The sequence below is a fragment of the Rickettsia fournieri genome (genome assembly GCF_900243065.1).
Taxonomy (GTDB): Bacteria; Pseudomonadota; Alphaproteobacteria; order Rickettsiales; family Rickettsiaceae; genus Rickettsia; species Rickettsia rickettsii.
In genome coordinates this window covers 739,558-796,837 of record NZ_LT978484.1, presented here as the reverse complement: position 1 = coordinate 796,837, position 57,280 = coordinate 739,558, and the positions used below count along the sequence as shown (strand labels likewise).

The window sequence follows — 57,280 nt, the reverse complement described above, 5'->3', positions numbered from 1 at the left end:
TGTAAGAATACGAAGTATTGGTATCCCTTGAGTCTCGTACCATGGTAACACGCGGTCATTAAGCATATCAGCAGCAGTTAAAGCTGTTTTATCAGTATATAGTTTAGCATCAGCTACCCTAGTATAGCTATCAATAAATACCTGAGAATAAACCTTACCTATACCTTTGAAATTACCTACATAATACGTATCCTGACATCCTAAATAACCTGGATGCTGCGTCTCAATTTCTCCATGAGCTTCTTTTTCATTACGACGCTTCTCTAGCACTTGTAATTGAGATTCAGTGAGTCAATCATTTTTTTTGTGTAAGTTCATTTTTTATTTTCCAATAAATCATATTTAAAATTCCCACAAAGTATTTCAAATTGATTTAAAGCTAATGACCAATCTTTTATAGGCATAGTCCATTTTTTAGCCGCATTTTGCAAGGCTAAAAATATTATCTTTTGAATTGATTTATCATCTGGAAATACACCTTTATTTTTAATAATTTTCCTAATTTGACGATTTATAGACTCTATGGTATTCGTGGTATAAATCACCTTTCTAATCTCCTCAGGAAAGGCAAAAAATGGTATTATTCCTGACCAACTACGCTGCCAAATATCAGAAATTACTGGATATTTTTTATCCCATTTTACACTAAATTGTTGCAGTTTTAAACGAGCCATTTCTTCGTTATTTGCCGTGTAAATTTGTTTTAAATCTGATGTTACCTCTTTTAAATCCTTATGTGACACGTACTTTACTGAATTGCGTACCATATGCACTATACATAGTTGTACTATAGTAGCAGGAAATATGCTACTGATAGCCTCAGAAAAACCTTTTAAACCATCAACGCAAGCAACATAAATTTGTTCTACACCTCGATTCTTTAATTCAGTTATACTTGCATCCAAAATTTAGAGCCTTCATTTTTTCCTATCCAAATGCCCAATAACTCCTTCTTGCCTTCTATATTAACCGCAATTGCCAAATATACAGCTTTATTTATTACTATATGATTATCTCTAGATTTAACATATATGCAATCCAAATACAATATTGGGTATATCCTATCTAAATAGCGATTTTGCCACCTAGTTACCTCCTCTAGTACTCCATCTGTTATGGTTGATATTAAATCACTAGATACTTCAGTTTGATATATTTCTTCTAAGTGACCACGAATCTCACTGACTGTCATACCTCTACCATAAAGTGAAATTACCTTCTCATCAAATCCATTAAATCTCCTCAGCCCTTTTGGTATTAATTGTGGATTATACTCACCTTCCCGGTCTCTTGGTACTTCTAATGTCAACTTACGACCATCATCATCAATTACTGTCTTTTCATAGCTACCATTACGACGATTATTGTCTACTTTTTCTACTTTACTATGCTTTGAGTAGCCCAATTCATGATCTAACTCACTTGCTAATATTTTCTCAACTATTTGTTTCTTTAGCTGTTGAAATAAACCATCTCGACCAAATAACTCTGATGGGTCTGCTTTTGATAATAATTCTTCTACTAGCTGATTACTTATGTTTAATTTTTCTTTATCTTTACCTATTTCTTTAGCCATAATTTCCCTTTGTTTTAGTTACTTCTTTTTACAGTAATCTCTTACTGCTTTTTTTGCAACTTACACAAATTTTATTATAGACTCCAATGCCCAATCGCAATACTTGCATTTACACCGAGAAAGAATTACCGCAGCCGCATTTTGCTTTAGCTTGCGGATTACTAACGTTGAAATATGAACTGCCTAGTTCTTCTATAAAATCAAGAGTGCAATCTAGCATAAATTTTTGAGAGATAGGATCAATAATAATTGTAGCATTATGTTTAGTAATGACATAATCATCTTGCTCTATATTATCTTTTGAGACTAGTTCGTAATTATACATAAGTCCTGAGCAACCGCCGCTATCAACCGAAACTCGTAGTACTAAATTCTTATCTTTTTCTAGCTTTACTAACTCGCAAACCCGTTCAAAAGCTCTATCCGTAATTGTTATCGTCACTTAAAATTACCTTGTAAAAGTCTCATAAATTATATAGTATATCTTGATATTTTTCAAGTTGGCTTTGTTGTGTGGATACCCAATCGGCATTGCGAGCAGCCGTAGGCTGCGTGGCAATCTCATGAAATAATAACAAACTCCTGAGATTGCTTCGTCAATTGCTATGCAATTTCCTCGCAATGACGAAAAGTTAGAACCACACAACAACGTCTTTCAAAATAAAGGATAACGATGCTTGCTTCATACGCTTCTGATCCTCTTAAAAGTAGGGGAAGATTATATAAGGAAATCCCGACCTCTTATAGAAACGAGTTTGAATGTGATCGTGATCGCATTATACATACTAATGCATTTAGGCGTTTGCAATATAAAACTCAAGTTTTTATTAATCACGAGGGAGATCATTACAGAAATAGGCTAACTCATTCTCTAGAGGTTTCGACTGTTGCACGTTCGGTCGCTAGTACTTTAAATTTATCAAATGATTTAGCTGAGACAATAGCACTTGCTCATGATCTTGGGCATACGCCTTTCGGTCATGCGGGAGAGCGGGCTTTAAATGAATGTATGAGAGAGTATAACGGCTTTTCTCATAATGCTCAATCTTTAAAGATACTAACATTACTTGAAAAAAGATATGCGGCTTATAATGGAGTAAATTTAACATGGGAAGTTTTAGAAGGAATAGTAAAACATAACGGTCCTATACTAGGCGAGATAAATGAATATATAGCAGAGTATAATAAGCAAAATGATTTAGAACTTAGTACCTATGCATCAGCAGAGGCTCAAATAGCAGCTCTTGCCGATGATATTAGCTATATTTCGCATGATTTGGAAGATAGTATCGGTGCTAAAATTATCGATTTTAATAGTCTTGCTGAACTTAAATATATTGATCAACATGTTGTTGAACTTAAGTCAAAATTTAAAAATATTAGTTCCTCATGTCTGATTTATGAGGTAGTACGTAAACTAATACATGAGTTAATTACCGATTTATTATGGCAAACAAAAGAAAATTTAAATAAAGAAAAAATTACTAACATAGATGAGATACGTAACTTGAATTATCAGATAGTGGATTTTACGGAAAAAACTAATGAAAATATTAAGGAAACTAAGAAGTTTCTTCATGAGCGAGTTTATAAAAGTAATAAAATTACGGCCATCAGCCTTAAATGTACTAAAATCGTACAAGGTCTGTTTAAGGTTTATATGGATGATATTAATTTATTGCCGGTTAATTGGAAAATACTAATAGACTCTAATGAAACATATAGTAAAGCTAGAGTTGTTGCTGATTATATAGCAGGGATGACTGACCGTTTTGCCATTCAGGAATATAATCAGCTCTGCTCGACTTCCTACATAACTTGCTTCTAAGGGTAATTTGTGTGTCGCTGCGGTGCTGCGTTCTATGTATCCTACAAATTCCTCCTTATTAGCGAGCGTTTGTAAGAATTCTATTCGCTGAATTTTAATAACATTTAATAATTATGAATATATTTAATCAATTGAAACAAGATATAATTGTGGCAAGCAGGCAATTATATAATAATCAAGAAATAGCAAATACTGCTACTATTGAAACACCGAAAGATAGTTTTAACGGTGATTTATCAAGTAATATTGCAATGATTATTGCAGCTAAAGAAAGTATTGCTCCTCGGGAAGTGGCTTTAAAATTTAAAGAAGTCCTTATAACATTACCTTATATTGCAAGTATAGAAATAGCAGGACCGGGCTTTATTAATTTTACTATAAAAGCTGATAGTTGGCAGGCATCAATAAAGGATATTTTACAGCATGAAGAAAAGTTTTTTGAAATTGATATAGATAAAAGCAGAAATATTAACATCGAGTATGTTTCGGCAAATCCCACCGGTCCAATGCATATAGGGCATGCTAGGGGTGCGGTATATGGTGATGTGCTAGCAAGGATTTTGCAAAAGGTAAGTTATTCCGTTACAAAAGAATATTATGTTAATGATGCAGGCTCACAAATAAATGATTTAGTTAGTACGGTATTATTACGTTATAAAGAGGCTTTAGGTGAGCAAATTACTATCCCTACCGGGTTATATCCGGGAGAGTATTTAATTCCGCTTGGGCAAATTTTAGCGAAAGAATACGGCAATAAATTATTAACGATGAACGATGCTGAAAGGTTCAAAATAATCAAAAGTTTTGCCGTAGAAAAAATGCTTGATTTAAATAGAAAAGATTTAGCAGATTTAGGGATTAAACATGATATATTTTTCTCTGAGCAATCATTGCATGATAAAGGTGAGATAGAGGAAACAGTTAAACTACTGGAGCGTATGGGGCTAATTTATGAAGGTACGTTACCTGCCCCTAAAGGTAAAATTCACGAAGAGTGGGATAATAGAGTTCAAAAATTATTTAAATCTACTAAGTACGGTGATAGTCAAGATCGTCCTATAGAAAAAGCTGATGGAAGTTGGTCTTATTTTGCTTCTGATCTTGCATATGCTAAGGATAAAATAGAGCGGGGAGCGAATCACTTAATTTATGTACTTGGTGCCGATCATAGTGGATATGTTAAAAGAATTGAGGCAATAGTTAAAGCTTTAGGTAAGGAGCAGGTTAAAGTGGACGTTAAAATCTGTCAATTGGTCAATTTCGTTGAAAACGGTGTGCCGGTTAAAATGTCAAAACGTCTTGGGAGCTTTGCTAGTGTGCAAGACGTAAATCATGAGGTGGGGAAAGATATCATAAGATTTATGATGTTGACTAGACAAAATGATAAGCCACTTGATTTTGATTTGGTAAAAGTGAAAGAACAATCAAGAGAAAATCCTATCTTTTATGTACAATATGCACATGTGAGAACGATATCTATTTTATCAAAAGCTAGAGAATTAATGCCTGAATCTTATAATAACTTTGAATCAGGTAAGTATGATTTATCTTTATTATCCTCTGAAGAAGAAATTGAGATTATAAAACTTTTGGCTAGCTGGACAAAAACATTAGAAGCATCTGCAAAATATTTTGAACCGCATCGCATCGCATTTTATTTAATAAATTTAGCCTCAAAATTTCATTCTATGTGGAATTTCGGTAAAGAAAATAGCGATTATAGATTTGTAATTGAGAGCAATAAAGAATTAACTCTAGCACGCCTTGCTCTTGCAAGTGCCATACAGAAAGTTATAGCTAGCGGTCTCGAAGTGATAGGTGTAGAACCAATGAACAAAATGTAGTTAGGTTTTCATCGTCATTGCAAGGAGGTATTGCTGATGTGGATACCGCGTCGTCATTGCGAGCAGCCGTAGGCTGCGTGGCAATCTCATGAAATAATACTCCTGAGAGTGCTTAGTCAAAACTTACAATTTTTCCTCGCAATGACGTTTTTCTATTATCAAATTACTAAATATGATCCATAATATTTTTATTAAAATATTTCTAGTATTTTTAGTATGTATATCTGCTATTTATTTTGGTTATCAATATTATCAGAATAGCAAGCCGGTAATTACTATTTATCCTGATGAGCTGCCTACAAAAATAAAACCGTCTATAATAGAAAATAACCAAATAGCTGCAGTACATAGTACGATATATGAAAATCTTATTGCTAAAGATACAAATATTAAAACCGTAAAATTGCTTCCTGACCCTGAGAAACCTATGAGTATAGATTCTCGCAACCAAAGCCAAAGCGATGAATCTTTTGATGAAATATCTAACCTTATTGCATTAATAGAGCCAAATAATAACTCCAAAAATGAAACGGATTTAAATATAATAAAGCTTGAAAAAGGAAGTAAAGCTAAGGTTAGTAATGCTAAAAATTGTAAAAATAATGAAAGTTATAAAGTACAACTAGGTTCGGTAAAATCTGAAGCAGAAGCAATGAAAGAAGGGGAAAGAATAAAAAAGCAATTCCCGAAAATTCTTAAAAATGTTGTTATCACAACCAAAAAAGTTAAATATGACGACGGCAAATTTTTCTATTTAATCTTAGCCGGTGATTATGGTAGTCTTAGTCAAGCTAAAGCGGTTTGTAAGAAATTAGCTTATAATAAGCAGAGTTGTGTGTTGAAGTGATATTTGTATACTCTTATGTCATTCCTGCGAAAGCAGAAATCCATCATAAAGCGAGATAAATCGAGCTTTTAATTTTAAGAATTTGCTGTGTTTATATTTTTTTTTCTGGATTCCTGCTTTCGCAGGAATGATATAGAGAACCACGCAACAACGATTGCTCGCAATGACGATAAATAAAAACTAAATAACTTATGAAAGAAGCTAAAATAGAAAATGTTGACTTTGGTAATGCATTATCAGAGCGTTATCTTGCTTATGCGTTATCAACAATTATGTCACGTTCGCTTCCTGACGTACGTGACGGACTCAAGCCTGTACATCGTAGGTTATTATACGCAATGCTACAGTTAAGGCTTGAGCCGAATTCCGGCTATAAGAAATGTGCGAGGGTGGTCGGTGACGTAATAGGTAAATACCACCCGCACGGTGATGTGGCAGTGTACGATACCTTGGTACGCCTTGCTCAGCATTTTTCGTTGCGTTATCCTTTAATTGATGGGCAGGGTAATTTCGGCTCTATCGACGGTGATAATGCAGCAGCTATGCGTTATACCGAATCACGTATGACGGACATATGTACGTTATTAATGGAGGACATCGATAAAGATACGGTAGATTTTCGCCCTACTTATGATTATTCCGATTTAGAACCGGTAATAATGCCGGCAAGTTTTCCGAATTTACTAGCTAATGGTTCTGAAGGGATAGCAGTCGGTATGGCAACCAATATACCGCCGCATAATTTACATGAGCTTTGTGATGCTCTAATACATTTAATCGACCATCCGAAAGCTGAAATTAACGATATAATGAACTTTATCAAAGGTCCTGATTTCCCGACCGGCGGCATAATTATTGATAAAGCTGAAGTTATTAATGCTGCATATACTACTGGACGCGGTAGTCTTAGAGTGAGAAGCAGATGGGAAAAAGAGGAGCTAAGTTACGGTACATATCAGATAGTCGTAACCGATATACCTTATCAGGTTCAGAAATCAAAACTTATAGAACAAATAGCAATATTACTAAAGGATAAAAAAATTCCCCTTGTTAGCAATATTAGAGATGAATCAACAGACATTATAAGGTTGGTTATAGAGCCGAGAGATCGGGGATGTGATCCGCAAATAGTTATGGAATCTCTATTCAAGCTAACGAATTTAGAAAGCCGCATTCAGTTAAATATGAATGTGATCGGCAGTAATAACGTGCCGAGAGTAATGAATATTTTAGAGATTTTACAAGAGTTTCTAGATCACAGACAAAATATTGTTACTCGCAGATCAACTTATCTTTTAAACAAAATCAAGCATCGTTTAGAAATTCTAAAAGGGCTTAGGATAGCTTATCTAAATCTTGATGAGATAATTAAAATTATTCGTGAAGAAGATGAGCCAAAAGCGATAATGATGGAGCGATTTAAACTAACCGAAATACAAGTAGAAGCGATATTAAATACCCGTCTTCGCTCGCTTCGCAAGCTTGAAGAGCAGGAAATTATTAATGAGCATAGTAATTTGCAGAAGCAACAAGCTATATTAGAAGAAATTCTAAATAATCCTAAAGAACTATGGAAAATAGTTAAAAAAGAAATCAAAACAGTACAAACTAAATTTGGATTAAATACGGTAATAGGAGCAAGGCGTACAAGCTTTGAGGAAGTAACGCTTACGAATCAAGTAGTTGATATAACGGCTTTCATTACTAAAGAGCCGATTACTATTATCTGCTCAAAAATGGGGTGGGTACGTTCGTTAAAAGGTCATAACACCGATTTATCGACTATCAAATATAAAGAAGGTGATGCAGAAAAATTTATTTTAGAAGCTTACACGACTGATAAAATATTAATAGTTAGTTCAGAAGGCAGATTTTTTACTTTGCTTGCCGATAATATTTCCAAAGGTAAAGGAACAGGGGAATCTATAAAGCTACTTGTGGATATAGGTAATAACGATATTACGAATATTTTAGTCTATAAACCTGATCAGCTTTTATTACTTGCAAGTAGTGTAGGTAAGGGGTTTTTAGTTAATTCAAATGAAGTAATGGCTCAAACAAAAACAGGAAAGCAAATTATGAATGTACCGGATGGTCATGTATGTATAGCTTGTTTACCTGTAAACGGGGATAGTATTGCTTGTATCGGTGAAAGTCGTAAATTACTGGTATTTAATATAGATGAAATACCTGAAATGAAAAAAGGGCAAGGTGTAACGCTGCAAAAATTTAAGAATGCTAAGCTTCTAGATATTAAAATATTCAATAAAGAAGACGGCTTAGGTTGGAATAACAATGGAAAAGTAAAACTTGAGAAAAACATTGTTGCATTTTTAGGCAAAAGAGGTAGTACCGGTAAATTACCTCCTATGGGCTTCCCAAAAAATAATAGATTTTCATCATAATTATAATAAAGATTGAGTATATAAAAATAGCATATTTTATATGGTTTGATACAAGCAAATTATTTATAAATTCGCTTGTACCGTTCTATTATTAAAAGTTTTTATAGGCTTTTAAACTCATCTTACCTATTTAAATTAATAGATGTTACTATCTCCTACTCCTATAACATCAACCTGATCATAGTGTTACTCCTGTTTTAAAATAATAAAAATCATATATCACATGATTACCATATATTATGGTTGCATCACAATATATGGTAATCAGAGAAAATCAATATCTAAAAATAAAAAAAGTAAAATATATAATTTGATTTAATCAAAAGGCAGTATAGCATAAATTTTTCAAGGTTCGTCAGTACTTGAAGTACAAAAGCTAAGCATAATTTGACAAGAATTAGAGCGCTGTAAGCTAATAGAATGGTTGAAAGATTTAACAGAAGAGAAAACAAGATTATTACAACGATGGAACTATAAAGTTTATTGATAGTTCAATTAAAAAAATGGAATAATCAAGGCATAAGATTGCTCTAAGCCTTGATTATAATAGTGATGGCAATTAATATAATTAAAACTTAAGTTTTGTACCTATAAGACCAACAGTACCTCGTGTTGTTTTACTAGGTGCTTCAGGGTAATATACAGGTTTACCTTTAGCTTGGAAATGAGAAATTTCAGCATATGGTAATAAACCAGGCATGATCTTATATTCAGTAGCGAGGCTTACAGCATTAACGGTGTTTTTATATCTTGAAGTTTTAAGATATTCAAGACTTGTTTTTATAGGTCCTTGTCCATAAGCAACTGCTCCATTGTAATAATAGGTATCACGACCGACTTTATAATATTCCTTAGCGGTTAAGCTTTTACCTAAATTACCGTAAGAAGCACCACAAGAGAAATTACCGTAAGTAAATACAGCTCCAAGATTATATGCTTTTAAGTTAGAAAGCTTATAGGTATTAAGCACTTGAATTGTAGTTCCGTCCATTTTAGCATGAATAAGACGACGAGCAGGTTTACCGTATTCTCCGGTGACAGATAATTTTAAGTCTGCATCTTCGCTAATTTCATGTTCATAAGTTAAGCCGGCAGAAAAAGCATCCCTAATATTCTGATTAATAGTCATGGTTTCGTTATTCTCTAATTTAACCGTCTTTATTCCGGTTTTAGAAACACTAACTCCGTTTCTGCCTGAGCTTTCAAGCGTTAAATTATTTATATCTCTATTACCGCCTGTATTAGCAGTATCGGGAGTATAAGAAACTCCAGCTTGGAAGCCTTTCATTTTAGGCGTGAAAAAATTCAGTCTTCTAGCTCTCTCAGCTTTATCATTGATTTGATCAAAAGAATTAGAGTATGACTCAAGATAAAAGCTAGCATTAGTATCAAAATCCGATTTTAAACCATTATATCGCATATATTGACCGTCAAGTAGAGCATATCTAGACCATCCTCCGGTACCTGCAGTTACTTGACTACCGGTAATACGCAACTTAGCGCTTGCATCAGCAGGAGAGCCGAGTTCTACTTTACCGTAACTAGTTTCAATAAAGATATGTGATCCATTATAACTTGTAGAGGTTTTTGCTCTTGTAGTAGGCTGAAGCACTATTTTAGCACCTGCTATTACATCATTGATAGTTTTAGCAATAGTGGCCGCAAACGCTGCTTCCGTGTAAAACCCTAGCTTTTTCCTGTTATCAGTTACATTTTTATCAAATAAAATTAAATGATCCTGTTTAATATAACCGTTTTCAAATAAATAGAATCCTTCTAATTTTATTTCAGTATCAGAATTAGAAATAACAGGTGTTGGATTTTCTTCGGCAAGACCAGCCGATGCAAGGCAAATAATACTTGCAGTTAATAATAATTTTTTCACTTTAATAAAGCTCCTATAAACTTAAATAAAATTTACTATACAAAATAAATTTTAGTATTAATAAATATAACAACTACGCTATAATATTAATAATTCTTTTCAGAATTGACAATAAAAAACTATTTTAATTTGTAATAATTTAATTTTAAGTATATAATGTTGTATTATTATCACTATTATTATTCAAGTAGTCTCAGACTTATAGTTTTAAAGAAAAATTTTGTATTGTAAATAATTATGAGTTATAATCATTAGTTTATTAATTAAATCAAGTTTTGATTATGGCTATAATGTCAGATAAGTGGATAAAAGAAGCTGTTATAAATCACAGTATGATAAGGCCCTTTGCGGAAAAGCAGGTAAGAGTGCATAATAAAGAAAAGATTATTTCTTACGGCTTATCTTCTTACGGCTATGATGCTAGAGTATCTAATGAATTTAAAATATTCACCAATATAAATTCTACTACGGTTGATCCCAAAAATTTCAGTGAATATAATTTAGTTGATAGAGAAGTAGATGTGTGTATTATCCCACCTAATAGCTTTGCCCTTGGCAGAACTATAGAATATTTTAAAATACCGCGTGATGTATTAGTTATTTGTGTCGGCAAGTCCACTTATGCAAGATGCGGTATAATAGTAAATGTGACTCCGTTAGAACCGGAGTGGGAAGGACATGTAACTTTAGAGTTTTCTAATACTACTCCATTACCTGCTAAAATATATGCAAATGAAGGAGCTTGTCAGTTTTTATTTTTAAAGAGTGATCAAATTTGTGATACTTCATATGCCGATCGCCAAGGAAAATATATGAAACAAGTAGGCGTAACTTTACCGCTAACATAACTTTTTTATGTAGAAAATTATATTAAATTTTTAATAAGGATTTTTATGAGTACAATAAACACCGATACTAATGAGACAATGCCGCATATTTCCGTTAATGCACAATATATAAAAGATTTATCTCTTGAGAACCCTTCTGCCCCGTCTTCTCTTGCGGCTTTGGATCAACGCCCTCAAATTGATTTATCTCTAGATATAAATATTACTAATTTATCGGAAGAAAATTTCTATGAAGTAGAGTTAAATATCGAGGCAATTGCAAGAAATGAGAAATATAAATTATTTCAGATAGAATTAAAATATGCTGGAGTATTTAATTTAATTAATATTGATTCTGAACAACATCCGGTTTTATTATCCGTTCATTGTCCGGCAATGATATTTCCATTTGCCAGAAAAATTATAGCTAGCTGTACTCAAGATGCAGGATTCCAGCCTTTAATGATTGATCCTATAGATTTTGGTGCCTTATATCATAAGAAAATGTCAGAGCATCAAAACTAAGAAAATCATTTAATTATTTAATAAATTTCATTTTAAACGCCATGGTTTTTAAACCACAGATAGAGCTTAATAGTAAAAATTTTATCAATTTGATTAAATATTCTTTATTTATGTTATTAATGAATGTATAAAGCACTAGATAAAAAATTATAATTTAGTTAACAATCATTAACTGTAATTAAATTATAGCACAATATAAAAATTGAATTTTATGGAGAAAAATAATGAGAGTTTTGTTAATTGAAGGCGAGCCGGAAATGGCTAACTTAATTGAACTAACTTTAGCTTCAGAAGGGATAGTTTGCGATAAAGTTTCAGTTGGTGTAGAAGGTTTAAGACTTGGTAAAGTTGGTGGTTATGATCTAGTAATCTTAGACCTTATGTTACCGGATATTAATGGTTTTGAGATATTACTAAGATTGCGTGCTGCAAAAATAAAAACCCCAATCTTAATTTTATCTAGCTTAACGGATACGTATCAAAAGATTACTGGTTTTTCTTCCGGAGCCGATGATTATCTAACCAAGCCGTTTGTAAGAGAGGAATTAATTGCTAGAATTAAAGCTATAGTTAGACGTTCTAAAGGTCATGCAGCATCAGTATTTAGGTTTGATAAGGTTAGCATAAACCTAGATACTAGAAGTGTAGAAGTTGACGGCAAAAAAGTACATTTGACGAACAAAGAATATGCTATTTTAGAGCTATTAATACTCCGAAGAGGAACTATCTTAACTAAAGAAATGTTCTTAAATCACTTATATAGTAGTGTTGATGAACCGGAAATGAAAATTATTGACGTATTTATTTGTAAACTTCGTAAAAAGTTAAGTGATGCTGCCGGCGGTAGAGATTATATCGACACAGTATGGGGACGTGGTTATATGCTAAAAGAATATGATGAGTTACAACAAAAAGAAATTTTAGCACAAGGAGCATAATTAATGCCTTTATCTACTTCTTTACTTGGTAAAAAAAGTACTTATAAAGATAGTTATGATGTGACTTTATTATTTAAAATTCCACGTATAAATCATCGAAACGAACTTGGAATAAATAGTAATAATCTTCCGTTTTACGGTGTAGATGTTTGGAATACATATGAACTATCTTGTCTTAATAAGAACGGTAAGCCATGGGTTGGAGTAGGCACTTTTTATATACCGACGGATTCTGAAAATATAGTAGAATCAAAATCATTTAAATTATATCTAAATTCTTTTAATAACTTTGTTGTTGAATCAGTAAAAGAACTAGAAAGAATGATCTTGCAGGATCTAAGTAATGTTACACACGCTAAAGTAACAGGACGTATATTTCCTATAAATACAAGAGTAGAATTTGGTGTTCCAAGCGGTAAAAATATCGATGATTTAGATATAGTATGCAATAATTACGGTGCACCCGATAATAGTTTAATTGAGTATGAAGATGTTTTGGTAGAAGAAGAGATTAATTCTAATTTACTCAAATCAAATTGCCTAGTAACCGGTCAACCGGATTGGGGTACAATCGTTATAAAATATAAAGGAAAAAAGTTAAAATATGATTCTTTTCTGAAATATTTAATATCTTTTAGAAATTGTAATGAGTTTGCAGAGCAGTGTGCTGAGCGTATTTTTACAGATATTAAAAATGCTATAAGTCCTGATTTTCTTTCTATTTATATAGTATATACTAGGCGTGGAGGAATTGATATTTGTCCCTATCGTTCTACCGATAAAAGTTATACTTTACCTAGCGATAAACGATTTATTAGGCAATAATCACTTTTCTAACCCATACAAAAATCCGTTTGTGAGAAAAGTATTGTCAGTGTGGATTGAAAAACGCATCCGTTGTCATTCCGTGGTTTGACCACGGAATCTAGCTTAAAATACTATTATTAGTATTTTAGATTTTTTTATGGACTCCGTGGGTCAAGCCACGGGGTGACACAGTGGATTTTACCGGTCCATCCAGCAATGTTCAACTATATAGGAATGACATAAACGAGCCACGCAATAACGCTGATCAAGGCGGGGTAACAATCAAAAAATAATTCACGTAAGCAAGCTTTTCACAGGATAGCAGTTAGTATAATTTTATGATTCTTTTGTAGGATTTTGTGGAGGCTTTAGGCTTTCTACTATTTTATTCAGGTCTATTTGACTACAGATCCCCAGTAATACGGGATCACGAGGACGAATAGAATTCATATTCCAATGGCTACGGGTTCTAATAGCATCTATAGTAATTTTAGTAGTACCTATTAATTTAATTATTTGATGGTCTTGGATGTTCGGATAATTAGACAATAACCAATATATAGCATCCGGTTTATCTTGACGTCTTGCTATAGGAGTGTATTTAGCATGCTGTTTTTTCTGATTTTTCATCAATTCATCAGCAGGGCTGTATGAAATTTGTAAATTAGCATTAGGATCTTTACTGCAACGCTCAATTTCCTCTAAAGTTAACTGACCGTTTGCAATTGGATTTAAACCTTTTATAGATTGTGCTACTTCACCGTCAGCCATACCTTTTATTTCAAATTCATGAATACCGCAAAAATCGGCAATTTGTTTAAAAGTTAAAGAAGTATTTTCAATTAACCATATAGCCGTGGCTTTTGGCAGAAGCGGTAATGTTTTTTGCGAATTCATGATAATTGTTTTTTGGCTTAATTTAAGAAGTTATAACAAATAGAGTTATTTAAGTCAATCTTCATTTAGAAACTTAACTATCTCCTCAACTACTTTCTTAGCATCGCCGAATAACATAAAAGTATTATCGTGATAAAATAGCGCATTTTTTATACCTGCATATCCTGATGCCATAGAACGTTTAATAAACAAAATCGTACGTGCTTTTTCGACATCGAGTACCGGCATACCGTAAATTGGACTGTTCGGATCATTTTTAGCAGCAGGATTAGTTACGTCATTTGCCCCAATCACAAGCACTACGTCAGTGGTAGCGAAATCTCTATTAATTTCTTCAAGCTCAAGTACTTTCTCATAATCTATATTAGCTTCTGCAAGTAAAACATTCATATGCCCTGGCATTCTACCTGCTACCGGATGTACGGCAAAACGTACATTAATATCTGAACGTTCTAATATATCAACCAGCTCTTTTATGATATGCTGAGATTGGGCTACTGCCATACCGTAACCGGGAACAATTATCACCGATGATGTATTAAGTAGTAAATGTGCCGCATCTTCAGGGCAGCTTGTTTTTGCTATTTTATCGTCGTCTATATCCTTGTTAATTCCAGTAGGTGCAGGCAAAAACGCCCCAAAAATAACCTTAATTAATGAGCGATTCATCGCTTTGCACATTATATAGCTAAGTATAGCTCCGCTACTACCGACTAATGCTCCAGTAATAATAAGTAGGCTATTGCTAAGCGTAAAGCCTATACCTGCTGCCGCAAAACCTGAATAAGAATTTAGCATTGAGACTATAACAGGCATATCTGCACCGCCTACCGGTATTATTAGTAATACTCCGATTAACAGTGATAAAAAGACTATTAGATTAAATAAAAATATATTCTCTGAACGAATAAACGATATTACTAGAATAACCAATATTATTGCCGTTAATAAGCATATATATTGCTGACCGTAGAATTTTAACGGGCTACTTTTCATTAAGCCTTGTAGTTTTAGAAAAGCTATAATTGAACCGCTAAAAGTTAAAGCACCGATAGAGACGCCTACTGATATTTCTATTAATGCATTAATAGGTAAACTTCCTGCTATTCCTATAGAAAAATTTTCAGGAGCAAGTACTGTAGCATAAGCTACAAATACCGCAGCAAGACCGACAAAAGAGTGAAATCCCGCTACTAATTGAGGCATTGCCGTCATGGAGATTTTAAGTGCGATAATCCCGCCGATTACAGCACCTAATAATATGGTTGCTATAATGGGTAATTTATGAGTAAAATCCGGTAGGAAAAAAGTAACGACAACTGCTATCGCCATCCCCAAAATACCTATGGTACTGCCTAAACGTGCTTGTTTCTGTGAGGATAAGAATTTGAGTGATAGAATAAAGCAAGCAGCCGCAACTAAGTATAATAACTGGATAATTTGTAGGGACATAGGTGAATGTATGTTTATATTATTAGCTATTTAGTGTCATACCGCGGCTTAACCGTGGTATCCAAAAAAATAAAAAAACTGGATCCTGCGATCAAGTCGCGGGATGACAAATACGCTTCAAGAACCATGCAACAAGGCTAAAAAGTAAATCCTATACCTATAGAAACTATTAAAGGATTAAGTTTAACTTTAGAGGTTATGGTTTTATTACCCACTAAATTCGGTTTATACTCAAGTTGAGGATTTAAGAAAAATTGTCTTACGTCAATATTGATTAAAGTATCATCTTTAGCATAAAAATCTACACCTATTTGTCCTACGGCACCGTGTCCGTTTCTAATTTTAAGACCGGTAGCTTGCGTAAGCATATAAGAACCGTGATAACCTATACCTATATATGGTCTTATTCCACCGTAAGGAGCTATATGAAATTGTCCGGTAACTGTTGCAGGAATCATATAAATAGGTTTGTTTTTTCCTAGTTTAACATTATCAACGCCATAATTATGAGCAACGGCTGCAATGTATGTATATTTAGTGCGTAAAACATTAAAGCCAAGTGATAATTCAGTAGCTAAATAATTATTAAAGAATATAGTAGTGGACACATCACCTCCATAACCGTTTTTTGCCACTTCTCCTACTGAAACAGGTTGAGGAGAGGTAGGAGTAGATAATCCTTTTTGCTTAGCACTTGAAACAACACCTCCTAGACGCATCTTGAAAACTAAACTGCCTTCGTTTTCGTAATACGGTGTACTATCATAGTCAGGAGCAGAGTCTACATCATCATACATGCTTTTAGCAAAACTATTAATACTTATGCTGGATACAAACAAAATTATCCCTAATTTTTTCACTATTCTTAACATATAATTATAACCTTTACTTGCTTAAAATTGATTACCGTATTATTATATAAAATTTTTGTTTATATATTTATACCATTGTCATAAAAGATAGAATTCTTTTATGCTAAAAGTCAAGACATTTAAGTAAAATTATAGAAATTATTGGAGCATATTAATGAATGATGCATTAAAAACATATTTAACCGGTATAGGTTGGTTTTTACTTAGTTTAGTAAGTAGTAGTGCCAATGATGTAATGTCTAAATATCTTGGAACTCGTTTACATAGCTTTGAAGTAGCTTTTTTCCGCTTCTTTTTCAGTAGCATAGTTTTACTACCTTTTGTTGTTTATTATGGTAAAAATACTTTAAAAACAAGTCGTCCTTTTGTACATATATTAAGAGGGTTATTATTATTTTTCGGTATGACTTCTTGGACTTACGGTCTTACCATAGCTCCCGTTACTACTGCAACAGTCGTAAGTTTTTCTATTCCTTTATTTACGTTAATACTTGCCGTATTTTTTCTGAACGAAAATATTATTTGGCCAAGATGGGTAGTTACCGTAGTAGGATTTATAGGACTTGTTGTTACGCTTAAACCGCATGCCGAGGATTTTAACCCAGAAATTTTGTATTTTGTATTAGCGGCTATTTCATTTGCTATGCTTGATATTATTAATAAAAAATTCGTAATAAAAGAATCGATGATTAGCATGCTATTTTATTCGGCAATAGTAACTGCTATAGTGTCGTTACCTGTAGCATCGCAGTATTGGCTAACTCCTAGTAGTTTTGAATTAGCTTTATTGTTTGTACTCGGTAGTAGCGGAAGCTTAATATTATTCTTCCTGCTTAAAGCTTTTTCCATGGTAGATGCAACCGCTACCGCTCCTTATAGATATTTAGAGCTGGTTATTTCGGTAATAGCGGCATATTTCATATTTAACGAATTTCCTGATAAAAGCACACTTCATGGAGCAGTAATAATAATTCCTACCACCTTATTTATAATATATTCCGAAAAAAAAGCTATGAATAGAAAACATGAATCGCAGTAAACTAGTATTTTCAAGCGGTATCGCTAACACTTTTGAATGGTATGATTATGTATTATTCGGTTATTTTGCACCCATAATAGGAACAAAATTTTTTCCAAATGATGATGCTAATACTTCTTTACTGCAAGCTTTTTTAGTATTTGCTATAGGTTATTTGGCAAGACCGTTGGGCGGCATATTTTTTGGTGTTATCGGTGATAGATTTGGACGCAAAGTAGCCTTAACTAGTGCGTTATTTTGCATGTCTGCCCCAACCGTATTAATAGGAATATTACCAACTTACCATACTATCGGTATAACTGCGACTATATTAATGATTTGTGTACGAACTCTACAAGGATTATCAATGGGAGGAGTTTTGACCGGCTCTATTTCCTTTGTTATTGAGCATACTAGCCATAAACACCAAGGCTTAACCGGTAGTATTTCAATGTCTAGTATATGCTCCGGTTTATTGCTTGGTTCTTTTGTTTCTTATATTGTTAAGAATATCCTAACAGCTTCACAATTTGATAGTTTTGGCTGGAGAATACCTTTTTTACTTGGTTTTTTTATTCTTTTTGCAGCATTTTATATTAAAAAAAATACACACGAAACACCGAATTTTAAAAATCTAAGAGAGCAGAACAAGATTTTACAATCACCGTTAAAAAAAGTCATTACCAATTATTGGTTTGATATATTAATCTCGATTTTTATAAATGCTCCCGGTTCGATAATATTCTATCTAACTACAATTTACTTGGTATCGTTTTTAAAAATCAGCCGCAACTTTACTGAAAATGAGGTAAATAGCCTTGCTAGCGTGTGTTACGTGATTATGATAGTCGTAACTTTATTAAGCGGTTATCTATCCGATATTATAGGTCGCAGGAAAATTTTTGTAATTAATCTGATAATAATTATTGTAACAACGCCATTTTTACTTAATAATTTTGAGAGTGGGGCCTTCACAAGTGTAATTATCTCACAATTGATACTTGCTATACTTGCTGCTAGCTATATCGGTCCTGAACCGGCATTACAAGCAGAATTGTATCCTACAAATATACGTAACACTGCTCTCTCTATTTCATATAACACTGCTACAAGTATTTTTGGTGGTACTACGCCTCTTGTCTTTGAATATTTAGTACACAAAACAGGGCATGTAACCTCAGCAGTTTATTATGTCATATTAAGCTGTATTTTTGCATTGATTGCCTTATCTTTTTACAAAAATAGAAGTTTAGATAAAATATGAAAAAATTACAAAAACTGTAAACCTAGTTGAATTTAATAACAAAATTGTAGTCTTTAAACCTAAGAGTTATTACTATGGCGATGCTTGTGAACATAAAATAACTGAAAAGGGATTAGTCTTTGCCAGTATCTCTGAGGATACATCAATCATTCCAGAACTTTTAAAGAAGTAACTAGTGACGAAGCAATTTCAAGGATAGATCTAGACTTATTCGGTACATGTCATAGAGTTACTACGAGTGTAACGGCTGACCTTCTATAACAAGAAGAAAATGGTTGTTTGGCAATGAGGCTTGTTACTGCAGAAGAGATACCCAAATTACACAAGTTAGTACAAGATAATAAAATGATATTAGCATGCCAAACCAAAGAAAAAACACTAAAGATTTTAAGTGATTATTTACAGAAAGAATTTGGGATGTATGCTAATGAAACTACAGTAGCATCTTATGATGGGGTACATATAAGTGGAGCGAATAAAGATAAGAGCTTTTTTGTAAATAGTAAACGAATTTCCAAAATTTTTCTTGATTTTATGACAAATATGTGGCAAAACGGGTTTGAAATAATCTTGCTACTATAGCTCAGGGGTAGAGCACTTCATTGGTAATGAAGAGGTCGAGGGTTCGATTCCCACTAGTAGCACCACAACACATCCTAAACTTTGTGAGTTTTTAACCTTTCTTGAAAAACTCATATGCTGATTTTAGTCTAGTTTCTATCAGATACTATTATAGTATTATGTTTATTTTATAAAGCTAAGTTGCAAATAATATAAAACTAATGTATGATTTACATTTAAAATACGGTAACGATTATTTTATTATATGATAGACATTCTTCTTTTTGTACATATTACTATTGCAATATTGCTAATTATAGTTATTCTGATGCAGCGTAGCGGATCGGATGGAATTAGTAGTATAAGCGGCGGTAATAATATGGGAGTAGTCAGTGCTAAAACAGTCGGTAATTTTCTTACTAAAAGTACTATAATACTTACAACATTATTTTTAATAAATGCAATAGTACTTGCTAACCTTTCCTCAAAAAAGAAATCTGATTTAGTTTCTAAGATTAATGAAATTGAAGAAAATCAAGCAGAAAATAGTTTACCTATAGCTAAATAGTTACAGCTTTATCTTAGTAATATCTCTCATACTTGTCATTGTCTACCGTTGTTGGTATTGTTGCGTGGATCGGTAAAAGCCACTGTGTCACCCCGTGGCTTGACCACGGGGTGACAGATAAAAGTACTGGATTCCTGCTTTTGCGGGAATGACATAACAGGAGTCATGTAACAACACCTATGGATAAATGGCATGACATGAATTTAGTATAGTTTTCAGAACTCCCAATATATATTATTAGAGTACAGCAATATTTTTGCACCTAAAATAATGAGTCAATCATTTTTTTTGTGTAAGTTCATTTTTTATTTTCCAATAAATCATATTTAAAATTCCCACAAAGTATTTCAAATTGATTTAAAGCTAATGACCAATCTTTTATAGGCATAGTCCATTTTTTAGCCGCATTTTGCAAGGCTAAAAATATTATCTTTTGAATTGATTTATCATCTGGAAATACACCTTTATTTTTAATAATTTTCCTAATTTGACGATTTATAGACTCTATGGTATTCGTGGTATAAATCACCTTTCTAATCTCCTCAGGAAAGGCAAAAAATGGTATTATTCCTGACCAACTACGCTGCCAAATATCAGAAATTACTGGATATTTTTTATCCCATTTTACACTAAATTGTTGCAGTTTTAAACGAGCCATTTCTTCGTTATTTGCCGTGTAAATTTGTTTTAAATCTGATGTTACCTCTTTTAAATCCTTATGTGACACGTACTTTACTGAATTGCGTACCATATGCACTATACATAGTTGTACTATAGTAGCAGGAAATATGCTACTGATAGCCTCAGAAAAACCTTTTAAACCATCAACGCAAGCAACATAAATTTGTTCTACACCTCGATTCTTTAATTCAGTTATACTTGCATCCAAAATTTAGAGCCTTCATTTTTTCCTATCCAAATGCCCAATAACTCCTTCTTGCCTTCTATATTAACCGCAATTGCCAAATATACAGCTTTATTTATTACTATATGATTATCTCTAGATTTAACATATATGCAATCCAAATACAATATTGGGTATATCCTATCTAAATAGCGATTTTGCCACCTAGTTACCTCCTCTAGTACTCCATCTGTTATGGTTGATATTAAATCACTAGATACTTCAGTTTGATATATTTCTTCTAAGTGACCACGAATCTCACTGACTGTCATACCTCTACCATAAAGTGAAATTACCTTCTCATCAAATCCATTAAATCTCCTCAGCCCTTTTGGTATTAATTGTGGATTATACTCACCTTCCCGGTCTCTTGGTACTTCTAATGTCAACTTACGACTATCATCATCAATTACTGTCTTTTCATAGCTACCATTACGACGATTATTGTCTACTTTTTCTACTTTACTATGCTTTGAGTAGCCCAATTCATGATCTAACTCACTTGCTAATATTTTCTCAACTATTTGTTTCTTTAGCTGTTGAAATAAACCATCTCGACCAAATAACTCTGATGGGTCTGCTTTTGATAATAATTCTTCTACTAGCTGATTACTTATGTTTAATTTTTCTTTATCTTTACCTATTTCTTTAGCCATAATTTCCCTTTGTTTTAGTTACTTCTTTTTACAGTAATCTCTTACTGCTTTTTTTGCAACTTACACAAATTTTATTATAGACTCTTTATGAATTATGCTGTATATGAAAGATTCTAAAAACTCGTATGGATCAGGAAATTTATTCAGTGTCATACCATGGCTTGTTGACCACGATATAGCATTATTACGCGGATCGATTCCGCCCATGTCATCCTAGTTCGCTTGACCGCAGGTTCCAAAAACAATAAACCAAGTAATTTATAATATTAATACGTAACTATGGCTAAAGCAAGATAAAACAGATATAAACTGTCATACCGGGACTTGTTCCCGGTATCCAGAAAACCTTAAAAAGTTTTGGATCCCGTGGTCAAGCCACGGGATGACAAATTAATAGCATACCATTTTTATTTAACCCTAGATATATCAATCTCTTCTCGTTTTCTTCTTGTCAACGAATTAACGTAAACTTTATTAGACTTCTTCAGAAATAAGGATTTAGAGAGGAATTTGAAAGAGACACTTCACTTTGAACCGAAGCGTACATACTAGTATGTGAGGATGAGTGGTAAGGATTGACGTACAAATTACCTCTAGAAGTAGAATTTCCGAAGAGGTCTATTATGACACTGAACGTGTTTCCTGATTTACACAATAAAAAACTATAACTATAAAGAACCTGGGAATTTAGAAAAAGTACTAAAAAATGCTCAAATTTAGTATTTTTGTACTGGATTATTTCGTCAATTACTTTGTAATTTTCTAGCAATGGCATTAAATTATTAACTAATATATACTTAGTTAGAAATGCCATTTCACAAAGATACTGTTTTTCTTGATAGGTTTAACTATTGTAACATTTAAAACTGAAAAACTTGAGTTTAAACTTCATTCATTGTTTGATATTTTCGTTGAAATACTAAAAACTTTTGATTGGTGGGCGATGACGGACTCGAACCGCCGACACTCTCGGTGTAAACGAGATACTCTACCAGCTGAGCTAATCGCCCATATTTTTTATTAATTAGTAAAATAACATCATTTATAATTCATAAGAAGTATATAAATAATTTAGCAAAATTTTATTAGTTTTTGCTTTTAAATTACTATAGAGTGTTATTTACTTTCAAACTTTTTATTTGCCTTGATAATCTGCTGATTTTTCTTGAGGCGGTATTTAATTTAATTATATTTTTTTTCACACCTTGCATTATCTTAGACTGAGCAACAGATAAAGCTATGTTAGCATTTTCTTTATTACCAAGACTGATTTCATGTACAACTTTCTTTATAAAAGTTTTTATTGCACTAGATCGTTTTTTATTGATTAGAGTTCTTTTTACTGTTTGTCTAGCAGCTTTTTTTGCTGAAGAATGATTAGCCATTACCGAGTCCCTTATATTTTAATTTTTAATTTCTTCATTAGCATCTTGCTGTATATTTCCTTTAGCATTAATATCTCTATCTACAAATTCAATATATGCTATCGGTGCTAAATCACCATAACGGAATCCGGCTTTTATTATTCTAGTATAACCGCCAGGTCTATCTTTATATCTGGTACCTAAAATATTTATAAGCTTTTCTACTGCTGTTTTATCTTTTATTTTTGATAAAACGCTTCTTCTTACCGTTAAATCAGCTTTTTTAGCTTTAGTAATTAGAGTTTCAATATAAGGTCTTAATTCCTTAGCTTTTGGTAAAGTAGTTTTAATTTGTTCATGGGTTACAAGTGCTACAGCCATATTAGCGAGCATTGCTTGCCGATGACTACTTGTTACATTTAACTTTCTGCCTTTAATTTTATGTCGCATTTTTTAGTCCTTAATTATAAGAATCTTCATAACGTTTAGATAATTCCTGAATATTTTCCGGTGGCCAATCCGGTACATCCATACCGAATCTTAAATTAAATTTTGCCAATATTTCTTTAATCTCATTTAAAGATTTTCTACCGAAATTTGGAGTTCTCAGCATATCGGATTCCGTTCTTTTTACTAGATCCCCTATATATATTATATTATCATTTTTCAAACAATTTGCAGATCTAACCGATAATTCCAATTCATCAACTCTCTTAAGTAAATAAGGTGAAAATGGTAAAGCATCAGTTTTAACTTGCTTATCTTCTTCCTGTTCTTCAAAAGAAATAAATAATTGTAATTGCTCCTGTAAAATACGTGCAGCTAAACCTACAGCCATTTCAGGTAATACATCACCGTTAGTTTCCACAAACATAATTAATTTATCATAATCGGTAACCTGACCTACCCTAGTATTTTCTACCTTATAAGTAACACTCTTTACCGGGTTAAATAAAGCATCTATAGCTATTTCACCAATAGGTAAATTATCCTCATAACTATTTGTGCTAAGTACATATCCTTTACCAACCTTGCAAGTTAATTCCATTTCAAGCTGCTTGTCCTTAGCTAGATCACAAATTACATGATCCGGATTCAGTATTTCTACATCATGACCTGTTTCAATCATACCGGCCGTTACAACACAAGGTCCTGTTGCTTTTAATTTCATGATACGTTTTTCTGCAACATGCATTTTTACTTCAATACCTTTAATGTTTAAAATCACTTCCGATACATCTTCTTTTACACCGGGTATAGAAGAAAATTCATGTTCTATAGCAGGGATCTTTATAGAAGTGATAGCTGCTCCTTGTAAAGAAGAAAGTAATACTCTTCTCATAGCATTACCGAGTGTTAAACCAAAACCTCTTTCTAAAGGTTCAACTACAATTTTAGCTTTATTATTGGTTTCTGGAAAATTTTCATACGCGACTTTATTCGGCTTTATTAAAGTATTCCAATTTTTACTTAACGATAACATTTAATACCTATGATTCTCTTATACTCTTCTTCTTTTTGGCGGTCTTACTCCATTATGAGCAATTGGCGATACATCTAAAATTGATGTAACCACAAAATTTTGTCCGAATAAAGCTCTCATTGCTGATTCACGCTGAGCCCCCGGTCCTCCAATCCTAATAGAAATAGTTTTTAGACCATATTCTTTTGCTTTTTCCGATGCTCTATCAATTGTTACTTGAGCTGCATAAGGTGTTGCTTTTCTTGCCCCTTTAAACCCATTACCTCCTGCCGATGCAGAAGAAATAGTATTACCTTGGATATCAGTAAATGTTACTATAGTATTATTAAATGATGCTCGGATATGCACAACACCAAGAGTGATAGTTTTTTTCTTTTTCTTAACTTTAACCGTCTGATTCATTATTTATACTCTATACTTAAACTATTATTTTACAGCTTTTTTCTTTCCGGCTATCGCAATAGCTTTACCTTTTCTAGTTCGAGCATTAGAATGCGTATTCTGTCCTCTCACCGGCAACTTACGTATATGTCTAAGTCCTTGATAACATCTTATATCTTTCTTTTTCTTAATATTAAGCGTAACTTCTCGTCTTAAATCACCCTCAACTTTATACTCACTTTCAATAATATTACGTAAGCTTATTAACTCTTGATCTGTCAGTTCTTTCACTTTTTTATCTTTCGATATTTTTGCTTTATTACAAATCTCTGCTGCCATAGTAGGCCCAAGACCGTAAATGTAAGTTAAACTCACAACTAAACGTTTATTATCAGGAATATTAACACTTGCAATTCTTGCCACAAATAATCTCCAAAATTTTACTGGTAACTAAAAAATAATATAAAAATCTTTGATAAAGTCAATTTATTTTTAGTATTTTCTGTATATCAATTTCTATTTCGTGTTCATTTTTACTTCCATTAACTATATAAAAATTACCACTATTTTTATAATAATCTATTAACGGATATGTTTCTGTTTTATATACTTCAATTCTTTTTTTTATTACTTCTTCATTATCGTCTTTTCTATAATCAAATGTACTTGAACCGCAAACATCACATACATTATCAGTTTTAGGCTGCAAGAAGTAACTATTATATATTTTACCGCAATTTTTACAACTATATCTTCCTAAAATTCTTTTAATTAATAATTCATCTGAAACATCAAAATATATTATTTTAATTTTTTCTTTAATAAATGATTCAAAAAATTTCGCTTGCTCTAAATTACGCGGATATCCATCTAATATGTAGCCGTTTTTATATTCAGAGGATAATAAAAAATTTTTGATTACTTGATTCACTATTTCATTAGGGATAAGCTCCCCTTGCTTCACATAATTATTAATTAACTCTGCTTCACTAGTTGATGTTTTAATAATTGTTCTAAATATATCACCGATTGCTATATGTGGTAAATCAATTTTTTTAGCTATCTTTTTTCCTTGTGTGCCCTTTCCCGCTCCTGGAGGACCTAAAAAAATTACTATCACTATTTAAGCTCATTTTGAATTTTTTAATTTTACTTTCTTCATTAAACCTTCATACTTACTACTAAATAAGTAAGTTTGAATCTGAGTCATAGTATCAAGTACCACGTTCACTACAATTAAAAAACTCGTACCTCCTAAAGAAAGAGAGATTACATATTTATTCATTAATAGCTCCGGAATTACACACATTACACTTAAATATATCCCACCTATAACCGTAAGCCTTGTAAGTATATAATCAAAATAATCAGACGTATTTTTTCCTGGTCTTTTACCTGGAATATAAGCACCGTATTTTCTTAAATTATTAGCAGTTTCTTCAGAATTAAATACTATTGCAGTATAAAAAAAACTAAAAAACATAATTAATGCTACATATAATAAAATATATACAGGTTTTCCATGCCCTAAGTAATAAGTAAGCATGCCCATAGTTTCTGAATTACTATTAGAAAAATTAGCAAGCGTAGCAGGAAATAGTAAAATTGAACTAGCAAATATTGGAGGTATTACACCAGAAGTATTTAACTTGAGAGGCATATGGGTTGCTTCGCCTCCATAAATTTTATTTCCTACTTGTCTTTTAGGATACTGCACCAATAATTTTCTTTGGGCTTTTTCAAAAAATATAATTATAGCTATTAATACAACTACTCCAATACAAACAGCTATCGCTATTAAAGGCGATAATGCTCCTTTTCTTGATAATTCAAACACACTAATAATAGCACTAGGTACTCCCGAAATTATACCTATAAATATAATTAAAGACGTACCATTACCTATTCCGCGTTGTGTAATTTGTTCTCCTAACCACATTAATAGCATCGTGCCTACAACTAAAGTAATTACGGTTGTAACTCTAAAGAAAAAACCCGCTAAAATTACTACAGGACCGGTATTTGTTACAATCGACTCTAAACTTATAGCAACTCCATAAGCCTGAAAAGAAGCCAACAGAACCGTTAAATATCTCGATAGCTGATTTACTTTTCTTTTGCCGACTTCCCCTTCTTTTTTTAAATTTTCCAAAGGTTTATATGCAACTGACATTAATTGGATAATAATTGAGGCGGTAATATACGGCATAATTGCTAAAGCAAAAATGGACATTCTACCTAGCGATCCTCCGGATAGCATATTAAACATTCCGAGTATTCCGGATTGATTCTTTGCAGCCACACTACTTAAAGCAATTGAATCTATACCAGGTATAGGTATAAAAGACCCAAATCTACATACTATAAGAATGAGAATAGTAAAAACAATACGACTAACTAAATCATTACCGGATTTTTTAGAAAAATTCTGCCCCATATACTATAATAATTTTCCACCTACTTTTTCGATTAAATCCTTAGCTTTAGAAGAATAAGCATCTAATTTTAATGATAGAGGAGCAGCAAAATCATCACTACAAATAGATAATAATTTCACTAATTTCTTATTATTTTTATTATTCACTACTCTGGCTTCTACCAATTTTTCTTTCGTAATAGTATAATTAGCACTTAAACGCCCATCGGCTAATGCTTCTTCAATATTATAAATATTTATTATATTGTATTTTTTAGTTGAAATACAATTAAACCCTCTTTTAGGTAGTCTTTTGATCATAGGTGTTTGACCACCTTCAAAACCTTTTATTGCAACGCCGGATCTAGATTTTTGACCTTTAATTCCTCTACCGCCGGTTTTTCCTTTACCACTACCAATACCGCGTGCTATTCTTTTCTTATTTTTTTTAGCACCTATATTATTATATAATTCATTTAATTTCATTTAAAAACTCTAATTACATATTTTCTATTTTTAACAAATGCTTTACTTTTTTAACCATCCCTTTGATTGAATTAGTATTTGCAAGAATAACGCTCTTATTAATTTTGTTTAAACCAAGCCCAACTAATATCAATCTTTGATCATACTTACGACCTATAGCACTTTGAACTTGAGTAATTTTTATATTATTGATCTTATTATTCATAACTTCACCTTACTTACGCAACATTATTCATTAACTTGAATGTCAGCAGATTTTACAGATATTTCATTTACTTTTCTATCTCTTCTCATAGCAATAGATTTTGGTGATGCAAGTTTATTTAATGCATCAAATGTTGCAGAAATCATTGCGTAAACATTCGTTGAACCTATTGATTTAGCAACAATATCATGAACGCCTAAAGAGTCAAAAATTGCTCTCATAGATCCTCCGGCTATAACGCCTGTACCTGCTTTAGCTCTTCTTAAAATCACTTTAGCAGCTCCACTTTTACCGACAACGTCATGGTGAATAGTCCTATTTTGATATAACGGCACTTTCATCATTCTCTTTTTAGCGGCTTGTTTTGCCTTGCCTCGAGCTTCATTTACTTCTTTAGCTTTTCCGTGTCCCGCTCCGACTCTGCCGGCTTTATCACCGACCACTACATAAGCAGAAAAAGCAAAGCTTCTACCGCCTTTTACTACTTTTGTAACTCTATTTACATCAACTAAAACTTCACTTAAAGTCTCGTCATTTTTTTTAACTTTAGACATTACTACAACCTTATAACCTAAAATTTTATTTTCTCTCTAGCTGCATCAGCTAGAGCTTTTACAACACCGTGATACTTATATCCGCCTCTATCAAACACTACGTCTTTTATCCCTGCAGAATCAGCTTTTTTTGCTATTTCTTCGCCTACTTTGATAGCATTTTCAATATTACAATGAGATTTTTTTAATTTTTTTATTTTCTCATCTAAAGTTGAAGCAGCAGCAATCGTTATAGACTTAGAATCATCAATAATTTGTGCATATATATGTCTACCTGACTTAAATATTGATAATCTAACTCTATTAGATGTTTTAGATATTTTATGTCTTATTCTACTTCTTCTTTTTTCAAATTTTAGCTTAGCACTACGCATATTTAACTCTTAAATTTAATTTTTCTTACCTTCTTTACGCGGTATAAATTGATTTTCAAATTTAATTCCTTTTCCTTTATAAGGCTCAGGTGGTCTCTGTTTTATAATAATTGAAGCAAATTGTCCTAATTTTTCTTTATCTGTTCCCTCAAGAATAATAATGTTTTGCTTAGGCATCTCTATTTTAATATCTGAAGGTATTTCAATTTTTGTATTATGGCTTTTAGCAAGCATTAAATTTAAATATTTACCTTTTACCATCGCCCTGTAACCGACTCCGTTAATTTCGAGTTTAAGCTTAAAACCTTCTTTAACGCCGGTAACCATATTTGATATTATGCTTCTTGCAGTACCCCACATAGCACGTGCATTTTTATTTGCGGCTAAAGGTTTTACTAAAAGCTTATTTTCTGCCAATGAAATTGCTATATTACCTTTAAAAGTTTTTGATAATTCGCCTTTAGGTCCGGATATTTTTACTTCTAAATCATTTAAATCAATTTTTACACCTTCAGGTATAGTAATTGGCAATTTTCCAACACGTGACATTTTTTTACCTTAAAATACTTTACAAATTACTTCGCCGCCGACATTTTTAATATGAGCTTCTCTATCAGACATAACACCGTAAGGAGTAGAAAGAACATATATACCCATATTATTATAATATCCTTTCAAATCTTTAATAGCAGAATATACTCTTTTTCCAGGCTTTGATACTCTATGAATTTCGCATATAGAAGCATCGCCATTAACAGAGTATTTTAAAGCTACCTCAGTATAACTAATATTATTTTTTTGAGTAGTTATATAATCTTTTATATAACCTTCTTTTTGCAAAACATCTAAAATTGAAGTTTTAATTTTAGAACTAGGGAAAGAAACATTTATCAATTTGCTTTTATAAGCATTTCTAATTCTAGTTAACATATCTGCTACATTATCCGTCATTGACATATGATTTACCTATCGACTTTTTACCAACTTGACTTAACTACACCGGGAACTAAGCCTCTGCCTATTAATTCTCTCAGCTTATTCCTCGATATACCAAACTTTCTTGTAACACCTCTTGGTCTACCTGTAAGCTCACATCTATTTCTTATTCTAGTAGATGATGAATTTCTAGGTAATTGTGCAAGTGACATTACCAAAGCAAAACGCTCTTCTAATGAAATATTTTTATCATAAATTTTACTTTTTAGTGCTAAACGTTTATTATGTAAACTTTGTGATTTTTTTTTCCTACTTTCGTTCTTTTTTATAGAACTTACTTTTGCCATTATATATATCCTAAAAATTAATTATAAAAAGGTAAATTAAACCCTGATAACAAAAATTTACTTTCTTGATCTGTTTTAGCAGATGTAACGATTGTAATATCCATACCTCTTATTGTATCGATTTTATCGTAATTAATTTCAGGAAAAACTATCTGCTCTTTTAATCCAAAAGTAAAATTCCCTTTACCATCAAAACTTTTATAAGAAAAACCGCGAAATTCCTTAACACGGGGTAATGCAACAATTACTAACCTCTCTAAAAAATCATACATTCTATCTTTACGTAATGTAACCTTGCAACCTATTTTCATATTTTCGCGTAACTTAAAAGTTGCAATAGATTTTCTTGCTAACGTTACAACCGGCTTCTGACCGGAAATCAAAGTAAGATCATTTACTGCATTATTAATTACTTTGGAATCGGCTGTTGCTTCCCCTACTCCCATATTTATAACAATTTTCTTAATTTGCGGTATTTCGTGTTTATTTTTATAAGAAAATTTTTTTTGTAAGTTTTCAATAATTTTTTGCTGATATAATTCTTTAAATCTTAACATTATTTACCTTCCTTACCAATAATTTCCCCTGATTTCTTTGCTACTCTAACCTTAGAACCGTCTTCTAAGAATTTAAAAGCTACCTTGGTAGGGTTACCGGTTTTTGGATCGATGTGTGCAATATTTGAGATATGTATAGGTAATTCTTTAGTTATTATCCCGCCTTCACTCATTTGATTAGATTTAGTATGCTTTTTTACTAAATTTACTCCAGAAACAATTACTTTACTGTCCTCCGGGAAAACTTTTAATATTTTACCTTTTTTTCCTTTGTGCTTTCCGGTAATAACAACAACTTCATCACCTTTTTTTACTTTTAATTTAATCATTTATAACACTTCCTCTGCAAGCGACATTATTCTAACATATTTTTTCGCTCTAAGTTCTCTTGTAACAGGACCAAAAACTCTAGTACCGATAGGTTCATCTTGTTTATTCAAAAGCACTAATGCGTTTTTATCAAATTTTATTGTACTACCGTCAGGTCTTACTACTCCAGTCTTTGTACGAACAATCACGCCTTTATAAACATCACCCTTTTTAACCTTACCACCGGGTATAGCGTCTTTAACAGATACAACTATAACATCACCCAGCTTTGCCACCATATGGTGAGAGCCACCTAAAACTTTAATACACATAACTTTTTTAGCACCGGAATTATCTGCAACTTCCAAGATGCTCTGCATTTGAATCATAAACTACTTCCAATTTTTTATACACGAGAAATAAAATAAACAATCTACCTTATAAAGTCAAAGATTAAAAAACTTTATTCCCCATTTACCACTACCCATGTTTTGGTTTTTGAGATAGGCCGACTTTCAATTATACTAACTTTATCTCCTTCTTGATATTTATTTTCTGAATCATGAGCAGCATATTTTTTAGATACTTTCACAAATTTTTTATAAATAGGATGCTTAAACTTTCTTTCTACTTTTACTGTAACCGTCTTATCAGCTTTTGAACTTATAACCACGCCTTGTAACACTCTTTTCGGCATTTTAATATTCCTCACTATTAGCTCTTTTTGTTAATTCAGTTTTAATACGTGCTATAGACTTTTTGACTAACGAAAACCTACTAGTATTTTTTAAATCACCTAAAGCTTGTTGAAATCTTAAATTAAACAATTCTTTTTTTAAAAGATTAAGGTTTTTATAAAGCTCTTCTATTGTTTCAGTAGATAACTTACTTCTTAATAATTTTAAATCATTCATAACGTCTCACTATCCTTGTTCTAACAGGTAATTTTACACTTGCAAGCTCCAAAGCTCTAAGTGCAACATTTTCTTCTACCCCTTCAATTTCAAACATAATTCTTCCAGGCGAAACTCTAACTGCAAAAAATTCAGGAGAACCTTTACCTTTACCCATTCTTACTTCGGCAGGCTTTTTAGAAACTGGAACATCCGGAAAAATGCGAATCCATAATCTTCCTTGCCTTTTCATACATCTAGTAGCAGCTTTTCTTCCTGCTTCTATTTGTCTTGCAGTAACACGCCAACCATCTATAGATTTTAGACCAAATGATCCAAAAGCAAGCATCGTACCTGCTTTTGCTTTTGAAGCAACCCTACCCTTATGAGCTTTTCTAAATTTTTGTTTTTTCGGAGCTAACATTTTAATACTTAAAATTAATTATATCTTTTATTTTCTGTATATTCACCTTTATAAATCCACACTTTAACCCCTATAACTCCATAAGTAGTTATAGCCTCAGCTGTTGAATAATCAATATCAGCTCTTAAAGTATGTAACGGCATTCTTCCTTCTATATACCATTCGGTTCTAGCAATTTCAGCACCTCCAAGTCGTCCTGAACAACTAACCCTGATACCTTGTCCACCTTGTTTAAATGAAGCCTGAATTGCTGTTTTCATGGCTTTTCTAAAAGAAACTCTTTTTTCAAGCTGTAGTGCTATAGTTTGAGCTACTATAGCAGCATCTATATTAAATTTTCTAACTTCGTGAATATTTATATAAACTTCTTTTAAAGAAGTCATTTTCTCGATAGCTTTTTTTAGCTTATCAATTTCACTACCGTTTCTACCGATAATGATATTTGGTTTTTTGGCATTAATATTAATTATAATACTTTTATTAGAAGGGTGTTCAATTAAAACTCTGCTAATTTGAGCTTGATTAAACCCCTTATTTATTAAATCCCTAATTTTTAAATCTTGTATAAAAAGAGTTTTATAATGTTTTTCTGCATATAATACGGAATCCCAACCTTTAATTAAAGTCGGTCCAACTCTAAAACCATGTGCACAAACTTTCTGCCCCATTTTAATTATCCTCTTTTTCTGTAACAGTTATATAAAGATTACTAAAAAACTTATTTATTCTAGTTGCTCTTCCTTTTGCTTTTGGCATAACTCTTTTCATTACTAAAGCCTTACCTACAGTCGCTTTAGTAATAACCAATCTATCTATATCTAGACCTAAATTATTTTCAGCATTTGCAACAGCAGATTGTAAACAATCTTTTACAACTTTTGCAATTCTTTTAGGAGAAAAAGTTAATTGTACCAATGCTTCAGATACTTTCATATTTCTAATAAAGGCTGCAACTAAATTGAGCTTCCTTGAACTTACTCTAATAGATTTAGCTTGTGCCGTAGCAAAATTTTTATTTTCCTGTACCATATAAATCTTTATTTTCTTTTGACTTTTTTATCTGCTCCATGACCGTGAAATGTTCTAGTAGGAGCAAACTCACCTAATTTTCTTCCAACCATTTCTTCATTTACAGAAACCGGAATAAATTTATTTCCATTATGAACAGAAAAGGTAAACCCTACAAAAATAGGTAAAATCGTTGATCTTCTAGACCAAGTTTTAATCATTTCAGATTTACCTGATTCCATTAATTTTTGAACTTTCTTTATTAAATAACCGTCTACAAAAGGCCCTTTCCATATTGAACGTGCCATACTAATACCTAATTAATTTAAAATCTATTTTCTTTTCTTTACGATAAATTTTGAAGTACGTTTATTTTTACGTGTCTTCTTACCCTTTGTTGGGAATCCCCAAGGAGTAACAGGATGGCGACCTCCTGAAGTTTTACCTTCACCACCGCCATGAGGGTGATCTACAGGATTCATTGCTACACCTCTAACATGCGGTCTCCAACCTAGCCATCTATTTCTACCTGCTTTGCCTAAATTAATATTTTTTTGATCCGGGTTAGATATACTACCTATAGTAGCTTTACAATCTAAAGGTACTAACCTAAATTCACCTGATCTTAATTTAATCTGAGCATATCCTGAATCTTTCCCCACTAGATCTACTGAAGTACCTGCAGACCTTGCAATTTGACCGCCCTTACCAACTTTCATTTCAACATTATGTAAAGTAGTACCGATAGGAATGCATTTTAAAGGTAAACAATTTCCTATTTTTATATCAGCATCTTGACTTGATATTACTCTATCACCTACAGATAATTTTTGCGGTGCTAGAATATAAGAATATTCCCCATCTTCATATTTTATTAAAGCAATAAAAGCAGTTCTATTAGGGTCATACTCTATTCTTTCAACAATAGCAGAAATATCGATTTTATTTCTTTTAAAATCAATAATACGATATAATTTTTTGTGTCCTCCACCTCTGTGCCAAGAAGTAATTCTACCTTGATTATTTCGTCCACCGGTTTTAGATATACCTTTGGTCAAAGATTTTAAAGGTCTGCCTTTCCATAAACTAGTTTTATCAACTTGAACTAACTCTCTAAGAGAAGGAGTAATTGGATTAAAGTTTTTTAAAGCCATTTATTTAATTCCTCCGGCAAAATCGATATTATGGTCTTTTTCTAATGTAACAATAGCTTTCTTTCTATTGATTTGAGTCCCTATAATGCCTTTAAATCTTTTCTTCTTACCTTTAACGTTTAAAATATTCACTTTTTTTACTTTTACTTTAAATATTTCTTCTATAGCCTTTTTAAGGGTAAGTTTTTCAGCAAATTTATCTACATAAAAAGCGTATTTATTTTGTTCCGAAAGGGTTGTAGTTTTTTCTGTAATAATAGGTTTTCTAATTAAATCGTAGTATTTATAAGAACTCATCTTAACCTCTCTTCTAAAACGCTCACTGCTTCTTGTGATAATAGGACATATTCATGTCGTATTATATCATAAACATTGGCTCCTATTTGTGGAACAATCACAGTATTATAAATATTTTTTGCAGCTAAAGAAAAATTAATATCTACTTCATTTCCGTCTATTACAAAGAAACTTTTCCCTTGAAATTTGTTTAATATATTTACAAGAGCAGAAGTTTTAGGCTTATCTAACTTTAAAGAATCTATTACTAATAATTTTCCTTCAGCACATTTCTCGGATAAAGCATGAATTAAACCAAGTTTTCGTACTTTTTTAGGTAATTTCGTTGCATGACTACGTACTCTAGGTCCATGAGCTACACCACCACCACGAATCTGTACCGATCTAAGGGAGCCTTGTCTTGCATTACCTGTACCTTTTTGCTTAAAAGGTTTTTTTGTGGTTCCTAATACTTCTGATACTGTTTTAGTTTTGTGGTTACCAGACATTGCCTTAGCTCTCTGCCAATCAATAACCTGCTTTATTATATCATCTCTGATAAATTCAACAGCAAATATATCTTCATTTAAGCTAATCTCACCAACTTCTTCATTAGCAAGACTTAATATTTTAGTTTTCATCTTTATTTAACCTTATACAGTCTTATATAAAACTTTTATATAAATAATATTGCATGGCGTTTTGTTAATTTGATAATCTTTAACCTCAACAAACATGTCTAAATATCTATTATACAGTTATTGAAATCTTTTTTATTGCATCTTTTACTGAAAGATACGAATTTTTGTGACCGGGTATACTACCCTGAATCATAATAAGCTTACGCTCTTTATCAACGGCAAATATTTTCAAATTTTGAATAGTAACTTGGTTACATCCCATATGACCGGCCATTTTTTTTCCTTTGAAAACCTTTCCTGGATCTTGTCTTTGTCCTGTAGAACCATGCGAACGATGGGATATCGAAACACCGTGAGAAGCTTCAAGACCTCTAAAATTATGTCTTTTCATACTACCGGCAAATCCTTTACCTATAGTAGTTGCCGTTATATCCACAAATTGTCCTGCCGTAAAATGGTCTACTTCTAGACTTGCTGCTATATCAATAAAATTCTCTTCAGAAATTCTAAATTCTTTTAATTTAGTTTTAGGAGATATTTTAGCATTAGCAAAAACTTGTCTCATAGGTTTGGTTACTCTAGATATTTTTTTATCTTTTATACCTATAACCAAAGCATTATATCCATGTTTTTCTAGAGTTTTATGTCCTACTACTTGACAATCATCAACTTTTACTAATGTTAAAGAAATTCTTTCGCCTTTATCATTAAAAACACTAGTCATCCCAATTTTTTGAGCAATTATACCGGTTCTCATTTATTCCCCACTCTCTAATTCAATCACTACATCAACACCTGCTGCTAAATCAACTTTACTTAAAGCATCGACAACCGCCGGATTCGGATCACCTATAACTAATAATCTTTTATGCTTTCTAATTTCAAATTGCTCTCTTGACTTCTTATGTACATGAGGAGACCTATTTACGGTAAATCTTCCAATTTTTTTAGGTAAAGGAATAGGACCATTAATGTTAGCAAACGTTCTTTTAACAGCACTAACTATCTCTTTTGTAGCTTGATCAAGACTACGGTGATCAAATGATTTTAAACGAATTTTGATTTTATTTTTCATTCAGTAAACCTAATATTTAAACAGCAAGATGTTTTTTTAGACATCTTTCCAAACTTTACTTCTAGAGGTAATTTGTACGTCGATCCGGCACTCGAATCCTCACGTCCGTTATATACGCTGCAGTTCTGCGTTCCGTACCTCCTTCAAATTCTTCTCTATAAGCCAGTTCGGGAAAATGTCTATTACCTCTTAAAATATAAATACCTATTATTAAAAAATAATAGGTATTTATAAAATCAATTAATTATTTATTTTAGTTACTACGCCGGCACCCACTGTTCTACCACCTTCACGTATAGAGAATTTCAACCCTTCCTGCATCGCAATCGGTTTAATTAATTCCACTGTAAAAGTAGCATTATCTCCAGGCATAACCATCTGCTTATCAGCAGGCAATTTTATTGTACCGGTAACATCTGTTGTTCTAAAATAGAACTGCGGACGATAGTCATTAGTAAATGGGGTATGACGTCCACCTTCTTCTTTACTAAGCACATATACTTCAGCTTCAAACTTATCATGCGGTTTTATGCTACCAGGTTTTGCGAGAACTTGTCCTCTTTCAACTTCTTCTCTTTTTGTACCGCGTAGTAATATACCGACATTATCTCCGGCTTGTCCTTCATCAAGTAATTTTCTGAACATTTCTACACCGGTACAGGTAGTTTTTTGCGTATCTTTTAGACCGACTATTTCAATTTCCTCACCTACCTTAATTATTCCTGACTCTACTCTACCAGTTACAACAGTACCTCGTCCTGAAATAGAGAATACATCTTCTATCGGCATTAAGAAAGGTTTATCCGTAGCTCTTACAGGCTGCGGTATATAGCTATCTACTGCATCCATTAGCTCATTAATAGCTTTTTCACCTTCAGGCTTTCCTTCTAAAGCTTGAAGTGCAGAACCTTTAATAATAGGTATTTCATCACCCGGGAAACCATATTTTGATAATAATTCCCTTACTTCCATCTCTACTAGTTCTAATAGATCAGGATCATCCACCATATCTATTTTATTTAAGAATACTACCATAGCAGGCACACCTACCTGTTTTGCTAGTAATATATGCTCTCTAGTTTGCGGCATAGGACCATCAGCAGCAGAAACTACTAATATTGCACCGTCCATCTGAGCGGCACCGGTTATCATGTTCTTTACATAGTCAGCGTGTCCCGGACAATCTACGTGTGCATAGTGTCTATTTTTAGTCTCATATTCTACGTGTGCAGTGGAAATAGTTATACCTCTTTCTTTTTCTTCAGGAGCAGCATCAATTTGATCATACGCTGTAGCTTGTGCTCCACCTGTCTTAGCAAGTACTATAGTTATTGCTGCCGTTAAGGAAGTTTTACCGTGATCTACGTGACCGATCGTACCTATATTAACGTGCGGTTTAGTTCGTTCAAATTTTGCTTTTGCCATATTATTACTCTCTGCAATTTTTTAGGTTTAATACAAGTTATTTTTTTATAAGTGCATTTTTTTTTTCTAAATTTATTTGTTACCACTATCTCTGGAGCGGGTGATGGGAATCGAACCCACACAGCCAGCTTGGAAGGCTGGAACTCTACCATTGAGCTACACCCGCATTGTGGCACTATTAATAAAATAATTTCAAAGTTATTCTGTTAACAGTGCTATATCAATTTTATTCAGATTTATAAATATACACAATTATGTTTTATTTTTAAATAAAATGATATGCTTCCCTGAACCATTTAAGTGGTGGAGGGAGAAGGATTCGAACCTTCGAACGCTTACGCGGGCAGATTTACAGTCTGCTGCCATTGACCACTCGGCCACCCCTCCTAAAGAACTTTACTGTATTAAATAGACTAATTCACTGTAAAATACAATATATAATTAGTATTAGGACTTAATAAAACTTCTTGCCGAATCATCAAATAAACAAATAGCAGCTTGCACATTTATTTAGTTGTAACTTTCTATAATAAATTGTAGTTTCTGTCAAGAACAAATTACTGACGGTTTTCAATAAGATGCAAAATAAAAAACTTGATTCTAAACATTGTTATTATATGTATGGGAAACATCCTGTATTTTCTGCTCTAAATAATCCAAAACGTCAAATTGACAATATTTTATGCACTAGGGAAATTTTTGATACAAACAAAAAATTAATAGGTACTAGATCTTATGAAATTGTTAATAACGATATTTTATCTAAATTACTGGAAAACCAAACACATCAAGGAATAGCTGCAAAAATTAGACCAATTTTTTCTTACAATTTAGAGGACATAGATATAACAAATCCAAAATGTAAAATTGCGATTCTTGATCAAATAACAGACACACAAAATATTGGAGCAATTATTCGTAGTGCCGCTGCTTTTGATATAAATGCTATAATATTACCTCAAGATAATTCTCCAAATGAAAGCGGTGGCATTGCTAAAGCGGCTTGCGGTACTTTAGAATTAATACCTATAATTAAAGTTACTAACTTACGCTCATGTATGAATTATCTTAAAAAACACGGCTTTTGGATTATAGGTCTAACAGGTTCTGCAAATGACTACTTTACCGATAAATTAATTTCCGACAAAATAGTATTGGTATTTGGCTCAGAAGATAAAGGCATACGAAGATTAGTTGCAGAAACATGTGATTATTTAGCCAAAATCCCTATTTCTCAGAGAGTAGAAAGTCTTAATGTATCAAATGCCGCTTCTATAATTTTTCATTCATTACATAAATAATATTTTTAATAAATCAAATATTGTTTTTTATTTACTTCGATATAAATATTTAGTCTACTAAAATTAAAGTCATAAACTTTTATTATATCAATTAATTTGAGAGAAAAGTCATGAAAAGGGGACCAAATGAACAAATTATCGAGAGTTTTGAAAAACAATTAGACATATTTATAAATGCACTTACAGAAAAAGAGATAACAACAGCTATATTAAACAATTTTTTTGATAAAGTGATCAATAACCTCAAGAATGAAAGATTAATTAATGATACTATATTTGATATATATCAAGGTAAAGCAGTAATTACTAAACCTATATATTCCGATTATATAGCATCTTCCGAACCTAAATATAACAAACATTGGCAAAAATTTTATAGTTTTAATCGTAATCTTATGATAGAAAGCACATTAATATTTATTGCTAAGAATCTAAAAAAAGCTTCTTTAACAGACAAATTATATTATAGCTTTGCTAAATTAGCCCAGCAATTAGACTTAAATGCAGTAAGTGATCATTTTATGAAAAAAATAGATAATTATATAACATTTAACAATTTATGAAAAATTATAGAACCGAAAGTGATTCTTTTGGAGAAATTCAAATAGAAGAAAAATTTTATTGGGGGGCTCAAACTCAAAGATCTTTAGAAAATTTTAAAATAGGCAAGCAAAAAATGCCTGAAATTTTAATTCGTGCTCTTGCTATTTTAAAAAAATGTGCAGCACAGGTTAATCATGAGTTTGGTAATTTAGAAGCTAAAATCGCTATAAGTATAGATAAAGCCACGGATAGAATCTTAGAAGGCGAATTTGAGGATAATTTTCCTTTAGTAGTTTGGCAAACAGGTTCAGGAACGCAAACAAACATGAATATGAACGAGGTTATTGCCTCTATTGCCAACGAAGAATTAACAGGCAAGAAAGGCGGCAAATCTCCGGTACATCCTAACGATCATGTTAATAAAGGACAATCATCCAACGACTCTTTTCCAACCGCTATGCATATAGCAACCGTACTTGCAACTAAACAGCAACTGATACCAGCTTTGAATAATATACTTACCTCTTTGCAGGATAAGTCAAAAGATTGGGACAAAATCATAAAAATAGGACGTACCCACTTGCAGGATGCAACTCCTTTAACTCTTAAACAGGAATTCTCTGGATATATTACACAAATAGAGTATGCTTTAGAACGCATAGAAAATGCACTACAAAAAGTTTATCTACTGGCCCAAGGAGGCACGGCAGTCGGTACAGGTATTAACTCAAAAATAGGCTTTGATATAAAATTTGCCGAGAAAGTGGCAGAGTTTACTAAACAACCCTTTAAGACGGCTCCTAATAAATTTGAAAGTCTAGCTGCTCACGACACACTAGTAGAATTTTCAGGAACTCTTAATACTATAGCAGTTAGCTTAATGAAAATAGCAAATGATATAAGACTGCTCGGCTCCGGTCCAAGATGCGGTCTTGGTGAGCTACATTTACCTGAAAATGAACCTGGTTCTTCTATTATGCCCGGTAAAGTAAACCCTACACAAGTCGAAGCTTTAACAATGGTGTGCAGTCAGGTGATGGGAAATCATGTTACGGTTACTATTGCCGGCTCAAACGGACATCTTGAACTTAACGTATTTAAACCCGTAATAATATACAATATCCTACAATCTATAGAGCTGTTATCCGATAGCGTAAATAGCTTTGTTACTCACTGTGTTAAAGGATTAGAACCCAATATAGCACGCATTAATGATTTACGTGATAAATCTCTAATGCTTGTTACAGCTCTTAATCCGCATATAGGCTATGATAATGCCGCAAAAATTGCTAAAGAAGCACATAAGCACGGGATCACTTTAAAAGAAGCAGCTAAAAAACTCAATCTTCTATCGGAAGCAGAATTTGATAAAATATTAGTACCTGAAAAAATGGTTGGTCAATCTTAGGTTTTATATAAAGATATTAATTTAAACTATTAATATTACTGTATAAAATCTTATAAATAGGATAATATTAAATTAGTCTATTTATTATATTACCTATGTGAAACAAAATTTATCTAATCAAATTAACCTACTCGAAGCAAAAACTCATTTTTCTGATCTAATACAGCGTGTACAAGACGGAGAGCAAATTACCATTTGTAAGCATAATACGCCGATTGCAAAAATTATAACTCAAAAACCTAAAATGGATAATATAGTAGAGCAAATAAGAGAATTCCGCAAAGGCAAAACATTAGCTCCTTATACTATTAAAGAGCTTAGAGATGAAGGTAGAAAATGGTGAATTCTCAACCGTTTATAGCCGATTGCTCCATAACTGTCTCATGGTTCTTTTATGATGAACGTGATAAATATTCAGATTTTACATTAGCTTATTGTTATAAGTTTAGAGTGATAGTACCGCCTCTTTGGAGACTTGAAGTAACTAATGTAATATTAATAGCAGAAAACGTGCTAGAATAAAATCAGTAGAGGTTATTAAAATTATAGATTTTTTAAACTCTCTCCCCCTTAATATATCAAATTTAAATTTTTCCATACATGAAATTAAACTGCAAGAGCCAACAATCTTACTGCATATGATACAACTTATTTATTAACTGACATGCATGAAGGACTTCCTATGTCCACTAACGATAATGGGACTGTTGCGAGATAATTTTTAATAGTAAAATGAGAGGAAAACAGATAAATAAATATTTAGCTCTGTCCAAATATTTTTAAAAAGAAATTCTGTTTAATATTGAGATAAAATTTATTCAATAGTATAGTAATTTAATAGAGATTTGTTTACAGAGTTAGGATTTTTATTAACAAATTTCTCTAAGCTATTAAAGTTGTTAAAACCACTAATCGTTTTAAATTAAAACATATGGCATTCATAAATTCAGAGAATTGATTTTTGGCAATTCCTATATATCTAACCCGTTTATTATCTTTTGAAAATACCCTCTCAAAAGGTGCTCTGATTTTCGTATAATATTTATCAAGGTCAAAATTCTTATCTTTCATATTATTTTTCTTTATTGAGCAAAGATGGAACCCCTTTTTAGCTGCTGCATTCTTGGCAGAGATTGTACAATAACCTTTATCAACATATGTAGCACCGGAGCTTGGCATAACATGCTTAAAACCTTTGCTATCAGTAACATTTGCAGGGGTAACTGCAACCTTATTGATCATTCCTGATTGAATATCGACACTCACATGTTTTTTATAACCATACCAAAATTTATTTGCTCCCTTACAGCCAATTTTAGCTTGTTTATCCTTTACAACCTTAGGCAGAGTCTCATTATTCAATTTATCATATTTTTGTGTTCTTAGTTTATCACGTTCCTCCCAAAGATTAGCTTTTGAGATTAAATGAGAAGCATCTACAAAGGTAAATACTTCACCCATATAGCCTTGTGCTCGTAGTTGATCTCGGAATTTTACAAATATTTTTGATAGTAAATTAGTGCCTATTTTTTTACGTATTTTACTAAATACACTATAATCAGGCGTCTTCTCTGTAAGAGCAAAATCACAAAACCATTTTGCCGCTGTGCTATCAGCTAAATAACGTTCCAATTCCCGATCCGATAAGTCTTCCATAAATTGCAGCAGCAAACATTTAAACAGCCTCACTATACCATAGCCTTTATAGTTAGCTTCGCATTCTACTGCTAATAACTCAGCTTCAACTGCTTTAAAATTGAATAAACTTTTGAATTTACGATATTGATGATCCACACTTATTAACTCATCTAAACTTACCATTATCATTTGATACTCAGACATATGAACATATTTTTTGTTTTTTTTAATTATACCTGCTATCCTCTCATCTCGCAACAGTCCCATAAAGCATTAATCAAAGCATGTCATAATTCAAGCTAATTCACTATAAAAGACAATAATCCATATTTTTCATAAAAAGTTTATGGAAATTTCTAAATCTTTTATTATACTTAAACATTAATTATATAAAATAAAAGAGTATCATGGTTTTAAATATCAAAGCTCCTGAAAATATAGTATTAAAGCCGACCATTACAGTTTTCGGCGTTGGGGGTGCAGGTAGTAATGCAGTAAATAATATGATTAGTGCTAATCTGCAAGGTGCTAATTTTGTAGTAGCTAATACTGATGCACAATCGCTTGAACATTCTTTATGCACTAACAAAATACAACTCGGTGTTTCTACGACTAGAGGTCTTGGGGCAGGAGCTTCTCCTGAGGTTGGAGCACTTGCTGCTCAAGAATCAGAAAGCGAAATTCGTAGTTACCTAGAAAATAGCAATATGGTATTTATTACGGCAGGTATGGGCGGTGGTACAGGTACCGGTTCTGCACCGGTTATTGCACGCATTGCTAAAGAACTAGGCATCCTTACGGTTGGGGTAGTAACTAAACCTTTCCATTTTGAAGGCGGTCATCGTATGAAAACTGCCGATAAAGGACTTATTGAATTACAGCAATTCGTTGATACTCTAATTGTAATACCGAACCAAAATCTATTCCGTATTGCTAATGAACAAACGACGTTTGCCGATGCTTTCAAAATGGCAGATGACGTATTACATGCAGGCGTTAGAGGAGTAACGGATTTAATGATTATGCCGGGACTTATTAATCTTGATTTTGCCGATATTAAAGCAGTAATGAGCGAAATGGGTAAAGCAATGATGGGTACAGGTGAAGCTAGTGGCGAAGATAGAGCTATTAAAGCGGCAGAATCTGCAATTTCAAATCCACTGCTAGATCATAGCTCAATGTGCGGTGCAAGAGGTGTATTAATCAATATTACCGGCGGTTCCGACATGACCTTATTTGAAGTTGACAACGCTGCTAATAGAATTAGAGAAGAAGTAGATAACCTTGATGCTAATATTATTTTCGGTTCAACATTTAATCCGGAATTAAAAGGAATGATCAGAGTATCAGTTGTTGCTACCGGTATTGATGCCGATAAAGTACCGACATATAAACCCGCAATAGCTGAAACTACCAATATAGTTCCTGAGGAAACTTATAATAAAGCTATAGCACAACCTACACAAATAGAAGAAATGCCTGATTTTAACAGCTACAGTACCGAAAATATTGAAATTACCGACTCTCCAATAAATCAAAATTTTATCGGAAATGAAAAAGAGCTAGGGTTACATGCCAATACTTTCAACAAATCTGAAGATGACTCACCCAAACCATCATTTTTAGGAAAAATATGGGGTTCTCTGCGTGCTTCAAATAATCAAACTTTAGAACGCAAAAACGTTGTTGTTAGTACTCTAGATCAAGATAATAAAGAGTCTGATATTCATGACATACCGGCTTTTTTAAGAAAGAAACGGGATTAGATTAGAAAATGAATATAATTTCAGAACAGCATAAAAAAAGAATTATTAGAAATAACTAAAAATTTTCCTGCAGATACTGCATCACTAATAAATTATGTAAATAAAACATTTAAATGCCACATTCATGATTTATCTTTATCGGATCAAAAAGATTTAAAGTTTTTTATAGCAAAAAGCTTTGCAAATCAAATTGATGTTTGTAAAACTAAAGAACATGCTCAAAATTTTTTACAAGAGTTACACGAGCTATGGGAAGATTTATTTGAAGAGATATTGGAAGATAAGCCTGTATATAGTTTAGACATTGACGGAGCAACATACTATGCCACATTAGATTTTACCGAATTGAATCAAAATAATATGCTGAATACAAGATTTAGCGAAACCTCCCTTGATTTTCATTTAATAGAAACGCTACCTAACTTTTCTAGTGACAAACAAAAATATAAGGCTGAACTAACCTTTACAGAATTAAAACAAAATAATTTTGCAAAAATATATTTGGAAAAACAACAATATAACTCTCAAAGTATTCTTATTTCAAATATACAAAATAATCACAATAATTACATATTATTTCCTAAGATTATAAACCTTGAAGAACAAGTTACCATAGATATATTAAATAATTTATTATTATTTAGGTGCTTATAATAAATGTAATTTTTTTGAATCCAATAACGGATCAGAAATATATTTTAGATTACCTAATAATGAAAGGCTTGCCATGAAAGTTTTTAGTTTAAATAATCACTATATTAAAAGAAAATAAATTTGAAAATTCTATATTATTTTTAAGTACAAAAATAAACGAAAATGGTGATGTTGACTATAGTGAAGGCTTTAGTACTGATATAACCAATGGTAAAATAAATTCTTCTTATATAACTCCTCTAAGCGAGATAATGGATTCTAATTAAAAAAATAATCATATGCCAAATAAAATTATACTATTTCTTATATCATATTTTTTAAATACTGATTTATTAGCTGATACCGATAAGCGGTTAAAAGATATTGCACCCTATCCTACACCACTTGAAAATCAAAAGCGTTATGTAATTCATTTACCTACAGAGTCCAATGAAGAAAAGCTAAAAGTAGAATTGCAAGCAACAAAAAATGCAATGCAAGATTGTAATCGTGTTTGGTTTTGTGGTAAGCTGGAAACAAAAACTTTAGAAGGATGGGGATATAATTATTATATAATCGCTCAAGTTAGCGATCACCCTGCTAGTACAATGATGGCATGCCCAAACGTAAAAGCAACCATACAACCGGTTAGTGTATTTTTAGGCGATGAAACATTTTTAAGATATAATAGCAAACTACCTATCGTAGTATATGCTCCAAAAGATGTTGAACTACATTACGTTATTTGGCATCAAAATGATACAATCAATTCTGCAAAGTAAGAATAGGACCATACTATTCTTCAAAAAAATTTAATATACTATATGACATTTATCGCGAGCAGTCGTAGACTACGTGGCAATCCAGAAAAAATAATCAAAAATTCTGTAAATCAGAATTTTTTACTAGATTGCTTCATCGAAACTTGCAGTTTCTTCTTGCAATGACGAAGACTAACCTATACAACAAGGTCTGTAGTCGCTCACAGTTAGCATACTAAATTACTCAAAATCTTCCTCTACAGCTTCAACTTCTTGCACTTCCGGTACAAAATGTTTAAGCATGGACTCAATGCCGTTTTTTAAGGTGATGGTGGAACTAGGACATCCAAGGCATGCACCACGAAGTGCTAATTTAACTACACCGTTTTCAAAGCCTTTATATATTATGTCGCCGCCGTCTTGTGCAACAGATGGACGCACCCTAGTTTCAATAATCTCTACGATTTGCTTCTCTATTTCCGAAAGCCCATCAAGGTTATGATTTACATTATCTGCTTTGGTGTTTTCTTCAAATACAGGAAAGCCTGAAACAAAATGATCCATAATAACCATTAAAATTTCAGGCTTTATAACTTGCCAATTACCTTCAGCTTGTTTAGTTACTGTTATAAAATCACTACCGAAAAACACCGATTTTACATTATTAATATGAAATAATGATGCTGCAAGTTTGCTTCTTCCTTTTACTTCAGCAAGCTCACTAAAAAATACCGGCTGATCACTACTTATTTCCTGCCCTGGGAAAAATGTTATTGCATCCGGATTTGGAGTATCTTCAGTTTGAATAAACATAATTAAAGCACACTAATAAATTTGTTGATTATTATAAATTGATAATACTACTTTTACAATATATTTGTATTTAGGCATTTTTGCATGGCGCTCAAAAGTATGTCATTCCTGCGTCAGCAGGAATCCAATACTACCTATCCACATCATTGCGGCGAGAAGGCATTTTTATGCCGACGAAGCAATCTCATGCAATTGAAGAGAGATTGCCACGTTGCTACGCTCCTCGCAAGGCATTGTTGCAGGGACCGGTAAAGCACTCGGTGTCAAGCCACGGGATGACAGAGGTGAAATTGATCCACACAACAACGCCTCCTCGCAATGACAATTATAAATATTGTGCTAGATTCCCGCTTTTAGCTAGAAATAACATAAGGCGGCAAATATCTAATTAATATATAAGCCGGTATAAAACAAAATCCTGCTACAATAAAGAAATAAGTCCAGCCTAAATAAGTAGCTGCATAGCCTGAAATACTACCAAATAATATGGTACTAATATAAGCAATAGAAGTAATTAAAGCAATTTGGGTTATACAATATTTAGAACTACAGCATCTTAATTGGTAAGAAAAAAACGGCGACATAGTTAAGCCCTTGGTAAATTCTTGAAAAAAGACCGCTATATACAAACTTGTAATATCTCGATTATAAAAATAGAGAAATAAAAAAGATAGGCTAGATAAAGCATGATATATTAATGCTCTTTTAAGCAAATAAGAATATTCATATTTTCGGCACAAAAACCCACCTATAAAACCTCCAAGGATTGTAGCACACATACCGAAAGCTTTATATCCAAGAGCTAAATCTTTCTTCGTATACCCAATATCGAGATAAAACATATTCGGCATAATTGACAGAAAATTATCTTGAAGACGATATAGAAGCATAAAACTAACAATTATTAGCCATTTAGGTTTCTTGACAAAATCATAAAAAGCATGCCAAAATCTATCAAAATCATTAATAATTATCTTATCTTTAAATTTAAGCGGATAGATTATAATTAATAGTAATGACGGTATACATAAAATTGCCATAGCACGATAAACATCTTGCCAGGATATGATAGTAGATAAATATAACGCTCCTGAACCTGCTATAAGTATACCTATTCTAAAGCCTGTAGTACAAGCTGCCTCACTTATGCCCCAATTTTTATTTGTAATCAGTAACATCTGTGATGATTGAAGTAACATATCATAAATGGACGAAAAAAATGCCACAGCTACTAAGCATAAAGCAAATGGTATAAAATGAGTGTTAGGGTTAAAATTTGTTAGAACATATACACAAAAAATACAACTAACCAAAGCAATAATTAAACAATATTTATATCCCCGCTTACTTAAAGGAGCAAAACTTACTTTTTCAAGCAAAGGACCCCATAAAAATTTAAATATATGAATAAAATTCACTAAACTCAAAAGCCCGATAGTGATTTTATCAAAACCGGATTCTCGAAGCCAAAAAGAAAGAGTTGAACCGGTAAGTAAATAAATTAAACCTCCAGGAAAAGAAATTATTAATATAAAGAAAATATTAGATATATATTGAAATCGTGAAAAATTTAAACTTATGAATTTATCCTCCTTTAAAATATACGGTTGTCATTCCTGCGAAGGCATTGCTCGCATGGATATCTAATCGTCATTGCGAGCAGCCATAAGGCTGCGTGGCAATCTCATGAGATAATAATAAACTCTTGAGATTGCTTTGTAAATTACTTACGTAATTTCCTCGCAATGATATAAATGACATAAATCCAAACTACGATACTTTCTTTCTTTTATTACCGTAGCTGTTACCATCAAAGGTTCTTTTACGGCTACTATCAAAAGCATTAAACTTTTTACCGTCACCGCTGGCTCTTTTACCGAATGATCTTTTACGATTATTTTTATCACTTCTAAACTCACTACGTGGCGTAGATTCTCCTTTATTTACTAGACGATCGATTGCACGCCATCTAATAACATCATCAGGAGAAATAAAAGACAACGCATGTCCGGTAGCCCCTGCTCTACCCGTTCTACCTATCCTATGTAAATAATCTTCAGGACACATAGGTAAATCATAATTAATAACATGCTGTGTATGAGGAATATCAAGCCCACGAGCCGCTACATCAGTTGCTACCATTATTCTATGGTTTGACTTACGAAATGATAAAATTACTCTTTCACGTTGACGCTGACTTAAATCACCGTGTATAGCTTCTGCTGTATGATTTTCATATTTCAACATTTTAGCTAATTGATCGGCAGAGCGTTTAGTCTTCACAAAAATAATGACCGATCCTTCCCTATTACCAAGTTGTTTAGTTAATTCACTAAATTTTTCTTTATCAGAAACATGCATTGATTCCTGTTTTATTTCTGCAGCTGCTTTATTAGTAGCACCTACCGTAATACGTACCGGATTGTTTAGATATTTTTGAGAAACAGCAATAATATGTTTTGGCATAGTAGCGGAAAACATTAAAACTTGTCTTTTTTCCGGTAAAAATTTATTGATTTCTTCTAATTGTTCTTTCATCCCCATATCAAGCATTCTATCCATTTCGTCAAGTACGGTTATGCCTATACGATCAATTTTTAGACTTCCCCTATTTAAGTGATCGATAATACGCCCCGGTGTACCGATAATCACTTTTGGATTCTTTTTTAATTGCATAAATTGTTTAGGCATCGGTTCACCGCCTATCAAAACTGCACTATTAATTTTATAGGATGTAGTTAATTTATTTAAAGTACTGTGTATTTGCGTTGCTAATTCTCTAGTCGGAACAAGAATTAAAGCAGTAGTTTTATTTTTAATAAATGAATCAATTAACGGCAATAAATAAGCAAGAGTTTTGCCTGAACCTGTTTGGCTAGAAGCGAGTATGTCCGATCCCACCATTGCAACCGGAATCGATTGCTTTTGTATTTCAGTCGGCTCAGTTATATTCATTGTCTCGAGAGCAATAATTAATTCTTCAGATAAATTAAAATTTTTCATTATATAATCCAATATAGTTTTAAATCAAAATATGCACATTATTGATTAGACCTCTTAACATAACTCATTTCTTAAAGATATATGAGACATCGACGCTGCTCTCTCATCCTTACATACTTAACTATGTACGCTGCGTAGAGTAGCAGTTCTTATTCCCTTTATAAGATAAGTTATGCAAGAGATCTATTGTATAAAAAATAAGTTATAGTAAATTAAAATAACGACTTATATAATTATCCTGAATCAAAAAATATGCTTAAGCTAGATTACAAAACACCAACTAAATATATAAAACGATAATGAATAATGAAACTATTTTAGAATCTTATTCAAGCCAGAATAATATTATTAGATTTAGGGCATTTTCATGCCCTTTAGTAAAAATAATTTATTATACTTAAAATTATATAGGTTATTATAAGACAAAAACAAAATATTTACTATTTTGATAAAGATGACTAGGCTACCCTAAATTATAAACAATTTTGGATAGCTGCTTTTGGTATTATAAATTTATTTAATTCTGAGGTTAACAGCATAGGCTTTTCCTTGCTTTTCTTCAAGATCAAAAATTACATCTTGTCCTTCTTCAAGGCTATGTAAACCTGCTGCGTCTACGGCTGATTTGTGTACAAACACATCTTTGCCGCAATTTTCTTGTTCAATAAATCCAAAATTCTTTGTAGAATTATACCACTTAACTTTACCTACTATATTTGTAGCCATAAAAACCTTTATTAGATAGAAATTACTTATTTGAACTTAACACACGCTTATAATAACTAAAACTTAAATTTTACTTTAAGCCTTACTTAAATATAAAAGCCGATAAAAATTCATTATGCAAAACTACCTTACCTTGCGGCATTTGTCAATAAACATGTCAATAACATGCAAGAGAAAGTATTACTTCCTGAAACTAATCTATCATATTATTACTATTTTGTCACTATTTAAGTTAATTATCTAATAAATTAATGAGTAAACTAACGATTTTAAAGGTGTTTAATAACTTTTTCATATCAGACTAATATATTAACGATAAAAGTACTTGCTTTTTCATATTTTTTTTATTAGTCTGTCCACTTAGCAAATGCAACCTTAATATCCACAGCTGCCCGCGTGATGGAATGGTAGACATAACGGACTTAAAATCCGTGGAGCGTAAGCTCTTGCCGGTTCAAGTCCGGCCGCGGGTACCATTGCCATTTTTAGGCAAATTCACCAATGTATCAAACAGCGAACGCATCATAAAATCAAGCTTTTCAGGTTTCAATATTAAGTTCCCAAATATTAAATTTACTAAACGTCTTTTTTCGCTCACGCTGGAACTTTTAAATATCTTATAGGCACTTGAGGCTGTTGATATCAAGGAAACCTGTAGCGATAACCGAAATTAATGCGTAGCTGTGACCCTAATGTATTAATTCGCATCGCAACTAGATATTATGAGTGAAACTGATTTAGAGATTGCCACAAAAAACTAACCACCAAGCCAATGCTATTTAATATGTTTGCTTTAGCTGAACATTTGCATAAGACAATTGTCGCAATCAAGCAAATTACAATAGACGAATAGCATCACTGCTTCGCTTATTTTAGACTAAAGAAATCTAGCAAACAGAATAGATTGAAAAGGCAATAAGTAAAAGCTTTGCAGCGTTTTTTACTTAATAATACATACGCTTTAATAAATGTTGTTTATTATATTGTGCTTCAGAATTTGTAGGATCAAGTTCAATTGCTTTATTATAAGACTCAAGAACTAAATTATATTTACCTATTAAATAGAAAAAGCCGTATTTTTGAGTAAGATAGATTTATTAAATATATAATTATTGACTTATTCCCTCCCCCTATAAATTACTTCTCTCACATGATAATTAAACTCTATAATTAATATATAAGCTAATTTTAAAGAGTTAACATATAAAGAAGAAGAAATTTTAACCTCTGAGTCTTATATTGATGAAGAGGAAGAAAAGAAATTAAAAGCTCAAAATGCAAGGAAAGAGCTTAAGTTAATACTAATAACTCCTGGAATAGTTTTGACTAGTTTTTTAACTTTCTGTTATTTCTTTTTTAACTATATAGATGAAAAAGCAGCAGAATATAAACTACAGCAAGAAGCAGAAGCAAAAAAGTTAGATAAAGCTGAATGATGCAAGCTATAATATTTCAGCAATTCTCAAATAATCTTGAGGGGCAAGATTTTCAGCACGATAATTATCCTTGATTTTCAACTGAGTTAATACTTCATGTATATTAGGTACAAGATTTTTCAGTGATGATTTGATCATTTTCCGTCGTCCTGCAAAAGCAAGCTTTGTTATTTGCTCAACTTTATTTATCAGAGCAATAGACGGCGGATTTTCTAAAGGTATTAGTTTAACTATCGCAGAATATACTTTAGGAGGTGGATAGAAAGCAGTTGGCGCTACGTCAAAGCACTTTTCCACTTTAGCTATTAGCTGACATATTACCGATAATCTGCCATATGCTTTAGTTGAGGGTATAGCACAAATACGTTCTACTACTTCCTTTTGTAACATTAGCGTCATACTAGTAATTAGCCGTGCTTCTTTCAGCCATCTAATCACTAACTCAGTACCTATATGGTACGGTAAATTAGAGATTATAGTTACTTTATAGTCAATTGATTTAGACTCGCCTATATCGTTCGCTCTCCTATTAGTTATAGGCTTCGCTTCTCGCTTCTTGTATGCAAATCCAACTGAATTGACTGTATCATAGCTTAAATCGGTTAAATTTATTTCAAGAGCATCTTGTTTAATAATATTTAGATTAGGATAATATTCTTTAATCTCATTAAGGAGCGGTAGGCATCTCTCATCTGTTTCTATAACAGTTAAGGATTCAGGATTTTTCTGCAATATTGACCTAGTTAACCCTCCTGTGCCGGGCCCTATTTCTAATACTCGGCTATTTTCTGCCAGGTTACTTGCACGTACGATTTTATCACATAGACTACTGTCAAAAATAAAATTTTGTCCGTGCTTTTTAAGAGGATTAACTTGATGTAAAGCTGCGTGTTTTGCAATTGAAGGGAGCATAGGGTATGTCATTCCCGTGAAAGCGGGAATCCAGTAAAACATATAAAAACTTGTTTTTATATGTTTGTTTTTATCAAATATAATTCTGTATTAATAATCAAGGTTATTTTTCTGGATTCTCGCCTACACGGGAATGACATAGAATAACACACACTAAGACGGCAGCATTATTTTTATAGCTGCTTTCTTACGCATATTTTCAAACATTTTTTGTGCTTTTTGCGAAATCTTTTTATTGGTTAGGAAATTTACTACATAATTATTTTCATCTTCATTAACATTTAAGATTTTTTTGCTGCACACTAATGTTATTTCAAATTTGTTATTTACTTCAAAAACATTACTTGCTTTATCAGGAGTTAAGTCCTTTACAATAGTTTGTTTTACGCCTTCTATCTTGCTAAGCTTATCGGTAATAATTTGCATAGTAGCAAAATTATCATAAAGCGATTTTTTAACATCCGCACATTTTTTTAGTCGATTTTTCAAATTATTCATCTGCGTAAACGCTTTATTGCCACCATCTTTAGATGTAAATACTTGCATTGAAATTTCTACGTCTTTTTGATCGCTAGATAAAATTGCAACATCTATTTCTTTATTACTTACTTGTACCGATCTTGATAGACTTGATAAAATATTCATTTTAATCAACTCGGATTTAATTTGGGAAATAAAACTATCAGGATTAACCGATCTGCTTTTTAGATACTGAAGAAGAGAACCGTGAGGCATTTTATTACGATCTTCAATAGACTGAATAGCGTTATCTATCTCTTCTTGCGGAATTTCTCTATCTCCTGCATATTGAAAAAGCAAAGATTCGTCAATTAAGCTCTTAAGTGCTAAGTCACTTAGCTGCTTATCTTGAGCAGGCGTTAGACTTTCAACATTATTTAGTGCCATAATCATTTTTTTTCTAGCACGGAACTCATTAAGAGTAATAGGTTCATCATTTACGGATGCTACTATATTCGGTAATGATGCTTGTGCTACATTAAAAGTAAAAAAAACGGTAATGATTAATAATAATTTTCTCATGTGATACTCTGAATAAGTGACCAGTAAGTAGACGAAGTTTTATTTGGAAAAGAGCAAGGAGTCTATAAGTCAAGGAGCGGAGCGTACATTTAGTACGTGAGCACCGCAGAACTTATAAGACGACATAGCCAATTTTTCAAATAAAACGAGTATACTCACATGTTTAAAACTTTTAAACCGATAGAAATAGTCGGCGAAGAGGTAGTCTTTTTGATTCCTCTACTTCCATCGGCTAGATAATCGGAATAAATCTTTGCAGTAATTCTAACACAATCTTTAACATATGTCATCCTAATAGTTCGAGTAAGTAAATTTGGAGATCGTCTAGAGAGATCAATGCGTACACCAAAGCCTATAGTCCAATTTTCCGCTAGCTGATAATTTATGTCTCCATAAAATTGTCGTACTCTATTATTTGAAACCTTTATACTTTCTACGGAATAATATTTGTTAAGATTGGTAAGCTGAATAAAACTACCTAGAAAGTTAATCTTCTCATAGTTAAAATTTCCTCCCACTTCATCTCTAATAGGTCTGAAATATCTATCTTTCCGAAAGCTATAAAACACTTCTAAATTATTAGAAAGATTACCTAGTATCTGCCCTACATTTTCCCTATCATCAGCCGGCAAATCTATACTATATCTTGTATTACGGGAGTGTCCTAAAAATAATTTTAAATAATTTTCTTCTTTAGCAATACTAGTATTTAAGCCGTAACTTAATCTATTACTGAAATCATGGCAATCAATACCACTATAACGATTGGATAAAAAGATATTTTTTTCGGATAATTCATATTTAGCAGGATCAATTATAACAAATTTTTTATCTTTCTTAGATAGTTTACGTCCCACAGTAAAAGAAACTACCGGCTCAATAAGTAAATTTATTGTTTTTGTTATATTGCCTACTAACGGATAACGCCATAAAGTTTGCAATTCCGGTATATTCCTTTGAAATGATTTACTTTCTCTCGGCTTATCTACATCAGCCCATCTAGCAAGATAAAAATCGCCTCTATCTTTAGCAGCAAAATCAAAAATTTGTCCTGAAGCAGTCAGCACATTATGCATAAAGGATAGTTGCAAAGAGGTTCTAGCAACTTGTTTTCCTATTCTTTCTTTGTACATTAACGTATTATTTTCAACAACGATATGGCTGTTGTCATTATCATTCAAATTTATCACGTTTTTTGTATTGATTTTTGGTAATACTATAGGATCGGTATATTTACGATCATTAATACCTAAGCCTTGAAAACTTAATCCTTCCGCCGAAAAATAATCAGCCTCATGAATTTTATTTAAGAATATTTTAGAAGTTAAATATGAAGCGTAGTTATTATAATAATTTTTTAAATAAGCTTTATCCGATGTACGCTCCACCCTGAAACCGTAATCATAAACTTTATCGGTACTCATAAAATTACCACTTGCTATATAATGATAAGAAGAAACTTTTTTATTTTTCACTACACTTCCATCTTTTTCTAGAAAATACGGTAATTTACCGTAACTAACTTGAAAATTCATATTATCGGTATCATTCAGGCGATAACGTGCTTCTAGCTCATAAGTTTGATATTTACTAAAAATTCTTGGAGTGAGCGTAAAATCCATATTAGGTTTTGCACGTAGATATAAGGGGATGCCAAACCCTTTATTTTTGACGTCAGGTACCAATAATCCAGAAGTTGCAGGGGCCGTATGAGTCGGATGAAAAAAATACGGTAAGTAACAAATCGGTACACCGTATACTTCAAAAAACACGTTTTTATAAACTACTCTATGCTCTGCGGAATGAATATAAGTATCCTTAGCAGCAATTTGCCAAATAGGGTTTCTATTACAAGTAACATCACAAGGGGTAAACTCGGCATGGTGCAGCTTAAGATTATTTTCATTTATTCTTTCGGCAAGTTTAGCAATTAAAAGATTATTATCACCGGAAAGCAAAATGAATTCCGATATGATACCTTTCTTAAATTCATCTTTTAAAACCGCTTTGTCTCCCTCTATTATCCGATTTTGTTTATCCTTAATTCGGATATTACCTTCCGCCCATAAAATATCGTTTTCTATATCATAAAGTAAATTATCTGCCGTTAATAAATACTCATCCATGATAATTCTTATATTACCTTTAGCATATATCAAATCCTGATTTTCATTATACTCTACGAAGTCAGCTATAATATTGCTTATTTTAATATTTTGACCATTCTTAGAAAAAGCGGCAAAACTTACCAAAGAAAATATTATGATAATAAGCAAACATATTATTCGCAGTAGCATTTATATTAATAAATATATTTTAATAGTAAAAAATAATAGCAAGCTATTAGCAATATATCAAATAATAAAAAATTTTGCTTGCTCTTTTGTAGTACAAGGTTATTCTATGGAGATGATAACCATCATTGCGAGGAGATGCATAGCATCGACGTGGCCATCTCATGAAGTAGGATAAACTCCTGAGATTGCTTCGTCAAAACTTATAGTTTCTCCTCGTAATGACGAATAATGTGTTACCCTCAGCGCAAAAAACCAAGTACTAATAAAATGCTAGACAATTTCATTGCGCATCAAGCAACCAAAGAGTTTTCAGTTAGTGAGATTTCTAATAAAATCAAAGAGCTATTAGAAAATAATTTTGGCTATATTAAGGTAAAAGGCGAAATTTCAGGCTTAAAAATAGCAACCTCAGGTCATGCTTATTTTAACTTAAAAGAAAATACCGCCATTTTAGCCTGTACTTGCTGGCGTCCTATTCTTGCTAAAATCAAATTTCCTTTAAATGACGGCATGGAAGTAGTAATTAGCGGTAAACTCTCAAGTTATGCAGGTAATTCACGTTATCAATTATCGGTAGATAATTTGCAACCCACAGGACTTGGAGCTATGCTGCAAATTCTAAATGAGCGTAAAGCAAGGCTCGAGAAAGAAGGCTTATTTAATAAAATACGTATTCCTATACCCTTTTTACCTGATAAAATAGGCGTTATCACTTCAATAACCGGTGCTGTTATTAAAGATATTATTCATCGTATTCGCGAACGTTTTCCGACTCGGATAATAATATGGCCGGTTAGCGTACAAGGCGAAAATTCTGGCAATGAAATTGCTGAAGCAATTGAAGGATTTAACAATTTAGAAGAGGTAAATAAACCACGTGTTATAATCGTTGCTAGAGGTGGCGGTTCTATAGAAGATCTTTGGTCATTTAACGATGAGATATTAGTACGTGCTGCTTATAACTCAAAAATTCCTATTATTTCCGCAGTAGGTCATGAAGTGGATTATACTTTAATAGAT

At 32.3% G+C, this 57,280-nt stretch carries 64 protein-coding genes, 5 tRNA genes and 7 pseudogenes (2 of these 76 running past the window's edge); 25 read left to right on the top strand and 51 right to left on the bottom strand.

From position 1 onward, the window contains the following. The 4 genes and pseudogenes from C4Q30_RS07475 to C4Q30_RS07460 form a co-directional block, all read right to left on the bottom strand. A pseudogene (locus C4Q30_RS07475) lies at positions 1-291 on the bottom strand (integrase core domain-containing protein); its annotated part reaches 399 nt to the left of the window's first position; the annotation flags it as partial. Positions 292-314: 23 nt separating this feature from the next. Next, positions 315-1,576, bottom strand: a pseudogene (locus C4Q30_RS07470) (IS256 family transposase). A 109-nt stretch (positions 1,577-1,685) separates the two neighbouring features. After that, positions 1,686-2,018, bottom strand: a complete 333-nt coding sequence (locus C4Q30_RS07465; protein WP_012150318.1) for an iron-sulfur cluster assembly accessory protein — start codon at positions 2,016-2,018, stop codon at positions 1,686-1,688. Between the two features lie 22 nt (positions 2,019-2,040). Then, positions 2,041-2,154 carry a hypothetical protein gene (locus C4Q30_RS07460; RefSeq protein WP_014013814.1) on the bottom strand — a complete coding sequence of 38 codons (114 nt, stop codon included), beginning with the start codon at positions 2,152-2,154 and terminating at the stop codon, positions 2,041-2,043. 95 nt (positions 2,155-2,249) lie between these two features. Here C4Q30_RS07460 and C4Q30_RS07455 point away from each other — a divergent pair, with 95 nt between their 5' ends. From C4Q30_RS07455 to parC, 4 genes are all read left to right on the top strand, one after another. Then, the gene (locus tag C4Q30_RS07455; protein WP_103897630.1) at positions 2,250-3,404 is read left to right on the top strand and encodes a deoxyguanosinetriphosphate triphosphohydrolase; all 1,155 of its coding nucleotides are present in this window, start codon (positions 2,250-2,252) and stop codon (positions 3,402-3,404) included. Positions 3,405-3,517: 113 nt separating this feature from the next. Then, positions 3,518-5,248, top strand: coding sequence for an arginine--tRNA ligase (gene argS, locus C4Q30_RS07450; RefSeq protein ID WP_014120482.1), 1,731 nt, complete (start codon positions 3,518-3,520; stop codon positions 5,246-5,248). A 172-nt stretch (positions 5,249-5,420) separates the two neighbouring features. Continuing rightward, positions 5,421-6,095 carry an SPOR domain-containing protein gene (locus C4Q30_RS07445; RefSeq protein ID WP_103897629.1) on the top strand — a complete coding sequence of 225 codons (675 nt, stop codon included), beginning with the start codon at positions 5,421-5,423 and terminating at the stop codon, positions 6,093-6,095. Between the two features lie 191 nt (positions 6,096-6,286). After that, positions 6,287-8,500: a DNA topoisomerase IV subunit A gene (gene parC, locus C4Q30_RS07440; protein WP_103897628.1), complete on the top strand. Its 2,214-nt coding sequence runs from the start codon at positions 6,287-6,289 to the stop codon at positions 8,498-8,500. A gap of 568 nt (positions 8,501-9,068) precedes the next feature. Here the strand turns inward: parC and C4Q30_RS07435 are convergent. Next, positions 9,069-10,385 (bottom strand): porin, encoded by a 1,317-nt coding sequence (locus C4Q30_RS07435; RefSeq protein ID WP_103897627.1) that lies wholly within the window; start codon positions 10,383-10,385, stop codon positions 9,069-9,071. Between the two features lie 281 nt (positions 10,386-10,666). On the opposite strand from C4Q30_RS07435, the gene dcd reads away from it, so the two are divergent. From dcd to queF, 4 genes are all read left to right on the top strand, one after another. Next, positions 10,667-11,233 (top strand): dCTP deaminase, encoded by a 567-nt coding sequence (gene dcd / locus C4Q30_RS07430; protein WP_004996797.1) that lies wholly within the window; start codon positions 10,667-10,669, stop codon positions 11,231-11,233. Positions 11,234-11,278: 45 nt separating this feature from the next. Beyond that, positions 11,279-11,737: a protein-export chaperone SecB gene (secB, locus tag C4Q30_RS07425; protein WP_004996787.1), complete on the top strand. Its 459-nt coding sequence runs from the start codon at positions 11,279-11,281 to the stop codon at positions 11,735-11,737. A gap of 224 nt (positions 11,738-11,961) precedes the next feature. Beyond that, a complete protein-coding gene (ctrA, locus tag C4Q30_RS07420; protein WP_064429393.1) occupies positions 11,962-12,675 on the top strand; it encodes a response regulator transcription factor CtrA in 714 nt (237 codons plus the stop codon). Between the two features lie 3 nt (positions 12,676-12,678). Continuing rightward, entirely contained in the window at positions 12,679-13,500 is an 822-nt protein-coding gene (gene queF / locus C4Q30_RS07415) for an NADPH-dependent 7-cyano-7-deazaguanine reductase QueF (protein WP_103897626.1), read from the top strand. A gap of 318 nt (positions 13,501-13,818) precedes the next feature. Here the strand turns inward: queF and C4Q30_RS07410 are convergent, their stop codons facing one another. The 3 genes from C4Q30_RS07410 to C4Q30_RS07395 form a co-directional block, all read right to left on the bottom strand. Continuing rightward, complete coding sequence (locus tag C4Q30_RS07410) at positions 13,819-14,379, bottom strand: cell cycle transcriptional regulator TrcR (RefSeq protein ID WP_103897625.1); 561 nt, start codon at positions 14,377-14,379, stop codon at positions 13,819-13,821. Positions 14,380-14,433: 54 nt separating this feature from the next. Continuing rightward, positions 14,434-15,831 carry an NAD(P)(+) transhydrogenase (Re/Si-specific) subunit beta gene (locus C4Q30_RS07405; protein WP_103897624.1) on the bottom strand — a complete coding sequence of 466 codons (1,398 nt, stop codon included), beginning with the start codon at positions 15,829-15,831 and terminating at the stop codon, positions 14,434-14,436. A 137-nt stretch (positions 15,832-15,968) separates the two neighbouring features. Beyond that, entirely contained in the window at positions 15,969-16,703 is a 735-nt protein-coding gene (locus C4Q30_RS07395) for an OmpW family outer membrane protein (RefSeq protein ID WP_103897623.1), read from the bottom strand. Positions 16,704-16,857: 154 nt separating this feature from the next. Here C4Q30_RS07395 and C4Q30_RS07390 point away from each other — a divergent pair, with 154 nt between their 5' ends. The 5 genes and pseudogenes from C4Q30_RS07390 to secG all read left to right on the top strand — a co-directional run bounded on the left by C4Q30_RS07390 (position 16,858) and on the right by secG (position 20,114). Continuing rightward, entirely contained in the window at positions 16,858-17,742 is an 885-nt protein-coding gene (locus C4Q30_RS07390) for a DMT family transporter (protein ID WP_103897622.1), read from the top strand. Then, positions 17,729-18,985, top strand: coding sequence for an MFS transporter (locus C4Q30_RS07385; protein ID WP_103897621.1), 1,257 nt, complete (start codon positions 17,729-17,731; stop codon positions 18,983-18,985). Before C4Q30_RS07390 ends, C4Q30_RS07385 begins: the two co-directional genes overlap by 14 nt. A gap of 279 nt (positions 18,986-19,264) precedes the next feature. Beyond that, positions 19,265-19,468: pseudogene (locus tag C4Q30_RS07375) on the top strand (hypothetical protein); the annotation flags it as partial. Positions 19,469-19,557: 89 nt separating this feature from the next. After that, a tRNA-Thr gene (locus tag C4Q30_RS07370) sits at positions 19,558-19,632 on the top strand. 179 nt (positions 19,633-19,811) lie between these two features. Then, complete coding sequence (gene secG, locus C4Q30_RS07365; RefSeq protein ID WP_004996773.1) at positions 19,812-20,114, top strand: preprotein translocase subunit SecG; 303 nt, start codon at positions 19,812-19,814, stop codon at positions 20,112-20,114. A gap of 298 nt (positions 20,115-20,412) precedes the next feature. Here the strand turns inward: secG and C4Q30_RS07360 are convergent. The 34 genes and pseudogenes from C4Q30_RS07360 to C4Q30_RS07195 all read right to left on the bottom strand — a co-directional run bounded on the left by C4Q30_RS07360 (position 20,413) and on the right by C4Q30_RS07195 (position 38,369). Then, a pseudogene (locus C4Q30_RS07360) lies at positions 20,413-21,674 on the bottom strand (IS256 family transposase). 934 nt (positions 21,675-22,608) lie between these two features. Further along, positions 22,609-22,684 (bottom strand) — tRNA-Val (locus C4Q30_RS07355). 96 nt (positions 22,685-22,780) lie between these two features. Further along, complete coding sequence (gene rpsT, locus C4Q30_RS07350; RefSeq protein ID WP_004997845.1) at positions 22,781-23,059, bottom strand: 30S ribosomal protein S20; 279 nt, start codon at positions 23,057-23,059, stop codon at positions 22,781-22,783. 18 nt (positions 23,060-23,077) lie between these two features. After that, on the bottom strand, positions 23,078-23,488 hold the full coding sequence (gene rplQ / locus C4Q30_RS07345) for a 50S ribosomal protein L17 (RefSeq protein WP_103897619.1): 411 nt from the start codon (positions 23,486-23,488) through the stop codon (positions 23,078-23,080). A gap of 10 nt (positions 23,489-23,498) precedes the next feature. Beyond that, positions 23,499-24,521: a DNA-directed RNA polymerase subunit alpha gene (locus tag C4Q30_RS07340; RefSeq protein WP_014273682.1), complete on the bottom strand. Its 1,023-nt coding sequence runs from the start codon at positions 24,519-24,521 to the stop codon at positions 23,499-23,501. An 18-nt stretch (positions 24,522-24,539) separates the two neighbouring features. Beyond that, positions 24,540-24,923 carry a 30S ribosomal protein S11 gene (gene rpsK / locus C4Q30_RS07335; protein ID WP_103897618.1) on the bottom strand — a complete coding sequence of 128 codons (384 nt, stop codon included), beginning with the start codon at positions 24,921-24,923 and terminating at the stop codon, positions 24,540-24,542. 24 nt (positions 24,924-24,947) lie between these two features. Continuing rightward, positions 24,948-25,325: a 30S ribosomal protein S13 gene (gene rpsM / locus C4Q30_RS07330; protein ID WP_008580923.1), complete on the bottom strand. Its 378-nt coding sequence runs from the start codon at positions 25,323-25,325 to the stop codon at positions 24,948-24,950. Between the two features lie 58 nt (positions 25,326-25,383). Further along, positions 25,384-26,022 (bottom strand): adenylate kinase, encoded by a 639-nt coding sequence (locus C4Q30_RS07325; protein ID WP_014120988.1) that lies wholly within the window; start codon positions 26,020-26,022, stop codon positions 25,384-25,386. A gap of 9 nt (positions 26,023-26,031) precedes the next feature. Next, on the bottom strand, positions 26,032-27,339 hold the full coding sequence (gene secY, locus C4Q30_RS07320) for a preprotein translocase subunit SecY (RefSeq protein WP_103897617.1): 1,308 nt from the start codon (positions 27,337-27,339) through the stop codon (positions 26,032-26,034). A gap of 3 nt (positions 27,340-27,342) precedes the next feature. After that, the gene (gene rplO, locus C4Q30_RS07315) at positions 27,343-27,804 is read right to left on the bottom strand and encodes a 50S ribosomal protein L15 (RefSeq protein ID WP_103897616.1); all 462 of its coding nucleotides are present in this window, start codon (positions 27,802-27,804) and stop codon (positions 27,343-27,345) included. Positions 27,805-27,817: 13 nt separating this feature from the next. Then, positions 27,818-28,009, bottom strand: coding sequence for a 50S ribosomal protein L30 (gene rpmD / locus C4Q30_RS07310; protein WP_014014624.1), 192 nt, complete (start codon positions 28,007-28,009; stop codon positions 27,818-27,820). Positions 28,010-28,032: 23 nt separating this feature from the next. After that, positions 28,033-28,563 carry a 30S ribosomal protein S5 gene (gene rpsE, locus C4Q30_RS07305; RefSeq protein WP_103897615.1) on the bottom strand — a complete coding sequence of 177 codons (531 nt, stop codon included), beginning with the start codon at positions 28,561-28,563 and terminating at the stop codon, positions 28,033-28,035. Between the two features lie 17 nt (positions 28,564-28,580). Next, a complete protein-coding gene (gene rplR / locus C4Q30_RS07300) occupies positions 28,581-28,937 on the bottom strand; it encodes a 50S ribosomal protein L18 (RefSeq protein ID WP_004997824.1) in 357 nt (118 codons plus the stop codon). Positions 28,938-28,952: 15 nt separating this feature from the next. Next, entirely contained in the window at positions 28,953-29,486 is a 534-nt protein-coding gene (gene rplF, locus C4Q30_RS07295; RefSeq protein WP_103897614.1) for a 50S ribosomal protein L6, read from the bottom strand. A gap of 9 nt (positions 29,487-29,495) precedes the next feature. Further along, a complete protein-coding gene (gene rpsH, locus C4Q30_RS07290) occupies positions 29,496-29,894 on the bottom strand; it encodes a 30S ribosomal protein S8 (protein WP_103897613.1) in 399 nt (132 codons plus the stop codon). A gap of 20 nt (positions 29,895-29,914) precedes the next feature. Beyond that, positions 29,915-30,220: a 30S ribosomal protein S14 gene (gene rpsN, locus C4Q30_RS07285; RefSeq protein WP_014014628.1), complete on the bottom strand. Its 306-nt coding sequence runs from the start codon at positions 30,218-30,220 to the stop codon at positions 29,915-29,917. A 17-nt stretch (positions 30,221-30,237) separates the two neighbouring features. Continuing rightward, positions 30,238-30,777 (bottom strand): 50S ribosomal protein L5, encoded by a 540-nt coding sequence (gene rplE, locus C4Q30_RS07280; RefSeq protein WP_010977582.1) that lies wholly within the window; start codon positions 30,775-30,777, stop codon positions 30,238-30,240. Continuing rightward, positions 30,777-31,106 (bottom strand): 50S ribosomal protein L24, encoded by a 330-nt coding sequence (rplX, locus tag C4Q30_RS07275; RefSeq protein ID WP_014408917.1) that lies wholly within the window; start codon positions 31,104-31,106, stop codon positions 30,777-30,779. Before rplX ends, rplE begins: the two co-directional genes overlap by 1 nt. Continuing rightward, on the bottom strand, positions 31,107-31,475 hold the full coding sequence (gene rplN, locus C4Q30_RS07270) for a 50S ribosomal protein L14 (protein WP_014014630.1): 369 nt from the start codon (positions 31,473-31,475) through the stop codon (positions 31,107-31,109). 74 nt (positions 31,476-31,549) lie between these two features. Further along, the gene (rpsQ, locus tag C4Q30_RS07265; protein WP_004997812.1) at positions 31,550-31,783 is read right to left on the bottom strand and encodes a 30S ribosomal protein S17; all 234 of its coding nucleotides are present in this window, start codon (positions 31,781-31,783) and stop codon (positions 31,550-31,552) included. A gap of 1 nt (position 31,784) precedes the next feature. Then, entirely contained in the window at positions 31,785-32,000 is a 216-nt protein-coding gene (rpmC, locus tag C4Q30_RS07260; protein WP_004997809.1) for a 50S ribosomal protein L29, read from the bottom strand. Further along, positions 31,993-32,403 (bottom strand): 50S ribosomal protein L16, encoded by a 411-nt coding sequence (gene rplP, locus C4Q30_RS07255; protein ID WP_103897612.1) that lies wholly within the window; start codon positions 32,401-32,403, stop codon positions 31,993-31,995. Before rplP ends, rpmC begins: the two co-directional genes overlap by 8 nt. Positions 32,404-32,417: 14 nt before the next feature. Further along, entirely contained in the window at positions 32,418-33,071 is a 654-nt protein-coding gene (rpsC, locus tag C4Q30_RS07250; RefSeq protein ID WP_103897611.1) for a 30S ribosomal protein S3, read from the bottom strand. Between the two features lies 1 nt (position 33,072). Continuing rightward, positions 33,073-33,432, bottom strand: a complete 360-nt coding sequence (gene rplV / locus C4Q30_RS07245; protein WP_103897610.1) for a 50S ribosomal protein L22 — start codon at positions 33,430-33,432, stop codon at positions 33,073-33,075. A gap of 8 nt (positions 33,433-33,440) precedes the next feature. After that, positions 33,441-33,719 (bottom strand): 30S ribosomal protein S19, encoded by a 279-nt coding sequence (rpsS, locus tag C4Q30_RS07240; protein ID WP_008580964.1) that lies wholly within the window; start codon positions 33,717-33,719, stop codon positions 33,441-33,443. A gap of 24 nt (positions 33,720-33,743) precedes the next feature. Beyond that, positions 33,744-34,565, bottom strand: a complete 822-nt coding sequence (gene rplB, locus C4Q30_RS07235) for a 50S ribosomal protein L2 (protein ID WP_004997791.1) — start codon at positions 34,563-34,565, stop codon at positions 33,744-33,746. Then, positions 34,566-34,862 carry a 50S ribosomal protein L23 gene (gene rplW, locus C4Q30_RS07230; protein ID WP_014120997.1) on the bottom strand — a complete coding sequence of 99 codons (297 nt, stop codon included), beginning with the start codon at positions 34,860-34,862 and terminating at the stop codon, positions 34,566-34,568. Further along, the gene (gene rplD, locus C4Q30_RS07225) at positions 34,859-35,482 is read right to left on the bottom strand and encodes a 50S ribosomal protein L4 (protein ID WP_103897609.1); all 624 of its coding nucleotides are present in this window, start codon (positions 35,480-35,482) and stop codon (positions 34,859-34,861) included. Before rplD ends, rplW begins: the two co-directional genes overlap by 4 nt. Positions 35,483-35,591: 109 nt before the next feature. Then, positions 35,592-36,239, bottom strand: a complete 648-nt coding sequence (rplC, locus tag C4Q30_RS07220; RefSeq protein ID WP_014014637.1) for a 50S ribosomal protein L3 — start codon at positions 36,237-36,239, stop codon at positions 35,592-35,594. Further along, entirely contained in the window at positions 36,240-36,557 is a 318-nt protein-coding gene (gene rpsJ, locus C4Q30_RS07215; protein ID WP_010977588.1) for a 30S ribosomal protein S10, read from the bottom strand. After that, positions 36,554-36,741 (bottom strand): annotated as a pseudogene (locus C4Q30_RS10575) (palindromic element RPE1 domain-containing protein); the annotation flags it as partial. The pseudogene C4Q30_RS10575 and the gene rpsJ, both read right to left, overlap by 4 nt. Before the next feature lie 56 nt (positions 36,742-36,797). Next, positions 36,798-37,982 carry an elongation factor Tu gene (tuf, locus tag C4Q30_RS07205; RefSeq protein WP_004997779.1) on the bottom strand — a complete coding sequence of 395 codons (1,185 nt, stop codon included), beginning with the start codon at positions 37,980-37,982 and terminating at the stop codon, positions 36,798-36,800. A gap of 92 nt (positions 37,983-38,074) precedes the next feature. Further along, positions 38,075-38,148: transfer RNA gene (locus C4Q30_RS07200), tRNA-Gly, on the bottom strand. A gap of 135 nt (positions 38,149-38,283) precedes the next feature. Then, positions 38,284-38,369, bottom strand: a tRNA-Tyr gene (locus C4Q30_RS07195). 191 nt (positions 38,370-38,560) lie between these two features. Here C4Q30_RS07195 and rlmB point away from each other — a divergent pair. The 5 genes and pseudogenes from rlmB (at position 38,561) to C4Q30_RS07170 (ending at position 41,893) form a co-directional block, all read left to right on the top strand. Further along, the gene (gene rlmB / locus C4Q30_RS07190) at positions 38,561-39,283 is read left to right on the top strand and encodes a 23S rRNA (guanosine(2251)-2'-O)-methyltransferase RlmB (RefSeq protein ID WP_014120998.1); all 723 of its coding nucleotides are present in this window, start codon (positions 38,561-38,563) and stop codon (positions 39,281-39,283) included. A 110-nt stretch (positions 39,284-39,393) separates the two neighbouring features. After that, a complete protein-coding gene (locus C4Q30_RS07185; RefSeq protein ID WP_103897608.1) occupies positions 39,394-39,846 on the top strand; it encodes a hypothetical protein in 453 nt (150 codons plus the stop codon). After that, entirely contained in the window at positions 39,843-41,234 is a 1,392-nt protein-coding gene (fumC, locus tag C4Q30_RS07180) for a class II fumarate hydratase (RefSeq protein ID WP_103897607.1), read from the top strand. Before C4Q30_RS07185 ends, fumC begins: the two co-directional genes overlap by 4 nt. A gap of 97 nt (positions 41,235-41,331) precedes the next feature. Beyond that, positions 41,332-41,577, top strand: coding sequence for a type II toxin-antitoxin system Phd/YefM family antitoxin (locus C4Q30_RS07175; RefSeq protein WP_103897606.1), 246 nt, complete (start codon positions 41,332-41,334; stop codon positions 41,575-41,577). Continuing rightward, a pseudogene (locus C4Q30_RS07170) lies at positions 41,571-41,893 on the top strand (type II toxin-antitoxin system VapC family toxin). Before C4Q30_RS07175 ends, C4Q30_RS07170 begins: the two are co-directional and overlap by 7 nt. A gap of 223 nt (positions 41,894-42,116) precedes the next feature. Here the strand turns inward: C4Q30_RS07170 and C4Q30_RS07165 are convergent. Beyond that, on the bottom strand, positions 42,117-43,139 hold the full coding sequence (locus C4Q30_RS07165) for a transposase (protein ID WP_209445172.1): 1,023 nt from the start codon (positions 43,137-43,139) through the stop codon (positions 42,117-42,119). Positions 43,140-43,279: 140 nt separating this feature from the next. Between C4Q30_RS07165 and ftsZ the strand changes: the two genes are divergently transcribed. The 3 genes and pseudogenes from ftsZ (at position 43,280) to eco (ending at position 46,053) form a co-directional block, all read left to right on the top strand. Continuing rightward, positions 43,280-44,638, top strand: coding sequence for a cell division protein FtsZ (gene ftsZ / locus C4Q30_RS07160; RefSeq protein WP_103897605.1), 1,359 nt, complete (start codon positions 43,280-43,282; stop codon positions 44,636-44,638). A gap of 501 nt (positions 44,639-45,139) precedes the next feature. Next, positions 45,140-45,558 (top strand): annotated as a pseudogene (locus C4Q30_RS10570) (hypothetical protein). Positions 45,559-45,570: 12 nt separating this feature from the next. After that, entirely contained in the window at positions 45,571-46,053 is a 483-nt protein-coding gene (eco, locus tag C4Q30_RS07145) for a serine protease inhibitor ecotin (RefSeq protein WP_103897604.1), read from the top strand. Between the two features lie 219 nt (positions 46,054-46,272). Here eco and C4Q30_RS07140 read toward each other — a convergent pair whose 3' ends face one another. The 4 genes from C4Q30_RS07140 to C4Q30_RS07125 form a co-directional block, all read right to left on the bottom strand. Next, on the bottom strand, positions 46,273-46,845 hold the full coding sequence (locus C4Q30_RS07140; protein ID WP_014014647.1) for a NifU family protein: 573 nt from the start codon (positions 46,843-46,845) through the stop codon (positions 46,273-46,275). A 353-nt stretch (positions 46,846-47,198) separates the two neighbouring features. Further along, positions 47,199-48,425: an MFS transporter gene (locus C4Q30_RS07135; RefSeq protein ID WP_103897603.1), complete on the bottom strand. Its 1,227-nt coding sequence runs from the start codon at positions 48,423-48,425 to the stop codon at positions 47,199-47,201. 190 nt (positions 48,426-48,615) lie between these two features. Further along, positions 48,616-49,848, bottom strand: a complete 1,233-nt coding sequence (locus tag C4Q30_RS07130) for a DEAD/DEAH box helicase (protein ID WP_103897602.1) — start codon at positions 49,846-49,848, stop codon at positions 48,616-48,618. Between the two features lie 513 nt (positions 49,849-50,361). After that, positions 50,362-50,574, bottom strand: coding sequence for a cold-shock protein (locus C4Q30_RS07125; RefSeq protein ID WP_103897601.1), 213 nt, complete (start codon positions 50,572-50,574; stop codon positions 50,362-50,364). A 390-nt stretch (positions 50,575-50,964) separates the two neighbouring features. On the opposite strand from C4Q30_RS07125, the gene C4Q30_RS07115 reads away from it, so the two are divergent. Continuing rightward, positions 50,965-51,050: transfer RNA gene (locus tag C4Q30_RS07115), tRNA-Leu, on the top strand. A 468-nt stretch (positions 51,051-51,518) separates the two neighbouring features. Here C4Q30_RS07115 and C4Q30_RS08650 read toward each other — a convergent pair. Continuing rightward, complete coding sequence (locus C4Q30_RS08650) at positions 51,519-51,632, bottom strand: tetratricopeptide repeat protein (RefSeq protein ID WP_231839142.1); 114 nt, start codon at positions 51,630-51,632, stop codon at positions 51,519-51,521. Between the two features lie 159 nt (positions 51,633-51,791). Between C4Q30_RS08650 and C4Q30_RS07105 the strand changes: the two genes are divergently transcribed. Further along, positions 51,792-52,010 (top strand): RP671a family tick cell line-upregulated protein, encoded by a 219-nt coding sequence (locus C4Q30_RS07105; protein ID WP_082068648.1) that lies wholly within the window; start codon positions 51,792-51,794, stop codon positions 52,008-52,010. Positions 52,011-52,016: 6 nt separating this feature from the next. Here C4Q30_RS07105 and rsmA read toward each other — a convergent pair whose 3' ends face one another. The 3 genes from rsmA to C4Q30_RS07090 form a co-directional block, all read right to left on the bottom strand. After that, positions 52,017-52,922 (bottom strand): 16S rRNA (adenine(1518)-N(6)/adenine(1519)-N(6))-dimethyltransferase RsmA, encoded by a 906-nt coding sequence (rsmA, locus tag C4Q30_RS07100; RefSeq protein WP_103897599.1) that lies wholly within the window; start codon positions 52,920-52,922, stop codon positions 52,017-52,019. Positions 52,923-53,075: 153 nt separating this feature from the next. After that, entirely contained in the window at positions 53,076-53,963 is an 888-nt protein-coding gene (locus tag C4Q30_RS07095) for a SurA N-terminal domain-containing protein (RefSeq protein ID WP_103897598.1), read from the bottom strand. Positions 53,964-54,118: 155 nt separating this feature from the next. Then, complete coding sequence (locus C4Q30_RS07090) at positions 54,119-56,260, bottom strand: LPS-assembly protein LptD (protein WP_103897597.1); 2,142 nt, start codon at positions 56,258-56,260, stop codon at positions 54,119-54,121. Here C4Q30_RS07090 and C4Q30_RS07085 point away from each other — a divergent pair. Both C4Q30_RS07085 and xseA read left to right on the top strand, forming a co-directional pair. After that, positions 56,226-56,435, top strand: a complete 210-nt coding sequence (locus C4Q30_RS07085; protein WP_103897596.1) for a hypothetical protein — start codon at positions 56,226-56,228, stop codon at positions 56,433-56,435. The genes C4Q30_RS07090 and C4Q30_RS07085 overlap by 35 nt on opposite strands. A gap of 92 nt (positions 56,436-56,527) precedes the next feature. Continuing rightward, a protein-coding gene (gene xseA / locus C4Q30_RS07080) for an exodeoxyribonuclease VII large subunit (protein ID WP_103897595.1) crosses the window boundary here: on the top strand, positions 56,528-57,280 show its 5' portion. It continues 582 nt past the right edge of the window; the window shows 753 of its 1,335 coding nt (coding positions 1-753); the start codon lies at positions 56,528-56,530; its stop codon lies off the right edge, out of view.

Excerpts from the sequence above, each read along its gene's own strand:
- C4Q30_RS07455 (WP_103897630.1), top strand. The coding sequence starts at position 2,250 with ATGCTTGCTTCATACGCTTCTGATCCTCTTAAAAGTAGGGGAAGATTA.
- argS (WP_014120482.1), top strand. The coding sequence starts at position 3,518 with ATGAATATATTTAATCAATTGAAACAAGATATAATTGTGGCAAGCAGG.
- C4Q30_RS07445 (WP_103897629.1), top strand. The coding sequence starts at position 5,421 with ATGATCCATAATATTTTTATTAAAATATTTCTAGTATTTTTAGTATGT.
- parC (WP_103897628.1), top strand. The coding sequence starts at position 6,287 with ATGAAAGAAGCTAAAATAGAAAATGTTGACTTTGGTAATGCATTATCA.
- dcd (WP_004996797.1), top strand. The coding sequence starts at position 10,667 with ATGGCTATAATGTCAGATAAGTGGATAAAAGAAGCTGTTATAAATCAC.
- secB (WP_004996787.1), top strand. The coding sequence starts at position 11,279 with ATGAGTACAATAAACACCGATACTAATGAGACAATGCCGCATATTTCC.
- ctrA (WP_064429393.1), top strand. The coding sequence starts at position 11,962 with ATGAGAGTTTTGTTAATTGAAGGCGAGCCGGAAATGGCTAACTTAATT.
- queF (WP_103897626.1), top strand. The coding sequence starts at position 12,679 with ATGCCTTTATCTACTTCTTTACTTGGTAAAAAAAGTACTTATAAAGAT.
- C4Q30_RS07410 (WP_103897625.1), bottom strand. The coding sequence starts at position 14,379 with ATGAATTCGCAAAAAACATTACCGCTTCTGCCAAAAGCCACGGCTATA.
- C4Q30_RS07405 (WP_103897624.1), bottom strand. The coding sequence starts at position 15,831 with ATGTCCCTACAAATTATCCAGTTATTATACTTAGTTGCGGCTGCTTGC.
- C4Q30_RS07395 (WP_103897623.1), bottom strand. The coding sequence starts at position 16,703 with ATGTTAAGAATAGTGAAAAAATTAGGGATAATTTTGTTTGTATCCAGC.
- C4Q30_RS07390 (WP_103897622.1), top strand. The coding sequence starts at position 16,858 with ATGAATGATGCATTAAAAACATATTTAACCGGTATAGGTTGGTTTTTA.
- C4Q30_RS07385 (WP_103897621.1), top strand. The coding sequence starts at position 17,729 with ATGAATCGCAGTAAACTAGTATTTTCAAGCGGTATCGCTAACACTTTT.
- secG (WP_004996773.1), top strand. The coding sequence starts at position 19,812 with ATGATAGACATTCTTCTTTTTGTACATATTACTATTGCAATATTGCTA.
- rpsT (WP_004997845.1), bottom strand. The coding sequence starts at position 23,059 with ATGGCTAATCATTCTTCAGCAAAAAAAGCTGCTAGACAAACAGTAAAA.
- rplQ (WP_103897619.1), bottom strand. The coding sequence starts at position 23,488 with ATGCGACATAAAATTAAAGGCAGAAAGTTAAATGTAACAAGTAGTCAT.
- C4Q30_RS07340 (WP_014273682.1), bottom strand. The coding sequence starts at position 24,521 with ATGTTATCGTTAAGTAAAAATTGGAATACTTTAATAAAGCCGAATAAA.
- rpsK (WP_103897618.1), bottom strand. The coding sequence starts at position 24,923 with ATGAATCAGACGGTTAAAGTTAAGAAAAAGAAAAAAACTATCACTCTT.
- secY (WP_103897617.1), bottom strand. The coding sequence starts at position 27,339 with ATGGGGCAGAATTTTTCTAAAAAATCCGGTAATGATTTAGTTAGTCGT.
- rplO (WP_103897616.1), bottom strand. The coding sequence starts at position 27,804 with ATGAAATTAAATGAATTATATAATAATATAGGTGCTAAAAAAAATAAG.
- rpmD (WP_014014624.1), bottom strand. The coding sequence starts at position 28,009 with ATGAATAATAAGATCAATAATATAAAAATTACTCAAGTTCAAAGTGCT.
- rpsE (WP_103897615.1), bottom strand. The coding sequence starts at position 28,563 with ATGTCTAAAGTTAAAAAAAATGACGAGACTTTAAGTGAAGTTTTAGTT.
- rplR (WP_004997824.1), bottom strand. The coding sequence starts at position 28,937 with ATGCGTAGTGCTAAGCTAAAATTTGAAAAAAGAAGAAGTAGAATAAGA.
- rplF (WP_103897614.1), bottom strand. The coding sequence starts at position 29,486 with ATGTCACGTGTTGGAAAATTGCCAATTACTATACCTGAAGGTGTAAAA.
- rpsH (WP_103897613.1), bottom strand. The coding sequence starts at position 29,894 with ATGTCAATGACGGATAATGTAGCAGATATGTTAACTAGAATTAGAAAT.
- rpsN (WP_014014628.1), bottom strand. The coding sequence starts at position 30,220 with ATGGCAAAAGTAAGTTCTATAAAAAAGAACGAAAGTAGGAAAAAAAAA.
- rplE (WP_010977582.1), bottom strand. The coding sequence starts at position 30,777 with ATGTTAAGATTTAAAGAATTATATCAGCAAAAAATTATTGAAAACTTA.
- rplX (WP_014408917.1), bottom strand. The coding sequence starts at position 31,106 with ATGATTAAATTAAAAGTAAAAAAAGGTGATGAAGTTGTTGTTATTACC.
- rplN (WP_014014630.1), bottom strand. The coding sequence starts at position 31,475 with ATGATTCAAATGCAGAGCATCTTGGAAGTTGCAGATAATTCCGGTGCT.
- rpsQ (WP_004997812.1), bottom strand. The coding sequence starts at position 31,783 with ATGCCGAAAAGAGTGTTACAAGGCGTGGTTATAAGTTCAAAAGCTGAT.
- rpmC (WP_004997809.1), bottom strand. The coding sequence starts at position 32,000 with ATGAATGATTTAAAATTATTAAGAAGTAAGTTATCTACTGAAACAATA.
- rplP (WP_103897612.1), bottom strand. The coding sequence starts at position 32,403 with ATGTTAGCTCCGAAAAAACAAAAATTTAGAAAAGCTCATAAGGGTAGG.
- rpsC (WP_103897611.1), bottom strand. The coding sequence starts at position 33,071 with ATGGGGCAGAAAGTTTGTGCACATGGTTTTAGAGTTGGACCGACTTTA.
- rplV (WP_103897610.1), bottom strand. The coding sequence starts at position 33,432 with ATGGTACAGGAAAATAAAAATTTTGCTACGGCACAAGCTAAATCTATT.
- rpsS (WP_008580964.1), bottom strand. The coding sequence starts at position 33,719 with ATGGCACGTTCAATATGGAAAGGGCCTTTTGTAGACGGTTATTTAATA.
- rplB (WP_004997791.1), bottom strand. The coding sequence starts at position 34,565 with ATGGCTTTAAAAAACTTTAATCCAATTACTCCTTCTCTTAGAGAGTTA.
- rplW (WP_014120997.1), bottom strand. The coding sequence starts at position 34,862 with ATGAGTTCTTATAAATACTACGATTTAATTAGAAAACCTATTATTACA.
- rplD (WP_103897609.1), bottom strand. The coding sequence starts at position 35,482 with ATGAAAACTAAAATATTAAGTCTTGCTAATGAAGAAGTTGGTGAGATT.
- rplC (WP_014014637.1), bottom strand. The coding sequence starts at position 36,239 with ATGAGAACCGGTATAATTGCTCAAAAAATTGGGATGACTAGTGTTTTT.
- rpsJ (WP_010977588.1), bottom strand. The coding sequence starts at position 36,557 with ATGAAAAATAAAATCAAAATTCGTTTAAAATCATTTGATCACCGTAGT.
- tuf (WP_004997779.1), bottom strand. The coding sequence starts at position 37,982 with ATGGCAAAAGCAAAATTTGAACGAACTAAACCGCACGTTAATATAGGT.
- rlmB (WP_014120998.1), top strand. The coding sequence starts at position 38,561 with ATGCAAAATAAAAAACTTGATTCTAAACATTGTTATTATATGTATGGG.
- C4Q30_RS07185 (WP_103897608.1), top strand. The coding sequence starts at position 39,394 with ATGAAAAGGGGACCAAATGAACAAATTATCGAGAGTTTTGAAAAACAA.
- fumC (WP_103897607.1), top strand. The coding sequence starts at position 39,843 with ATGAAAAATTATAGAACCGAAAGTGATTCTTTTGGAGAAATTCAAATA.
- C4Q30_RS07165 (WP_209445172.1), bottom strand. The coding sequence starts at position 43,139 with ATGGGACTGTTGCGAGATGAGAGGATAGCAGGTATAATTAAAAAAAAC.
- ftsZ (WP_103897605.1), top strand. The coding sequence starts at position 43,280 with ATGGTTTTAAATATCAAAGCTCCTGAAAATATAGTATTAAAGCCGACC.
- eco (WP_103897604.1), top strand. The coding sequence starts at position 45,571 with ATGCCAAATAAAATTATACTATTTCTTATATCATATTTTTTAAATACT.
- C4Q30_RS07140 (WP_014014647.1), bottom strand. The coding sequence starts at position 46,845 with ATGTTTATTCAAACTGAAGATACTCCAAATCCGGATGCAATAACATTT.
- C4Q30_RS07130 (WP_103897602.1), bottom strand. The coding sequence starts at position 49,848 with ATGAAAAATTTTAATTTATCTGAAGAATTAATTATTGCTCTCGAGACA.
- C4Q30_RS07125 (WP_103897601.1), bottom strand. The coding sequence starts at position 50,574 with ATGGCTACAAATATAGTAGGTAAAGTTAAGTGGTATAATTCTACAAAG.
- rsmA (WP_103897599.1), bottom strand. The coding sequence starts at position 52,922 with ATGCTCCCTTCAATTGCAAAACACGCAGCTTTACATCAAGTTAATCCT.
- C4Q30_RS07095 (WP_103897598.1), bottom strand. The coding sequence starts at position 53,963 with ATGAGAAAATTATTATTAATCATTACCGTTTTTTTTACTTTTAATGTA.
- C4Q30_RS07085 (WP_103897596.1), top strand. The coding sequence starts at position 56,226 with ATGATAATAAGCAAACATATTATTCGCAGTAGCATTTATATTAATAAA.
- C4Q30_RS07090 (WP_103897597.1), bottom strand. The coding sequence starts at position 56,260 with ATGCTACTGCGAATAATATGTTTGCTTATTATCATAATATTTTCTTTG.